At 71.5% G+C, this 57,671-nt stretch carries 45 protein-coding genes and 2 pseudogenes (2 of these 47 running past the window's edge); 33 read left to right on the plus strand and 14 right to left on the minus strand.

Translation table 11 applies throughout. The annotated features are described in order from the left end of the window. Nucleotides 1-706 carry the 3' portion of a 4-hydroxy-3-methylbut-2-enyl diphosphate reductase gene (locus ACIO9K_RS10380; RefSeq protein ID WP_363585438.1) on the plus strand. The gene continues 269 nt to the left of window position 1, outside the view, so the window shows 706 of its 975 coding nt (coding positions 270-975); its start codon lies beyond the left edge, outside the window; the stop codon is at nucleotides 704-706. 156 nt (nucleotides 707-862) lie between these two features. Continuing rightward, on the plus strand, nucleotides 863-1,609 hold the full coding sequence (gene ppgK / locus ACIO9K_RS10385) for a polyphosphate--glucose phosphotransferase (RefSeq protein ID WP_363585437.1): 747 nt from the start codon (nucleotides 863-865) through the stop codon (nucleotides 1,607-1,609). Nucleotides 1,610-1,631: 22 nt separating this feature from the next. On the opposite strand, the gene ACIO9K_RS10390 is transcribed toward ppgK, so the two are convergent. After that, entirely contained in the window at nucleotides 1,632-2,267 is a 636-nt protein-coding gene (locus ACIO9K_RS10390) for a DUF6542 domain-containing protein (protein ID WP_400328338.1), read from the minus strand. 254 nt (nucleotides 2,268-2,521) lie between these two features. Here ACIO9K_RS10390 and ychF point away from each other — a divergent pair, with 254 nt between their 5' ends. Then, the gene (gene ychF, locus ACIO9K_RS10395) at nucleotides 2,522-3,595 is read left to right on the plus strand and encodes a redox-regulated ATPase YchF (protein WP_363621373.1); all 1,074 of its coding nucleotides are present in this window, start codon (nucleotides 2,522-2,524) and stop codon (nucleotides 3,593-3,595) included. Between the two features lie 207 nt (nucleotides 3,596-3,802). On the opposite strand, the gene ACIO9K_RS10400 is transcribed toward ychF, so the two are convergent. Further along, the gene (locus tag ACIO9K_RS10400; protein WP_400328341.1) at nucleotides 3,803-4,108 is read right to left on the minus strand and encodes a tyrosine-type recombinase/integrase; all 306 of its coding nucleotides are present in this window, start codon (nucleotides 4,106-4,108) and stop codon (nucleotides 3,803-3,805) included. Between the two features lie 151 nt (nucleotides 4,109-4,259). On the opposite strand from ACIO9K_RS10400, the gene ACIO9K_RS10405 reads away from it, so the two are divergent. Both ACIO9K_RS10405 and ACIO9K_RS10410 read left to right on the plus strand, forming a co-directional pair. Beyond that, entirely contained in the window at nucleotides 4,260-5,552 is a 1,293-nt protein-coding gene (locus ACIO9K_RS10405; protein WP_400328343.1) for a DUF3631 domain-containing protein, read from the plus strand. A gap of 321 nt (nucleotides 5,553-5,873) precedes the next feature. Continuing rightward, nucleotides 5,874-6,716: a DUF2637 domain-containing protein gene (locus tag ACIO9K_RS10410; protein WP_400328345.1), complete on the plus strand. Its 843-nt coding sequence runs from the start codon at nucleotides 5,874-5,876 to the stop codon at nucleotides 6,714-6,716. Between the two features lie 382 nt (nucleotides 6,717-7,098). Here ACIO9K_RS10410 and ACIO9K_RS10415 read toward each other — a convergent pair whose 3' ends face one another. Both ACIO9K_RS10415 and ACIO9K_RS10420 read right to left on the minus strand, forming a co-directional pair. Next, a complete protein-coding gene (locus ACIO9K_RS10415) occupies nucleotides 7,099-7,674 on the minus strand; it encodes a GNAT family protein (protein ID WP_363621381.1) in 576 nt (191 codons plus the stop codon). Between the two features lie 23 nt (nucleotides 7,675-7,697). Continuing rightward, nucleotides 7,698-9,104, minus strand: coding sequence for a hypothetical protein (locus tag ACIO9K_RS10420; RefSeq protein WP_400328347.1), 1,407 nt, complete (start codon nucleotides 9,102-9,104; stop codon nucleotides 7,698-7,700). 502 nt (nucleotides 9,105-9,606) lie between these two features. On the opposite strand from ACIO9K_RS10420, the gene ACIO9K_RS10425 reads away from it, so the two are divergent. Both ACIO9K_RS10425 and ACIO9K_RS10430 read left to right on the plus strand, forming a co-directional pair. After that, nucleotides 9,607-9,732 (plus strand): hypothetical protein, encoded by a 126-nt coding sequence (locus ACIO9K_RS10425; protein ID WP_363621385.1) that lies wholly within the window; start codon nucleotides 9,607-9,609, stop codon nucleotides 9,730-9,732. Nucleotides 9,733-9,773: 41 nt separating this feature from the next. Next, on the plus strand, nucleotides 9,774-10,781 hold the full coding sequence (locus ACIO9K_RS10430; RefSeq protein ID WP_400328349.1) for an NAD-dependent epimerase/dehydratase family protein: 1,008 nt from the start codon (nucleotides 9,774-9,776) through the stop codon (nucleotides 10,779-10,781). On the opposite strand, the gene ACIO9K_RS10435 is transcribed toward ACIO9K_RS10430, so the two are convergent. Continuing rightward, the gene (locus ACIO9K_RS10435; protein ID WP_400328412.1) at nucleotides 10,778-11,608 is read right to left on the minus strand and encodes a glycosyltransferase family 2 protein; all 831 of its coding nucleotides are present in this window, start codon (nucleotides 11,606-11,608) and stop codon (nucleotides 10,778-10,780) included. The two genes, ACIO9K_RS10430 and ACIO9K_RS10435, sit on opposite strands and share 4 nt — an antisense overlap. A 59-nt stretch (nucleotides 11,609-11,667) precedes the next feature. Here ACIO9K_RS10435 and ACIO9K_RS10440 point away from each other — a divergent pair, with 59 nt between their 5' ends. The 3 genes from ACIO9K_RS10440 (at nucleotide 11,668) to ACIO9K_RS10450 (ending at nucleotide 14,460) form a co-directional block, all read left to right on the plus strand. Further along, complete coding sequence (locus tag ACIO9K_RS10440) at nucleotides 11,668-12,429, plus strand: hypothetical protein (protein ID WP_400328351.1); 762 nt, start codon at nucleotides 11,668-11,670, stop codon at nucleotides 12,427-12,429. A gap of 11 nt (nucleotides 12,430-12,440) precedes the next feature. After that, nucleotides 12,441-13,763 (plus strand): hypothetical protein, encoded by a 1,323-nt coding sequence (locus tag ACIO9K_RS10445; protein WP_400328353.1) that lies wholly within the window; start codon nucleotides 12,441-12,443, stop codon nucleotides 13,761-13,763. 142 nt (nucleotides 13,764-13,905) lie between these two features. Further along, complete coding sequence (locus ACIO9K_RS10450; RefSeq protein ID WP_363621394.1) at nucleotides 13,906-14,460, plus strand: peptide deformylase; 555 nt, start codon at nucleotides 13,906-13,908, stop codon at nucleotides 14,458-14,460. Nucleotides 14,461-16,269: 1,809 nt separating this feature from the next. On the opposite strand, the gene ACIO9K_RS10455 is transcribed toward ACIO9K_RS10450, so the two are convergent. The 4 genes and pseudogenes from ACIO9K_RS10455 to ACIO9K_RS10470 all read right to left on the minus strand — a co-directional run bounded on the left by ACIO9K_RS10455 (nucleotide 16,270) and on the right by ACIO9K_RS10470 (nucleotide 19,668). Continuing rightward, entirely contained in the window at nucleotides 16,270-17,355 is a 1,086-nt protein-coding gene (locus ACIO9K_RS10455) for an IS110 family transposase (protein ID WP_400328355.1), read from the minus strand. Nucleotides 17,356-17,595: 240 nt separating this feature from the next. Further along, nucleotides 17,596-17,739, minus strand: a pseudogene (locus ACIO9K_RS10460) (type II toxin-antitoxin system Phd/YefM family antitoxin); the annotation flags it as partial. A gap of 58 nt (nucleotides 17,740-17,797) precedes the next feature. Continuing rightward, complete coding sequence (locus tag ACIO9K_RS10465; RefSeq protein ID WP_363629566.1) at nucleotides 17,798-18,463, minus strand: HAD-IA family hydrolase; 666 nt, start codon at nucleotides 18,461-18,463, stop codon at nucleotides 17,798-17,800. Nucleotides 18,464-18,520: 57 nt separating this feature from the next. Beyond that, nucleotides 18,521-19,668 (minus strand): annotated as a pseudogene (locus tag ACIO9K_RS10470) (dihydrofolate reductase family protein). 159 nt (nucleotides 19,669-19,827) lie between these two features. Here ACIO9K_RS10470 and ACIO9K_RS10475 point away from each other — a divergent pair. The 19 genes from ACIO9K_RS10475 to ACIO9K_RS10565 all read left to right on the plus strand — a co-directional run bounded on the left by ACIO9K_RS10475 (nucleotide 19,828) and on the right by ACIO9K_RS10565 (nucleotide 46,382). Then, complete coding sequence (locus ACIO9K_RS10475) at nucleotides 19,828-20,646, plus strand: methyltransferase domain-containing protein (protein WP_400328357.1); 819 nt, start codon at nucleotides 19,828-19,830, stop codon at nucleotides 20,644-20,646. Nucleotides 20,647-20,877: 231 nt separating this feature from the next. After that, nucleotides 20,878-22,317 (plus strand): DUF4190 domain-containing protein, encoded by a 1,440-nt coding sequence (locus ACIO9K_RS10480; protein ID WP_400328359.1) that lies wholly within the window; start codon nucleotides 20,878-20,880, stop codon nucleotides 22,315-22,317. Between the two features lie 179 nt (nucleotides 22,318-22,496). Further along, the gene (locus ACIO9K_RS10485) at nucleotides 22,497-22,679 is read left to right on the plus strand and encodes an SPOR domain-containing protein (RefSeq protein ID WP_400328361.1); all 183 of its coding nucleotides are present in this window, start codon (nucleotides 22,497-22,499) and stop codon (nucleotides 22,677-22,679) included. 10 nt (nucleotides 22,680-22,689) lie between these two features. Next, entirely contained in the window at nucleotides 22,690-23,106 is a 417-nt protein-coding gene (locus ACIO9K_RS10490) for an NUDIX domain-containing protein (protein WP_363585429.1), read from the plus strand. A 179-nt stretch (nucleotides 23,107-23,285) separates the two neighbouring features. After that, entirely contained in the window at nucleotides 23,286-26,039 is a 2,754-nt protein-coding gene (locus ACIO9K_RS10495; protein WP_400328363.1) for a SpoIIE family protein phosphatase, read from the plus strand. A 254-nt stretch (nucleotides 26,040-26,293) separates the two neighbouring features. Further along, the gene (locus ACIO9K_RS10500; protein ID WP_400328365.1) at nucleotides 26,294-28,903 is read left to right on the plus strand and encodes a SpoIIE family protein phosphatase; all 2,610 of its coding nucleotides are present in this window, start codon (nucleotides 26,294-26,296) and stop codon (nucleotides 28,901-28,903) included. 92 nt (nucleotides 28,904-28,995) lie between these two features. Then, complete coding sequence (locus tag ACIO9K_RS10505; RefSeq protein ID WP_400328367.1) at nucleotides 28,996-30,849, plus strand: ABC transporter family substrate-binding protein; 1,854 nt, start codon at nucleotides 28,996-28,998, stop codon at nucleotides 30,847-30,849. 272 nt (nucleotides 30,850-31,121) lie between these two features. Continuing rightward, complete coding sequence (gene typA / locus ACIO9K_RS10510) at nucleotides 31,122-33,026, plus strand: translational GTPase TypA (RefSeq protein ID WP_350879930.1); 1,905 nt, start codon at nucleotides 31,122-31,124, stop codon at nucleotides 33,024-33,026. Nucleotides 33,027-33,455: 429 nt separating this feature from the next. After that, nucleotides 33,456-35,093, plus strand: coding sequence for an ABC transporter substrate-binding protein (locus ACIO9K_RS10515; protein ID WP_400328370.1), 1,638 nt, complete (start codon nucleotides 33,456-33,458; stop codon nucleotides 35,091-35,093). 141 nt (nucleotides 35,094-35,234) lie between these two features. Beyond that, nucleotides 35,235-36,161, plus strand: coding sequence for an ABC transporter permease (locus ACIO9K_RS10520; RefSeq protein ID WP_363372519.1), 927 nt, complete (start codon nucleotides 35,235-35,237; stop codon nucleotides 36,159-36,161). Beyond that, nucleotides 36,154-37,098, plus strand: coding sequence for an ABC transporter permease (locus ACIO9K_RS10525; RefSeq protein WP_400328372.1), 945 nt, complete (start codon nucleotides 36,154-36,156; stop codon nucleotides 37,096-37,098). The genes ACIO9K_RS10520 and ACIO9K_RS10525 overlap by 8 nt, the downstream gene beginning before the upstream one ends. Before the next feature lie 19 nt (nucleotides 37,099-37,117). Beyond that, nucleotides 37,118-38,170: an ABC transporter ATP-binding protein gene (locus ACIO9K_RS10530; protein ID WP_363372523.1), complete on the plus strand. Its 1,053-nt coding sequence runs from the start codon at nucleotides 37,118-37,120 to the stop codon at nucleotides 38,168-38,170. Beyond that, nucleotides 38,163-39,179: an ABC transporter ATP-binding protein gene (locus ACIO9K_RS10535; protein ID WP_400328375.1), complete on the plus strand. Its 1,017-nt coding sequence runs from the start codon at nucleotides 38,163-38,165 to the stop codon at nucleotides 39,177-39,179. The genes ACIO9K_RS10530 and ACIO9K_RS10535 overlap by 8 nt, the downstream gene beginning before the upstream one ends. A 172-nt stretch (nucleotides 39,180-39,351) precedes the next feature. Beyond that, nucleotides 39,352-40,977, plus strand: a complete 1,626-nt coding sequence (locus tag ACIO9K_RS10540) for an ABC transporter substrate-binding protein (protein ID WP_363621423.1) — start codon at nucleotides 39,352-39,354, stop codon at nucleotides 40,975-40,977. 117 nt (nucleotides 40,978-41,094) lie between these two features. Continuing rightward, a complete protein-coding gene (locus ACIO9K_RS10545; protein WP_363585423.1) occupies nucleotides 41,095-42,021 on the plus strand; it encodes an ABC transporter permease in 927 nt (308 codons plus the stop codon). 76 nt (nucleotides 42,022-42,097) lie between these two features. Next, a complete protein-coding gene (locus ACIO9K_RS10550; RefSeq protein WP_363621502.1) occupies nucleotides 42,098-43,012 on the plus strand; it encodes an ABC transporter permease in 915 nt (304 codons plus the stop codon). Between the two features lie 16 nt (nucleotides 43,013-43,028). Beyond that, nucleotides 43,029-44,081 (plus strand): ABC transporter ATP-binding protein, encoded by a 1,053-nt coding sequence (locus ACIO9K_RS10555; RefSeq protein ID WP_363621425.1) that lies wholly within the window; start codon nucleotides 43,029-43,031, stop codon nucleotides 44,079-44,081. Beyond that, nucleotides 44,071-45,174, plus strand: coding sequence for an ABC transporter ATP-binding protein (locus ACIO9K_RS10560; RefSeq protein WP_400328378.1), 1,104 nt, complete (start codon nucleotides 44,071-44,073; stop codon nucleotides 45,172-45,174). Before ACIO9K_RS10555 ends, ACIO9K_RS10560 begins: the two co-directional genes overlap by 11 nt. Nucleotides 45,175-45,332: 158 nt before the next feature. After that, nucleotides 45,333-46,382, plus strand: a complete 1,050-nt coding sequence (locus ACIO9K_RS10565; protein WP_363621429.1) for an ABC transporter ATP-binding protein — start codon at nucleotides 45,333-45,335, stop codon at nucleotides 46,380-46,382. A 20-nt stretch (nucleotides 46,383-46,402) separates the two neighbouring features. Here the strand turns inward: ACIO9K_RS10565 and ACIO9K_RS10570 are convergent, their stop codons facing one another. The 5 genes from ACIO9K_RS10570 to ACIO9K_RS10590 all read right to left on the minus strand — a co-directional run bounded on the left by ACIO9K_RS10570 (nucleotide 46,403) and on the right by ACIO9K_RS10590 (nucleotide 52,446). Next, nucleotides 46,403-48,112 (minus strand): ABC transporter family substrate-binding protein, encoded by a 1,710-nt coding sequence (locus ACIO9K_RS10570; RefSeq protein WP_400328380.1) that lies wholly within the window; start codon nucleotides 48,110-48,112, stop codon nucleotides 46,403-46,405. Between the two features lie 121 nt (nucleotides 48,113-48,233). Beyond that, the gene (locus ACIO9K_RS10575; RefSeq protein WP_400328382.1) at nucleotides 48,234-50,582 is read right to left on the minus strand and encodes a peptidoglycan binding domain-containing protein; all 2,349 of its coding nucleotides are present in this window, start codon (nucleotides 50,580-50,582) and stop codon (nucleotides 48,234-48,236) included. A gap of 238 nt (nucleotides 50,583-50,820) precedes the next feature. Continuing rightward, nucleotides 50,821-51,282: a DUF6113 family protein gene (locus tag ACIO9K_RS10580; RefSeq protein WP_363621435.1), complete on the minus strand. Its 462-nt coding sequence runs from the start codon at nucleotides 51,280-51,282 to the stop codon at nucleotides 50,821-50,823. Beyond that, nucleotides 51,279-52,220: an N-acetyl-1-D-myo-inositol-2-amino-2-deoxy-alpha-D-glucopyranoside deacetylase gene (gene mshB / locus ACIO9K_RS10585; RefSeq protein ID WP_400328385.1), complete on the minus strand. Its 942-nt coding sequence runs from the start codon at nucleotides 52,218-52,220 to the stop codon at nucleotides 51,279-51,281. Before mshB ends, ACIO9K_RS10580 begins: the two co-directional genes overlap by 4 nt. 31 nt (nucleotides 52,221-52,251) lie before the next feature. Continuing rightward, nucleotides 52,252-52,446: a DUF2304 family protein gene (locus ACIO9K_RS10590; RefSeq protein ID WP_063347949.1), complete on the minus strand. Its 195-nt coding sequence runs from the start codon at nucleotides 52,444-52,446 to the stop codon at nucleotides 52,252-52,254. Between the two features lie 312 nt (nucleotides 52,447-52,758). Here ACIO9K_RS10590 and ACIO9K_RS10595 point away from each other — a divergent pair, with 312 nt between their 5' ends. The 4 genes from ACIO9K_RS10595 to ACIO9K_RS10610 form a co-directional block, all read left to right on the plus strand. Then, on the plus strand, nucleotides 52,759-54,912 hold the full coding sequence (locus ACIO9K_RS10595; protein WP_363621438.1) for a prolyl oligopeptidase family serine peptidase: 2,154 nt from the start codon (nucleotides 52,759-52,761) through the stop codon (nucleotides 54,910-54,912). A gap of 205 nt (nucleotides 54,913-55,117) precedes the next feature. Further along, nucleotides 55,118-56,065, plus strand: a complete 948-nt coding sequence (locus ACIO9K_RS10600; RefSeq protein ID WP_400328388.1) for an ABC transporter ATP-binding protein — start codon at nucleotides 55,118-55,120, stop codon at nucleotides 56,063-56,065. Further along, entirely contained in the window at nucleotides 56,062-56,784 is a 723-nt protein-coding gene (locus tag ACIO9K_RS10605; protein ID WP_363621443.1) for an ABC transporter permease, read from the plus strand. Before ACIO9K_RS10600 ends, ACIO9K_RS10605 begins: the two co-directional genes overlap by 4 nt. 8 nt (nucleotides 56,785-56,792) lie before the next feature. After that, nucleotides 56,793-57,671, plus strand: partial view of a sensor histidine kinase gene (locus ACIO9K_RS10610; RefSeq protein ID WP_400328390.1) — the 5' portion only. The gene runs 384 nt beyond the window's last position; only the first 879 of its 1,263 coding nucleotides appear in the window; it begins with the start codon at nucleotides 56,793-56,795; its stop codon lies off the right edge, out of view.

The following is a 57,671-nucleotide window of genomic DNA, read 5'->3' on the forward strand; positions in this document are numbered from 1 at the left end:
GAAGGCCGGCCGGCTGGCCACCATCGACGCCACCTGCCCGCTGGTCACCAAGGTGCACAAGGAGGCCGTGCGCTTCGCCGACGAGGGCTTCGACATCCTGCTGGTGGGCCACGAGGGCCACGAGGAGGTCGTCGGGACGATGGGCGAGGCCCCGGACCGGATCCACCTGGTGGACGGCGCCGAGGACGTCGCCAACGTGCGGGTCCGGGACGAGTCCAGGGTCGTCTGGCTGTCCCAGACCACCCTGTCGGTGGACGAGACCATGGCCACCGTCGGCGAGCTGAAGAAGCGCTTCCCGGCGCTGGTCAGCCCGCCCAGCGACGACATCTGCTACGCCACCCAGAACCGCCAGGTCGCGGTCAAGCAGATGGCCCCCGAGACCGACCTGCTGATCGTGGTCGGCTCCAAGAACTCCTCCAACTCCGTCCGCCTGGTCGAGGTCGGCCTGGAGTACGGCGCCAAGGCCGCCCACCTGGTGGACTTCGCCGAGGAGCTCCAGGAGGCCTGGCTGGAGGGCGTCGGCACGGTCGGCCTGACCAGCGGCGCCTCCGTCCCGGAGATCCTGGTCGAGGGCGTGCTGGAGTGGCTGGCCGCGCGCGGCTACGACACGGTCGAGACGGTCAAGACCGCCGAGGAGCACCTGACCTTCTCGCTGCCCAAGGAGCTGCGCCGCGACCTGCGCGCCGAGGCGGCGGGCAAGCTGTAGGGCCGGTCCCGGGACCGCTCCCGGGTCCTTTCGCGCAGAGCCCGGCACCCCCTCGGGGTTGCCGGGTTTTCTGCTGTGCGTCCACCCGTGCCCTCTCGTAGTTTTGTGCACAGGCTGTGGACAAGCGGTCCGCGGCCCCGGCGGAGGGTGGACGTGATGGCGGCGGTATTCGGCGTGGACATCGGCGGTTCGGGCATCAAGGGCGCCCCGGTCGACCTCGCCCGGGGCGTGCTGGCCCAGGAGCGGTACAAGGTGCTCACCCCGCAGCCGTCCGCCCCCGAGGCCGTGGTCGCCGCCGTCCGCGAGGTGGTCCGCCAGTTCGACCACCAGGGCCCGGTCGGGCTCACCTTCCCCGGCGTGGTGGTCGGCGGCCGGACCAGAACCGCCGCCAACGTGGACAAGGGCTGGATCGGCCTGGACGCCGCGGGCCTGTTCCGCGAGGCGCTCGACCTGCCCGCGACCGTGCTCAACGACGCCGACGCGGCCGGGCTCGCCGAGACCGTGCACGGCGCCGGGCGCGACCAGTCGGGCGTGGTGCTGGTGCTCACCTTCGGCACCGGCATCGGCAGCGCGCTCTTCGTGGACGGCGTGCTGGTGCCCAACACCGAGCTGGGCCACCTGGAACTGCGCGGCAAGGACGCCGAGCGCCGGGCCTCCTCGGCCGCCAAGGAACGGCACGGGCTGACCTGGGAGCAGTGGGCCGGGCGGGTCGACGAGTACCTGGACCTGGTCGAGATGCTGTTCTCGCCGCAGCTGGTCGTGATCGGCGGCGGGGTGAGCCGCAAGCACGAGAAGTTCCTGCCGCTGCTACGGGAGCGGGAGGCGCGGGTGGTGCCGGCCGAGCTGCGCAACGACGCGGGCATCGTCGGCGCCGCCATGGCGGCGGCCCGGGCGGCGGGCTGAGGCCGCCCGCCCGAGGCGCCGCTCAGCGGGAGCGCTGGATCCGGCGCTGGGCCACGAACCGGGCGAGCGCGATCAGCGCGGCCAGCCCGGTGCCGGAGAACAGCCAGCCGGCCCGCAGCGCCAGCCCGGTCGCCAGCGCCACCACCTGGGCGGTGACGCCCGAGGAGGTGACCGGCCCGAGCAGCAGCAGCGCCAGCGCGAAGGCGATCGGCCCGCTGATCGGTGCGGCCAGCAGGTCGACGTAGCGCACCCGGACGGCCAGCTGGAAGCAGACGGCCAGGTAGCCGAGGCCGAACAGCCAGCCGAGGCCGTCGAACAGCAGCCGGTCCAGGCCCGCGACGGCGAGGGTCGCCAGCACGGCGGCCACGCCCGTGCCGATGGCGGTCAGCCGGGTCGGCCGTCCGGTCCGGCGCCGCCCGTACAGCGGGGCCTCGGCGCGTCCGCGCAGCGGCAGCCGCAACCGCAGCCTGGGGGTGGCCGGGCGGGCGGTGGTGGCGGCGGGCGGCCCGGCTACCGGGCGTAGCCGGGCGGCGGGGGCGGCGGCGGGGGCTCCGGCGGTCTCGGGAGCCCGGCCGGGCCCGGGGACGGCGGCCCCGGCCGCGCCGTTCGGCGGTCGGCGTCTGGGCCCTGGCGGCTGGGTACGGATGCTCTGCTCCACCCGCCCAACGTACGGTCCGATCATCGCCACACTGTGTAATGGACCGTTCAGGTCTTGCCCCGTGTCTCCTGGCGGAGTGCTGATGTGATCGTCGTTCAGCGGCCTGACCTGTCCGGCCCAGCCGCCCGGGCGGCCGGCCGGAGTTCCTGGCGCCCCTCCCGGCGGCGACCGGGGCGTGAGGCGCTGCCCGTAGACTTGGGGGTCGGCCCGCACGGTGCCGACCCAACTCCTCCAAGCCCACGGGACTGCGCTTCATGTCGCTCACGATCGGAATCGTCGGCCTGCCGAACGTCGGCAAGTCGACCCTGTTCAACGCCCTGACCAAGAACGACGTGCTGGCGGCCAACTACCCGTTCGCCACCATCGAGCCGAACGTCGGCGTCGTCGGCGTCCCGGACACGCGGCTGGCCAAGCTCGCCGAGATCTTCGGCTCCCAGCGGATCCTCCCGGCCACCGTCGACTTCGTCGACATCGCCGGCATCGTGCGCGGCGCCAGCGAGGGCGAGGGACTGGGCAACAAGTTCCTCGCCAACATCCGCGAGTCGGACGCGATCTGCCAGGTCGTGCGCGCCTTCACCGACCCGGACGTGGTGCACGTGGACGGCAAGGTGTCGCCCAAGGACGACATCGAGACCATCCACACCGAGCTGATCCTGGCCGACCTCCAGACCGTCGAGAAGGTCCTGCCGCGGCTCCAGAAGGAGGCGCGCCTGAAGAAGGAGACCGCCCCCGTGCTGGCCGCCGCCGAGGCCGCGCAGGCGGTCCTGGAGACCGGCAAGACCCTCTTCGAGGCCGGCTTCGACACCACTCCGATCCGCGACCTCCACCTGCTGACCGCGAAGCCCTTCCTCTACGTCTTCAACGTGGACGAGGCCGAGCTGGCCGACGAGGACTTCAAGAACGTCCAGCGCGAGCTGGTCGCCCCGGCCGAGGCGATCTTCCTCAACGCCAAGATCGAGTCCGAGCTGATCGAGCTCGACGACGCCGAGGCCCTGGAACTGCTCCAGTCGATGGGCCAGGAGGAGCCCGGCCTCGCCACCCTCGCCCGGGTCGGCTTCGACACCCTCGGCCTGCAGACCTACCTCACCGCAGGCCCCAAGGAGACCCGCGCCTGGACCATCAAGAAGGGCGCCACCGCCCCCGAGGCCGCCGGAGTCATCCACACCGACTTCCAGAAGGGCTTCATCAAGGCCGAGGTGATCTCCTTCGCCGACCTGGTCGAGACCGGCTCCATCGCCGAGGCCCGCTCCAAGGGCAAGGCCCGCATCGAGGGCAAGGAATACATCATGCAGGACGGCGACGTGGTGGAGTTCCGCTTCAACGTCTAGCCGAACTGCGGAAAGGCCGTCTGACCTGCGGCGGAGCGGGTTGGGCGGCCTTTCGGTCCGCAGGGAGTCCGCGAGGCTGCCAACTCCGGCCAACGCAACCGGCGCTCGCTACGCCGCTTCGGTGCCCGGGAGGTCGCCTCGGTCCGCGCCGCCGTCGTCGGCGTACGCGCGGTCGACGGCGGCCCTGGTCCGCTCCTCGGAGCCGGGTCAGAGGTGGGTGTAGATGTTCAGCGTCATTGCGGCGTTGGTGTGCCCGAGCCGCTCGGAGACGGTCTTCACCGACTCGCCGTGCTTGATCAGCAGGCTCGCGTAGTGATGCCGGAGCGCGTGCGGACCGGTGCCCTTCGGTATGCCGGCCCGCTGGCAGGCGGGCCGCCACGAGCCGTCCATGAAGCTGGTGTAGACGACCGGGCCGCCCTCGGGAGCGGTGAAGAGCCAGCCCCCGGGGTCGGTAACCGGGAAGTCCCGCAGGTGCGCGGCTATGGCCTGGACGGCCATCTTCGGGAGGGGCACGGTCCGGTAGGACCGGTGGTCTTCGGCGGCCCGACGTAGACGCCGTGCTTGGCCGTCTGCTGGATCTGCTGTTCCACGGTGACGGTGGCGTGCAGCAAGTCGACGTGCCGGAGCTGGAGCCCGAAGAGCTCGCCCGGCCGGAGAATGCACGTTGAACCCTACGTCTCCCCAGTCCAATGACGCACCCCCGAATGCGTCGTGGCCGCCTGTCGCGATACCGGGCCAGCCGGATCGGCGGTACGAGGCCGAGTTGTCTACAGCTGGTGGGCGGCCAGCAGGGGTGGCACCCGCGGGGCCTGCCGTCTCGGACGGGATCGACCTGATCCCGGACGCCGAGGCGAGTGAGGGTGCCGAACTGCTCGCGCAGCTGAAGGCCCGGATCGCGCGGTTCGTGATCCTGCCCTCCGAGGAAGCGCTGGACGCCACCACGCTGTGGGTGGCAGCGACGCACCTGCAGAGGTCGTGGCAGCACGCGCCGCGCCTGGCGGTGGTCGGCCCGGCGAAGCGGTGCGGCAAATCGCGCCTGCTCGACGTGCTCACCGAGACCGTCCACCAGGCGCTCCTCACGGTCAACTCGTCTCCGGCCGCCGTGTTCCGCTCGATCACCGAGAACCCGCCGACGCTGCTGGTGGACGAGGCGGACACGATCTTCGGCAGCCCGAAGGTGGCGGAGAAGAACGAGGAGATGCGCGGTCTGCTCAACGCCGGACACCAGCGCGACCGGTACGTGCTGCGGGTCGTTGGCAAGGATCACACCCCGGGCCGATTCCACACCTTCGCGATGGCAGCCATCGCCGGGATCGGCGACCTGCCGGACACCATCATGGACCGGTCGATCGTGATCCGGATGCGCAGGCGTGCCGAGGGCGAGACGGTCTCGCCGTACCGCTCCGAGCGCGACAGGCCCGGGTTTCACGAGATCCGGGACCGGATCGCCCGCTGGTCGGCGCCGCTCGCCGAGCCGGCTCTGCACCTGGAACCGGACATGCCGGTCGAGGATCGGGCCGCCGACACCTGGGAACCCCTGGTGATCGTTGCCGACCTGGCGGGTGGCCCCTGGCCCAGGCTTGCCCGGCAGGCATGCAAGCGCATGGTCGACGCCGAGGTGCAGCAGACTGAGGAGGACAACCCCGGAGGGGCCAAGATCCTGGCCGACATCCGGCGGACCTTCCACGCGGCCGGCGATCCTGACAGCATTACCACCGACCAGCTGTTGCTTGCCCTCAACGGTGACCATGAGGCGCCGTGGGTGGAGTGGGGTCGAGGCGGCCTGACTCCGCGCGGTCTCGGCTCGATGCTGCGTGAGTTCGGCATCTCCTCGGTCAACGTCCGTATCTGCGACGGAACTCAGCGCAAGGGCTACATGCGGCACAAGTTCACTGATGCCTGGCGGCGGTACTGCCCCACGGTCTTTCCGATCGCCCCGGCCACCGGTGCGAGCTGACCTGTCAGGCCAAGACGGCAGACCGAACAGGACGGCGACTGGCCCGCCGCCGCACGGACCCGAGTGCGGGCGGCGGGCCGGGCCCGGGACGGAAAGCGCACCCGTCTCGTGCCGTCCCAGCCGTCCCTGCCGTAAAAGTGCAGGTCAAATGCCCTTCTGCTGGGACGGTTCACCGTCCCAAGACGGAAGAGCTCCCGCACCGGACGCCATCGGCCAAGCCGCGCTTGGACCTTGTCGTACCGTCCTGGCCCGCGGATGCAACGGCAAGACGGCAAAGACGGATTTCTCTCGAACACCCCTCCGCCGCAAGGACACGCTCGTATGTCCACCACCCAGCCGGACACCCATCCGACCGGCTCCGGAACCATCGCCCGCACCATGATCACCCTCGTGATGACGGCCATCGCCGGCCTCGCCTTCGGCTTCTCCTTCGGCAACGTGTGGGCCCTCGCCCTGCGCCTAGGCGTCCCGCACCCCGTTGCCCCGCTCATCGCCCCCATGGTCGACCTGTCTGTGCTCGGCCTCCTGGTGGCCCTGCACCACCTCTCCGCCATTGGTACGGACCCCTCCCAACTGCGCTCCACCACCCGGCTGATGCATCTGTGCGGCGTGCTCACCCTCGCCCTCAACACCGCCGAACCCATCCTTGCTGGACACTGCGGACGGGCCACTCTCGACGCCGTTGCGCCTCTACTTCTCCTCGGCTGGGGAGTCGTCGGCCCAGCTCTTCTTCGCCAGCTTCATACCTCGTCCGCCTCCACCACTCGAGTGGAGGAGGCGGGCCCCGCCAAGTCCGAGCCGGGCGATCCTTCCGCCGGTAACGAGGGCGACGCTGAGCCGGATCAGGTGCTGGCTCCTGCCTCGGCGGCAGAAGCCGAAGAGGCCCGGCCGGCCTCTACCAGTCGACCCCCGTCTGCGAGCCAGGAGCCTGCCGCTTCCCGCAAGCGCACAGGCCGCAAGCCAGCGGCCAGCATGGACGAACTGCTTGAGGTGGTTGGGCCTGCCGGCACAGAGAGGGGTGCCACCCATGCAGTGATCAAGGAAGCAGTGCGCGGCGCTGGCCTATCGATCAGCAACGATCGGGTCGGCAAACTGCTGGAGCTCGTGAGGAGCGAGCAGACCGACCAGCCCGAAGCGGTTTCGGCGCACGCCATCGTCGCCTGACTCTGCCTCGACATGCCGCTCGCCCGGTTCCGTATCCGGAACCGGGCGAGCGGCACACAGTCGGCGCGAACCGCTCGTTCCGGAACTCCACATGTCGATGCCGGGATTTCCGGAACGAGCCCCAGGCAGAGGAACGAGCCCCAGGCAGAGCAAGTTGTGAGGTAAGCACTGCTTACCCCGGTTCACCCCAAGGGGAGCAAGTTGTGGGGTAAGGAGTCCTTACCCCCTGGCCTGCTCCTGTCGGAGCATGTTGCCCCGCAGGACAGTCCTGCTGGCCGCCGAACACGGCCGCCCTCGCCCAGGGTGCGAGGGCAGGCCCTGGAGCCAAGGCCAGCGGGAAGGGAACGGAGGTGCTGCGTTGCCAGGCCCGTAGGCCCGGGACTCAGCTCTCGTGCTCGGCGGCGATCCCTAGCACACCGTTCGGCGACCACTCGTGCTCCAGGATCGAGTAGGTGATCGAGTCTCGCCAGGCACCGTGGACGAAGACGTGGTCGCGGATCCGCCCGTCCTCCGTCATGCCGGCCCGCAACAGGGTGCGCGCGGAGGCCTCGTTGAGCGGGGAGCGGGCGGCCCAGATGCGGTGCAGGCCGAGGACGTTGAAGCCGAGGGCGCACAGCAGGTGGACGGTCTCCGTGCCGAGGCCCTTGCCCCACTCGGCCGGGTGGAGAGCGAAGCCGATGGTGGCGGCCTGCTGCGGCTCGGTGGCCAGGCGCGCGTAGCCGATCAGCTGGTGCTCGCCGAGCCGGGTGATGGCGAGGCAGTACTCGGTGCGCGGGGTGGCGTTCGCGGAGGCGATGGAGCGGGCGGTGATCGCCTGGACCTGCTCGCGGGTACGGGGTTCGAAGCTGAGGTGCCGGGTGGCCTCGGGGCCGCCGTAGATGGTGAGGAGGGCGTCGGTGTCCTCGGGTTCGACTTCGCGCAGTGCCAGGCGGGGGCCGGCCAGGTGGACTGGGGTCATGGCTGCGGAGCCTATCCGTGGGGTCACCGGACGAGGACTGAGGTCGGGGTGGCGGTGAAGGCCTCGATCTCCTCGCGCAGGTCGGCCGCCGCACCGACGCTGCGGCGGCCGACGCCATGCAGGGCGGCGTGGACGCGCTGGGCGCTGCTGACGATGCCGAAGTTCCGCTGCTCGATGGGGAGGTCGAGCACCGGGCGGACGGCCTCGGCGGCACCTTCGACCTCGCATCGGGCGATGCGGGCGAGGGCGAGGTCGGTCTGGGCGCCGGCCTCGTCACCGAAGGCCCACTCGTCTTCGGAGGCGTCGCGGTAGGCGGCGACGGCGGTTTCGGACTGGCTCTCGCCGAGTGCGGCGTCCTCGCCGAGCTGCACGGTGGCCTCGGCGACGTAGTAGAGCTGTCGGGGCGCGGGGAAGGTCATGATGCCGCCGAAGGCGTCGAGGTCGTCCGGTTCAGCGGCCGCGCGGGCGTCCTCGGCCTGCTGGATGGCGGTGCGGGTGGCCTCGCCGTCGCCGAGGAGGGAGTGGGCGCGGGCGGAGAGACAGGCGAGCCAGACGCTGGTGGTGCCGCGGACGTCGCCGACCGCGCTCTGCCCGAGGGCGGCGTAGTCGGCGGCCTCGCCGGGGCGGCCTGCCCAGTAGGAGATGAGCGACTGGAGCGAGCGGACCCAGGCGCGCATGGCGTGGTGGTCGGCGTTGTCGGCGCAGACGAAGGCGGTGCGGGCCTGCATCATCGCGGCGCTCGGGTTGCCCAGGTCGTGGCTGGCCTTGGCGAGCATGCCGGAGGTGATCCCGGCGAGCAGGTACAGGTCGCGGGCTTGCAGGGGCTTGACGCGGCCGTGTTCGAGAAGGCGGAAGGTGAGGTCCTGGACCTCGACCAGGTCGCCGAGCAGGGTCGGCAGCGCCAGCCTGGGGTAGGCGACGGTCAGTCGCCGCACCTCGTCGTGGATCTGGCCCAGGGTCTCCGGGCCGATGCTGCTGCCCTCCGCCATCGCGGTGAACCGAAGTGCGCGACGAGCCGCCATTGCGACCTGCCTTTCCAATTCCGTGGTGCCCGCGTCGAAGCGGGTCTCGCTGTTGGACGGGCCACCGGCAGGCAGTACCGCTGCCTGCTCGGACGGGAGAAGGACAGGGACCGACCGTGGTGGCGGGACGACGAACGAGCCAGCGACCGCAGGCGCCGGCAGGGACGGGGCCGGTGCGGGCGCGAGGAGCGCGTCGACGCTGACGCCGAACATCGCCTCCAGGACCCGGCACTGGTCCGGGTAGGGGCGAGTCTTCACCGCGCCGCCGTACCAGCGCTCGAACTGCCGCTTGGAGACCGACAGGCCCCGTAGCCGGGGGTCGTTTTCCTGCTCGGCGGCCGAGTTCGCCGTCGCCTCGAACCGGAGGCGGAAGGTCTCGTAGACCTGCCAGTGGCGCTGCAGTGTCAAGGCCCTTAAGAGCGTGGGAGTTTCGGCCACTGCGGATCCTCTCCGTCCCCGTTCGTCTGCTCTGACGATAGCCATGGCCGGTCCGCAGGAAACGCGTCCGGAGGGCTCTCGGGCCAGATGACGGCAGCCATGACGGCGGTCATGACGCACGACATCGTCGACCACGCCAACCAGCGTCCGGCGACGACGTGGCCATGACGGCAGCGACGTCGTATCGATGCGTAGCCGCCCGCCGCCATGCTGGCGGCACTTCGCAATCCGCACACGGATGACAGCGAAGCGTGAGATCGGGGTGGCTTGCAGCACCTGCCGATCACCCCGTCCAGCGCCGCGGGAACACCGACCCGTGGCCGGCAATGGGAGGGATCCGATGGACGAGGCCACGACCCGACGCGCTGCGGAATCCCGGTCCCCCTCGGACAGCGAGGCGGGCACAACTGCTGGAGAGGGCCGCGCCACTCGCGCCAGGCGCCGTCCGGGTCTGACCATCCGGACGTTCAAGGTGGCGCAGGACGGCACCCGCTACGACGACTCCGGCGTGATCGCCGCCAACCCAGGCCCCGACGAGTACGTCGCCCGGATCGAGGTCTGGCCCGAGTGCGCCTGCCCGCGGCACCGCGCTAACTGATCCGCCAACACTCCACGCTCACCACAGGAGGGGAACACCTCATGTCCCTTGAACAGCTTGCCGGAAAGACCGTCCTGGTCACCGGGGCCGGCGGCCTGATCGGCAGCCGCATCACGACCCAGCTCCGCCAGCTCGGCGCACGCGCCATCTCGGTGTGCAAGCTCGACGCCTACCCGCCCGAGGTGTACCGCGAGCGCTTCGGCATCGACACCTTCAACCCGGACTTCATCGTCGGCGACATCGCCGAACCGGGCCTGATGAACCGAGTGATCGCCGAATGCGACTACGTGATCCACGCCGCCGCCCTGGCCGACGTGGCCGCCTGCACGCGTCTGCCGCTGGACGCCATCGACTCCAACATCATCGGTACCCAGCACGTCCTCGACGCCGTCGCCTCCTCCCCCCGGGTCCAGCGCATGGTGTTCGTCTCCTCGGCCAGCGTCTACGGCAACGGCAGCCCGCAGTTCGTCGAGGACGCGGCAGTCGCGCCGGTGTCGGTGTACGGGAACAGCAAGGTCTGGGGCGAGTACCAGACCGCCGCCATGCTCGGGGAGGCTGACCGCTCCTACGCGATCGTGCCGTACTTCTCGGTCTACGGTGAACCGCAGGTTGTGAAGGAGAACAGCCACTCCTGGGTGGTCGCCTGGTTCGCCATGCGGGCCACACTCGGCCTCCCGCTGCAGCTCAACGGCGGCGGCCGCCAGGTCCGTGACCTGGTCCACGTCGACGACATCGCCACCGGCACCCTGCACGCGCTGACCTCGCCCCGTGCGCACAACGAGACGGTGAACATCGGTACGGGAACTGGCACGTCGATCCGGCAGGTCGCCGAACTGGTCCGCGCCCACTACCTCGACGCCCAGCTGGTCGAGACGCCGATGCCACTCGGCGACCCCGAAGGCGGGTACGCCTCCGTCGAGCGGATGGAGGAACTGCTGGGCTGGCGGCCGACCACCAGCATCGAGGAGGGCGTCGCCCGCTACGTGGCCTGGCTGCGGGCGAACCCCAGCGCGATCCCGGAGTGGATGCGCCGGGCGGCTGCGGCCTAGATGATCGGGGGCCGGCCGAGCCGGGTCATGGTCCACACCGTGCGCCAGCGCATCGGCTTGCGCCGACCGTACGGTGTGCGCCAGCCCTCGGCGAAGCCCGAGAACCAGGCCTTCAACCCAGCGGCGTTCCTGGTGCGGGCGACAGTGAGCGCCACCCACACGCCGAGGTAGACCGGCACCAGCACAGCGGGCAGGTGGCGGCGCGCGAGGTACACGCGGTTGCGGGCGTTCACCCGGTAGAAGAACGAGTGGCGGGTCGGGCTGGTCCGCGGGTGCTGCAGCAGCAGCTCCGGGGCGTACAGCACCCGCCAGCCGGCGTCGAGCGCCCGCCAGGCCATGTCGGTCTCCTCGTGCGCGAAGAAGAATGCGTCCGGCCAGTCCCCGACCTGCTGCAGCATCTTCGTCGACAGTCCATGGCCGCCGCCGAGGAAGCTGGTCACCTCGCCACCGCGCATCGGGTCGCCGGCCCGCAGTCGGGGAACGTGGCGGCGCTGGGTCAGCCCGGTCTCGTCGGCGATCCGGAAGGACACGATGCCCAGCCGGGGGTTGGCCTCGTACAGGGCCTCGATCCTCGCGAACACGTCGTCGGCGACCAGCAGACCGTCGTCGTCCAGGTCGATCACCACGTCCACGTCACGCAGATGCTCCAGCGCAACGTTCCGGCCGCCGGTCACCCCGAGGTTCTCAGCCAGCTCGACGCCCTCCACCCACGCCGGCAGTTCCGGCAGCGGGCAGCCCTGGGCGACCACCACGACCTTCGCGGCCGGGACGGTCTGCATTTCCACCGAGGCCAGCAGCTCGGTCAGTTCCTTCGGCCGCGTGCCCATGGTCAGGACCGCCACGCCCAGCTTGACGCCCACCGCACCATCCCTTCGAGGAAGCAGACATGACCCAACAAACGCATCGCTCGGGCGCCGCGTCGCTCAGAGGACTCGCCGAGAACCGGATGCTTCTGGACCACCAGGTCATGGACCAGCCCACCCTGGACTGGATCGCCGAGATGCGGCCCGAGGTCGCCGCCGCGCCGCCCACCCTGCCACACCTGCCGCTCATGCTGGTACCGGAAGCCACCTGGTTCGCGCAGCCCCGGTGCGTCGATTCCATCCACGGCGTCCGGCACAACGCCCGCGTCTCGCTGCTCTCGTCGATCCTTGCCCTGGAGTACGGGCTCGACCGCGACCACAGGGCCGCGCTGTGCGCCGCTGCGGCCGTCCACGACTGCCAGCGCCACAACGACCGCGACGACCCCGGCCACGGCCGGCGGGCAACGGCCTGGTTCACCCGCAACCACGCCGCCGTCACCGGCATGATCGGGCGGGAGCTGCCGCAGGACGTCCTCGCGCAGGCCGCCACCGCGATCAGCCTCCACGACGTGCCGTACGAGCGCTTCACCGTGCAGCAGAACCAGCGCTACCAGCGAGCACCGCACCTGATCGACCTGCTCAAGGTCGCCGACTGCCTGGACCGCTACCGGCTCCCCCTCGCCCGCTGGTGGCCCGACCCGTCCCACCTGCGGCTCGTGCCGCCCGACTGGCTCCACGCCACCGCCCACGACCTGGTCGTCCGCAGCGAACAGGCCCGCCTCGACGGCGCCAGCAACCACCGAGCGCTCATCCACGCCCGCCAGATCACCGACCCCGCGCAGTAGGAGGCCAGCCCGTGCATGCCGAGTGGGACAACGCCCACACCGACCACACCACCAACCCCACCCGCCCTGGACCCGCCGGCCTCACCGAGACCGAAGCCGACTGGCGCTCCCACCTCGAACACGAGACCCCCAACGGCTGGCTCCTGCGCGCCAACGCCACGACCGAGTCCCTCGTCTCCGGCCGCCCCATCCACCTGATGCACACCACCGTCGCCCTCGACGCCATCCGCGCCAGCGGCCACCTCTACGCCTCCACCGGCTGCCTCGTCGCCGTCCTCTACTGCGCGCCCCTCACGCCGGAGCTCACCGGCCTGCGCCCCCACAACCTCGGCTCCTACCTACTGGAGACCAAGAAGCACACCCGCACCCTCGTCTTCGAGATCACCCCCGACGCCCCGGTCCCGCCCAAGGGCATCGACTACCTCCGCCTTGGCACCGTCCACCTGCGGACCTACCTCACCCACCGCAGCTTCCTCACCGAGCACGAAGACGCCCAGCTCCGCCAGACGGCCCTGCGACGCATCGAGGCCGCGGCCCTTTTCCTCGACACCCTCCTCGCCAACGCCACCGGAACACCAACGCCGGACACCGACTTCATCGACCAGCTCGCCGCCACCGTTCCGGCGTTCCCGTTCCTCGGTTACCTCTACTTCGAGGTGCTCTCCGAGTACCTGATGCTCCACTCCACCAGCCACGAGACCAAGGCCTACGCACAGCTCGGCGAGATGAACAACCGCCTCTACAAGCAGCTCGCCTTCTCCGCCGTCCAGGGCATGGACAAGCTCTTCGACCTGTCCCGCTTCAACCCAGGACACGACCACCTCCTTGAGTTCATCGGCCAGATCGAGACCGGGCTGACCGCCGGAGTCGCTTACTACGTGCGGGAGCGCCTGTCACATCTGTTCGCTGGCGTAGCGCTCGCCCCGAGCCAGGACGCGACGTCCTTCTCCTTCCATCGCTCGGAGTTCGACGTTCTCGCTGAAACAGCGCCGGGACTGATGGGGCAGCTTGTCTTCCGTGAACTGCGGGTCATCGACCGCTACCCGCAGCTCTACCTCGCTTTCGAACAGGCCAAGGCCCTGGAAGCATGGGCCTACTGGAACACCGAGGGCATCCCGGCACCCTTCAACGGCACCTTCCCGAAGGGCGAGATCGGGATCAACCCGGCCTACCCGCGCGCCAACTGCGTGGTGTGGGTCGCCGAGATCTGCGAGAGGGGTCTCCTGCACCCGGTCGAGCAGCTCGACGTGAAATTCCTCCCGCGACTCGCCGAGTTGTCGATGACCGCTATGCGCAGGGACGAAACGGGGAAGGCAGTGGGGCACCGCCGGTAGCGTGGGATCAGAGTCCTGCTTGGCTTTGCCGTAAGCCGCCGCTCCGAACGGTGGCCCAGCACTTCACCTGGGCCACCCCTGCCCCGCCTTCCCGTCCGCGTCGCCCCAAGCCAGCCATAGACCAAGGGAACAGGTGATCAAGGTGCGTCCCAGCCAGCAGTTGCAGTCCCTCGGTGTCGTCCAGCAGGGTGCCTCTATCCTCAGTCACCCGGCCGAGCCCTTCGACCTCCCGGCCGAACGAGCCGCCGTCCAGGCAGTGACCGACGAGTTGTTCACCGCCGTCGACCGGATCGGACGCGTTCACTCCTTCGCCAAGGGCATGGGCCTCGCCGCCCCGCAGATCGGCATCCCCCGTGCTGCCGCCCTCGTCCTGCCCCCGACCGCGGGCGCCGAGCCGATCATCCTGCTCAACCCCAAGGCCACAGCGGTCTCCGACGAGACCGATGAACAGTACGAGGGCTGCCTCAGCTTCTTCGACGTCCGCGGCATGGTCCCCCGTCCCCTCCGCATGGACGTCACCTCCACCACCCTTCACGGGACCATCACCACCGTCACCTACGAGTTCGGCGTCGCCCGCCTCATCGCCCACGAGGTCGACCACCTCGATGGTCTCCTCTATACCGACCGCATGTGCCCTGACGTCCACCCGATTCCGGTCGAGGAATACCGGGGCACGGGTTCGACCTGGGCCTATTGAGGGCGAACCGTTGTTGGGCGACATTCGACGATCACAGGCAGATACCCGGCGCGGAAGCCGCCGGCAGGAATAGGCTCCCCGTACCATGAACTCCCAGCTTGTTGGAGCCGGCCAGTCTGCAGGGGATCGCTGGCAAAAACACTCCATCATTACCGCAGCCAGGGTTTGAGGTCGAGTCCGGTTGGAGGGGACGGTGGTGGGCCGGCTTGTGGGTCCGATTCCACGGCACGGGCCCACTGGAGCAGGTCCAGGACGAAGCCCATCAAGAGCCGCCGTTGTTCTCTCTCGCTCTCTAGTTCTCGGTCGAGCCGGTCTGTGATCGCGATGAAATCAGCTCGGCGGTTTGAAGAGCGGGACTGGGTCCACGTCAGCAGACCTACCACGAGTGCAGCGCAGGCTGCGGAGAGCGCTCCCAATTCCATGTCATGCCCTCCAGGCCCGCAGCTCAAGCAAGGCGTCCCCCAAAGTCACCTCATACGTGTCGCGGTGTCGACTCAGCCGGGCGCCACTGATGCCTACCAGTGGATGAGTCAAGGCAATTGCGAGATCCTTTGGGTAGGGATATCCCGTCCACTGCAGTTCCCAGGACTTTCCCTCTCCCCATAGCCTTCGTTGCACGCCTTCCCTGAGTGGGAGCCTTTCTTCTCTGCGATCTCCCGGCCGATCCAGCGGGTCCCAATCCCAGCTGGTGGCCCATTTCCCTTTGGGATCTTCCATGGTGTAGCGCGTTACCAAGCCTGCCAACAGTGCTCGGGCGCTGCTAGTCATCTTCGGGATTGCGTCGAGTGCGTGCTGCTCTCGCATTGTCAGCTCATCGTCGAGCGTCAGGTGATCGCGCCAAGGGCTTGCGTCTCCTGCGCTTGAAGGCACTTCTCCAGCCGGGCTGGAAGTGACGACCAGATGTGCCCCTGTCGGGAGGTGCTGCATTACGTAGGTTCGATGGTCGGACTCATGGGTCGACGCTAGGCGCAGGCCAGGGATGCGCAGCGGTGCACCCGGAGAGCGTGTCGGCAGGATCCACGCCGTGACATTATCGGGAGCTCGTGAGTCACTGACGACCAACGCGTCGTCACGAGATGAGATGACTGGATCGTAGGCACTGAGTGTGCTGCACTCCCACCCCATGCCTGCTGGGGAAATCTGCCCCTTATTGAGAAGTGCCAGTGCGAGGAGGGCACGGAATTCTTGCTGTTCTGGCCTTGGCGAGTCCAGACCCAGGTCACCTGATGCTCCGACTCCTGCCAACGCAGCGGTGTAGCTCTCCCCGGTATACCTGCGCCGTACGGAGGCCGCCTTTTGGCGAGTCCGACTGGCCTGCCGATGTTGCACCTGAGACGTAGTGGACTGTGACTGCCGACGTTCTGCTTCAACCCCACGCAGAGCAGTGGTGTATTTGGAACCGCTCAATGAGGCCGAGTGTCGTACCGCACGCTTGCGTGCACTGTTCTGAACCATGCCGTCCTCCGGGGGCGGAGGCGCGCTCCCGCCCGCGCCGGCCCCTCGCAGGGAACGACGATGGCTTACGCGAGCCGGAGGCCCTTGTCCGTCGCAGCCGAGGCAAAAGCGGGAGATGTGCCTGGGCCGGAGTTCGGCGTGCGTACCCGCCGATGGGGGCAGTCTAGCCCAGCGGTGGTGGGCGTAGGAGGCTCTCGTGCACTTGGGCATTGGCCTCCTGGGCCATCGGCTAGCGGGCGCGTTTGCTGATCGAGAACGGATACAACTTCGTCGCGTTTCCTTCGGGCTCGGGTGACGGGTGCTACTCGACCTGGGGCGGCCAAAGTGTTGGTGGTGAGGATGCTCCTATGGATGTCAAGCCGCAGGAGCGAGGTTGGTTTGGGTGATTCGTCGGGTTGGTGTGCTGGTCAGGGCGCGGTAGATCTCGCGGGCGACGAAGCGCTTGAGGCAGCGCATGATGTCCTTCTTGGACAGGCCTTCCTTTGTGCGGCGTTCGACGTAGGCGCGGGTGCGCTCGTCGTAGCGCATGCGGACCAGCACGATGGTGTGCAGGGCGTTGTTCGCCGCCCGGTCGCCGCCGCGGTTGAGTCGGTGGCGGTGGGTGCGGCCGGAGGAAGCCGGGATCGGAGCGACCCCGGCCAGGTGGGCGAAGGCGGCCTCGGAACGCATCCGTTCGGGGTTGTCCCCGGCGGAGGCCAGCAGCTGGCCGGCAGTCTCGGGACCGACGCCGAACAGCGCGAGGAGTTCCGGGGCGGCCTGCTTGAGCATTGGGCCGATCTCGGCGTCGAGTTCGGCGATCTCGTCGTCCAGCGCCTGGTGGCGGCGGGCCAGGCGCCGCAGCGCGGCCTTGGTCGCCGTCAGCGGTGTGGACAGGTCGCCGCCGCAACGCAGGCGGGAAAGGGTGCGTATCAGGACGCTGCGGTCCAGGCCGGCCAGCTGCTCGCGCAGCACCGCTGGAGCGGACACCAGCAGGCCGCGGATCTGGTTCATCGCCTGGGTGCGGGCCTTGACCGCGCTGCGGCGCGTAACGCGCAGGACCCGGACGGCCTCGACCACGCCGTCTCGGCTCTTGGGGATGCCGGTGGCCCGCCCGGAGGCCACCGCCGTGGCGGCGGCGTAGGCGTCGATCGGGTCGGACTTGCCCTTCATCCGGCGGGTCTTGCGGTCCGGCCGGTCGACGTCGACGACCGTCACCCCGGCTGCGGTCAACACTCGGGCGAGCTCGGCGCCGTAGGCGCCCGTCCCTTCGACCCCGACTGCTTTCAGGGTGCCCTGCGAGCGCATCCAGTCCAACAGGGCCCGGTAGCCGACGATGGTGGCGGGGAATTCCTGGTCGGCGAGGTGCCGGCCGAGCGGATCGATCACGGCCGCGTGGTGAGTCAGTCCGTGGGTGTCGACTCCGCCGGTGATCTCCGGGCTGTCGTGCGTCATGCTGGTCATGTCCGTCCTTGCCGCTTGTCCGAGCCGAGGGCGGCACGCGCCGGTCGGGCGGGTGGACAAGACAGTGACGGGGCTTCTGGACCAAGCTCCTATGAAGTCACAGGCGCCCGTCCGGCCGCGTGCGTGGTGACCCCGCTGATGAGCCGACAAATCCAAAACAGGACAGTCCGAGACGTCAGTCAGAGGGCGAGTCAGGCTCATCAGCAGAACCACCAGTCACATCATCACTGCGGTCTCCTAGAGGGGCTGGTGGTCCTCCAGTGAGACTATGACCACCGGTTCGTGTCCGGCGCGAGTGATCACGATCTCCTCGCGGTCGTCCGTGACCGCGTTCAGCACCTCGGCGTAGCGCGCGCGGGAATCCGAGTAGGTCGTCGTCTTCATGGCTCGACTCCTACGTCTGACTCGTGCGGTGACAAGGGTGACCGGGTCGCCGCCCCGGTCAGGGGCGGACGGTGACGGTCAGGGTGCCGTCCGGTGCGGTGGTCACGGTGACGTCGTCGAGGGTGTCGGCGTGGGCGTCCGGCCGGTGGGCGGCGGCGCGGGGGCCGATGCCGACGACGCGGATGCCGGCGGCGCGGGCGGCCGTGATGCCGGCGTCGGAGTCCTCGAAGGCGAGGCAGTCGGCGGGGGCGAAGCCGAGGGCGGCGGCGCCCTTGAGGAAGCCCTCCGGGTCGGGCTTGCTGGCGCCGACGGACTCGGCGGTCACCAGGACGGGCGGCATCGGCAGGCCGGCGGCGCCCATCCGGACCCGGGCGAGCGGTTCGTCGGCGGAGGTGACCAGGGCGTGCGGCAGGCCGTCCAGGGCAGCGAGGAAGGCGCCGGCGCCGGGGATCGGGACGACGCCGTCGGTGTCGGCGCGCTCGGCGGCGAGCATCCGCCGGTTGTCGGCGAGGTTGAGTTCCACCGGGCGGTCGGGCAGCAGTTCGGCCATCGTCGCGTGGCCCTGGCGGCCGTGGGCGACGGCCAGCACGGCGACGGGGTCGAGTCCGTGTTGCTCGGCCCAGCGGTGCCAGCAGCGCTCCACCACGGCGTCGGAGTTGACCAGGGTGCCGTCCATGTCCAGGAGGAGGGCGCGAGCGGTCAGCTGGAGGGGTGTGGCGGGCATGGGGCTGCTCCTCGGGCAAGGAAGGACGAGCTCTTTGTTCCCCGATGATACAAAAGATCAGCCGAGCAGGTGGGCGTTGACCGCGCGGGCCGCCTCGGCGAGCTCCGGCAGCTCCACCACCTCGACCCCGGCCGCCGTCAGCAGGGCCGTGCCCTGGCAGTCGGTGACGAACAGGTCCGGCTCGCGCCAGGCCACCACCACCCGCGGCACGCCCGCCGCGATCAGCAGCCGGGCGCACGGCGCCGGCCGCGAGGCGCGCTGTCCGCACGGTTCGAGCGAGCTGTAGACGGTCGCCCCGCGCAGCCGCGGGTCGCCGGTCGGCAGCTTGCCGAGGGCCGCCTCCTCGGCGTGGTCGTGCGCGTCGCCCTCCCGGCTGTAGCCCTCCGCCAGCACCTCGCCGTCGGCGCCGACGATCACCGCGCCGACCGAGAAGGCCGTCGCGGACGGCGGGCAGCGGCGGGAGAGTTCGACGGCCCGGCGCAGGTGGTCGAGGTCGGCGGTCACAGGACGGACTCCGGTCACGGGGCGGGCTCCTTCGGGGCGTACCTGAGCAGGACGACGTCGTCCACCGTACGTGCCTCCAGCAGGCGCATCCGCCGGGCCGGGCCACCCGGGAACGCGGCCGGGCGGACGAACCGCGGCGCCTCGGCCTGGCCGACCAGCAGCGGGGCGACCGCCAGCTGGAGCTCGTCCGCCAGGCCCTGGGCCAGGAACTGGGTGTGCACGCCGCCGCCGCCCTCGACCATCAGCCGGCGCACCCCGCGCGCGCCCAGGTCGTCCAGCACCGCGCCGAGGTCCACCGCGCCGCCGAGCGCGACCACCTCGGCCAGCCCGTCCAGGCGGGGCCGCAGCACGGTCGCGCCGGCGTCCGTGGTGTAGGCGAGCCGGGCGCCGCCGGTGTGCCAGAAGCGCAGGCCGGCGTCGAGCGCGCCGCTCGCGCTGAGCGTCACCTTCAGCGGGTACTCGGCGCGGCCGTCCGCGAGCCGGGCGGCCCGGCGTGCGGGGTCGTTGACCAGCAGGCGCGGATTGTCGGCGCGCAGCGTGTTGCCGCCGACCAGGACGGCGTCGGCGGCCGCGCGTTCGGCGTCGACCCGGTCGAAGTCGGCCCGGTTGGAGAGCAGCAGGCGGTCGGGGGAGGCGTCGTCGAGGTGGCCGTCGAGGGACATCGCGGCGCTCAGCAGGACGAAGGGGCGCTGGCCGGGCATGGGCGGGGGGACCGTTCTCTCGGGTGCGCCCCACGGTACGGCCGCCGGGGGTGGTGCGGTCGCGGGGTGATCGACAGGTGAGACGAATCTTCTCGGAATGCGGAACGTCCACTAGCGTCGAAGGCGTCGCGGAAACCGACCACTCCCCAGGGGGACACCATGACCGGACAGCAGCCCGACACCGTCTACACCCACGGCTACCAGGAGGCCGTGCTGCGCTCGCACCGCTCCCGGACGGCGGCCGACTCGGCCGCCTACCTGCTGCCCGAACTGCGCCCCGGGCAGGCGCTGCTGGACATCGGCTGCGGGCCCGGCACGATCACCGCCGACCTGGCCGAGCTGGTCGGCCCGGGCGGTCGCGTGGTGGCCGTGGACACCTCCGCCGAGGTGCTGGAGCAGGCCGCCGCGTACGTGGCCGGCCGGGGCCTGTCCAACGTCGTGTTCGAGGTCGCCGATGTCCACGAACTGCCCTATCGAGAGGGTGAGTTCGACGTGGTGCACGCTCACCAGGTGTTGCAGCACGTGGCCGACCCGGTGGCCGCGCTGCGCGAGATGCGCCGGGTCGCGGCGCCGGGCGGTGTGGTCGCGGCCCGGGACGTCGACTACGCGTCGATGACCTGGTTCCCCGAGGCGCCCGCGCTGGACCGCTGGCTGGAGCTGTACGAGCGGATCGCCCGCGCCAACGGCGGTGAGCCGGACGCCGGGCGGCGGCTGCTGTCCTGGGCGCGGGCGGCGGGCTTCACCGACATCGCCGCGACCGCCACCACCTGGACGTACGCGACGCCCGAGCAGCGCGCCTGGTGGGGCGGGATGTGGGCGGACCGGGTGACCGGCTCCGCCATCGGCCGGACGGCGGTGGAGCGGGGTTTCGCGGACCAGGCCGAACTGGCGCGCATCGCGGCCGGCTGGCAGGAGTGGAGCGCCGCCGGGGACGGCTGGTTCTCCATGCTGCACGGCGAGATCCTGGCGCGCGGCTGACCGGGGGCCGGGCCGGCGACGGGCCGGCGACGGGCCGAGGGCGAGGCCGGGCGGCGGGATGGGCGGCGGGGCGGGCGAAACGGTCGCGCGGGCGTTCGGAAAGATCGGGTAAAGTCGCGCGTCCGCTCGTACCAGGGCCGTTCGGGCCCGTCCGGCCCGTTGCCGGAGGGGGCGAGCCGACGAGTCGAGCTGCCGAGTCGATGCCCGTACCGGCGGGCCGGGGGAGTCCACGTGTCCAAGCCTGCGTCCGAGCCGCCCGCGCCGGGGCCGGAGTCGCCCGCGGCCGATCCCCGCACACCGGCCCACGAGGCCGCGCCGGCGAAGCGGGCCGAGCGGGCGGGGCAGTCGGAGCAGGCGGACCAGCCGGAGCAGCAGGCGCAGGCCGGGCAGCCCGAGCCGGTCGCGGTACCCGGACAGCCCGGCCCCGCCGCCCCGTCCGCGCCCGCCCCGTCCGCGCCCGCCCCGCCCGTGCCGCCCCTCCCGCCCGCGCCCGCCAACCCGTGGGCCGCGCCCCTGCCGTCGCAGGCCCCGCCGCAGCCCCCGCCCCCGCCGCTGCCCGCCGGCGGCTGGGCGTCGGTGCCGCCCGCCGCGCAGTCCGGCCTCCAGCCCGGCTTCCCCTACCCCCGGCCCGCCCCCGTCACCAACGGCTTCGCGGTCGCCGCCCTGGTGACCGGCCTGGTCGTGGCGGCGCCGGTGGCCCTGGTGTTCGGCATCATCGCGCTGGTCCAGATCAACCGCCGCAAGGAGCGCGGCTTCGGCATGGCGGTGACCGGTCTGGTGCTCGGCGTGGTCGGCACGGTGCTGCTGTCGCTCGTCGTGGCCGGTTCGACCTTCGAGTCCCCCGATGGCGGCCGGTTCGGCCAGTCCACGAAGGCTCCGGCCGGGTCCGTCCCGTGGGCCGCGCTGAAGTCCGGGGACTGCTACAACACCCCCGACAACGGCAGCCGGGCCGACCCCGAGGGCGGCGACGAGACGCTCTACTGGGTCCGCCGGGTGCCGTGCTCGGCCCCGCACCACGGCGAGGTGGCCGGGACCGCCCGGATCCCGGCGGGCGACGGCCCGTCCTACCCGGGCGAGGCGACGGTCCGCCTGCGGGCCGCCGAACTGTGCCGCACGGTGCTCGACGACTACGCCCTCGACCAGTGGGCGATCCCGGACGGCATGGACGACGTCTACCTCTACCCGACCCGGGGCAACTGGAGGTCCGGCGACCGCTACGTCACCTGCGCGTTCGAGGACCGCGACGGCGAGCACCTGGGGACGGTCCGCACCGACCGGGGCAGCCTGAACCCCGCCCAGCTGGCCTACCTGGAGGCCGTCCGGGGCTTCAACGACGCCTACGCGGAGCAGCCGAGCAAGGGCTTCGCGGACGCGTCGTCCGAGTACCGGACCTGGGCCCGGCGGATGTCCACCGCCTCCCACGCGGAGGCCGCGGCGCTGAACAAGGCGTCGGTGGCGTGGCCGGCCGAGGTCAAGCCGGCGGTCCGCAAGCTGGCCGCGGCCCAGGAGGCGGCCGCCACCGCCTGGGACGCGGCGGCCTCCGGCGACGACCTGGAGGGCGACGTCCGGCGGGCCCGGGCGCTGGTGACCAAGTCGGTGCCGCTCAGCATCGAGATCCGGCGCGGGCTCGGCCTGTCCACCGGCGAGCAGGTGCCCGACCTCCAGGTCTGAGCCGCCGACGGGTCCGGGCCGCCGACGGGTCCGGGCCGCCGACGGGTCCGGGCCGCCGGGCGCGGCCGGGTTACCCGCCGTTAACCGCACCCGTACCTGCCGGTAGCGAGCCGCCCGTAGCGTCGTGGGGGCGGATCCCCGGCCCGACCCCCACGCAGGCCGGGGATACGCTCCCTGCCATGAGCGCCTTTCGGGTGATGCGGCAGGACGACAACGGCAACCGCTTCCTGGTCGCGGCCGGGCTCGACCGTGTCGCGGCGGAGCGGCTGGCGGCCGAGTTCGAGGCCCGCGGCCACAAGCAGCTGTACTGGGTCGAGGCCGAGGCCACCGCTGTGGACGGTGAGGGGCCGGACAGGACCTAAGGTCGGGCCCATGGACAAGGCGAGCGAGAACCCCGTCGAGCCCCGGATCGTCGTCGGCGGCGCCCTCATCCACGGGGGCCGGGTGCTCGCCGCCCGGCGCAGCGCGCCCGCGGCGGTGGCTGGACGCTGGGAGTTCCCGGGCGGGAAGGCCGAACCCGGCGAGACCGAGGCGCAGGCGCTGGAGCGGGAGCTGCTGGAGGAGCTGGGCGTCCGGGCACGGGCGCTGGAGCGGCTGCCGGGCGCGTGGAGCGTCCGGCCGGGTCTGGAGCTGCGCTTCTGGGCGGCCGAGCTGCTGGCCGGCGACCCCCGTCCGCTGGAGGACCACGACGAGCTGCGCTGGCTCGGCCCGGCCGAGCTGGACAGCGTCGACTGGATCGAGCACGACCGCGACGTCCTGCCGCACGTCGCCCGGTTGCTCCATGCATAGGACGGCCTGAGCCGGTGTGCGACGCGCGGGGTACGGGGTAGGTCAATCAGACAAGACGACCCGGCGGCCGGGATAGCCTGGGTTCTGCTGGGTATGTCACTTTTCGGCACTATTCGTCACCATCGGTGAGCCGTCCCAGCCGGCGACGCCGATCCCGACCAGAGCCGGAGGCCCCGTCGGTGTCGAGTACCGGGAACGGCGGCGGAGGAGCACCGCGGACAGGCGCCGCGGGGAGCGCAGCCGCCCGCGCCCGGCTGCGCCGGGGCGCCCGGCCCGCCGCCCCGCAGCCACCGGCCGGCCGCCGCCGGCGGGACGCCGCCGATGCCCCCGAAGCCCCGCGGCCCGACCAGCCGGCGCCGACCCTGGCCGTCCCCGTCTCCGACCCGGGCCCCCAGCCCGGCGTGCGCAGCCGGCCCGCCCGGCCGTTCCCCGGTGGGCCGTCCGACGCCCCGTACGGCGCCGGCGCGCCGGCCGAGGGCAGCCTGCTCGACATGCTGAAGGTCGCCATCGCGATCCTGGACACCGCGGGCCGGGTGGTGCTCTGGAGCCCGGCCGCCGAGGAACTGCTCGGCTGGCCGAACGAGCTGCTGGTCGGCCGCCGGATCGACGAGCTGATCCCCGACCAGGAGCAGGTCGGCCGGATCCGGGCCGCGATCCAGGACACCCTGCGCCACGGCCGCTGGGCCGGCAACGCCGAACTGCGCGACCGGGACGGCGTGCCGATCGCGGTGGACGCCCGGATCTCCCTCCTGGTGGACGGCGACGGCACCCCGTTCCTCCAGGTGAACATGGCCGAGGCGGCCGCCGTCCGGGCCGTCGAGCGCGACCTCGCCGTCCGTGACGCGCTGTTCGAGCAGTCCCCGCTGGGCATCGCGATCATGGACACCGAGCTGCGCTACACCGCCGTCAACCAGACCCTGGCCGAGATGAACGGCGTCGCCCTGGCGGACCACGTCGGCCGGACCACCGGCGAGACCCTGCCCGAGCGGGCCGCCGACGAGGTCACCGCGATCCAGCGCCAGGTGCTGGCCACCGGCGAGCCGGTCATCGACGTCACCCTCGCCTCCCCGGTCACCGCCCGCTCCGGCTACCGCTCGATCTCCTACAGCCGGATGACCGACCGCTCCGGCCGGGTGCTCGGCATCTCCGGCACCGTGATGGACGTGACCGAGCGCTACCGCGCCGTCGCCAAGGTCGAGCACGCCCGGCGCCGGCTCTCGCTGCTCAACGAGTTCGGCTCCCGGGTCGGCGACCTGCTCGACGCCGCCCGGATCGCCCAGGAGCTCGCCAGCTCCGTCGTCCCCCGGCTCACCGACCACTCCGCGGTGATCCTGCTGCAGGCCGTCGCGCACGGTGACGACCTGCCCCGGCACGGCCACGACCGCCGCACCTCGCTGCTCCAGCTCGGCACCGCCTCCGTCCAGGACGGCCCGGAGGTCGAGGTGATGCTCCGCCGCGGCGCCCGGATCACCTTCGCCGAGGACTCCGCCTGCGGCCGGGTGCTGCGCACCGGCGTCCCCGAACTGCTCTCCGGCGCGGACCAGCTCGACGACGTGACGTACCCCGGCGACCCGAAGACGCAGGCCGCCCACGACCTGGGCGTGCACTCCATGCTGGTCGTCCCGCTGCGCGCCCGCGGCATCGTGATCGGTCTGCTGCTGGTCAGCCGGGGCGGCTACCGGGAGGGCTTCGACCGGGACGACCTGGCCTTCACCGTCGAGCTGGCCGACCGGGCCGGCAGCTCGCTGGACAACGCCCGGCTGTACGCCCGCGAGCGCACCGCAGCGCTCACCCTCCAGCGCACCCTGCTCCCGCAGCAGGTCCCGCAGCCCACCGGCGTCGAGGTCGCCTACCGGTACGTGCCCGGCAGCAGCGGCGCCGAGGTCGGCGGAGACTGGTTCGACGTCATCCCGCTGCCCGGCGACCGCACCGCGCTGGTGGTCGGCGACGTGATGGGCCACGGCCTGCGGGCCGCCGCCACCATGGGCCGGCTGCGCACCGCCGTCCGGGTGCTGGCCGCCCTCGACCTGCCGCCGGACGTCCTGCTGCGGCACGTCCACGAGCTGGCCGACGACCTGGCCCAGGGCCCGGACGAGGCGCTGCTCGCCACCTGCGTCTACGCGGTGTTCGACCCGGGGACGGCCAGACTGACCGTCGCCAAGGCCGGGCACATCCCGCCCGTCCTGGTGGTGCCGGGCGAGGAGGGCGGGGAACCGACCCGGACCGGCGGCCCGCTGCGCGGCGGCGCCGGCCGGATCCTCGACCTGCCCTCCGGCGCCCCGCTCGGCGTCGGCGGCGTCCCGTTCGAATCCGTCGAGCTGAAGATCCCCGAGGGCAGCCTGCTCGCCCTCTGCACCGACGGCCTGGTCGAGTCCCGGGACAAGGACCTCGACGTCGGCCTCGGCCGGCTGGTCACCGTGCTCCAGGAGCCGCACGCCTCCATCCAGGCCGCCTGCGAGGCCGTGCTCGACACCATGGAGCAGGGCCGCGAGCCGGACGACGTCGCGCTGCTGCTGGCCCGGCTCGGCCACGGCCAGGCCGGTACCCCGACGGCCGGCTGGACCCTGCCCGCCGAGCCCACCGCCGTCTCCCGGGCCCGCCGGCTGGTCCGCTCCACGCTCGCCGAGTGGGGCGTCGAGGAGCTCACCGACACCGCGGAGCTGCTGGTCAGCGAGCTGGTCACGAACGCCGTCCGGTACGCCAGCGCCCCCATCGGCGTGCGGCTGACGCTCGGTGAGACGCTGCTGGTCGAGATCTCCGACCCGCTGCCCGAGCCGCCCCGGGAGCGGCACGCGGCCGAGGCCGACGAGGGCGGCCGGGGCCTGGAACTGGTCCGCCGCCTGGCGCTGCACTGGGGTGCCCGGGCCGAGGGCATCGGCAAGGTGGTCTGGTTCGAGCAGGCGCTGCCGGGTAGTGAGCCCGAGGAGTCATAGGGAGCGCAGCGGGTCGGGGGCGCGAGCCCGAGCGGGGGCGAGGAGGGCGGGACCGCATATGCCAGCAGGTGGCCGGGGGGAGCGCGCAGCCCGGAAGGGGGCGCGGACGTGGCATTGTGGTTGCGCGGGCGGTAGGACAAAAACCTTCGCCCGATCTGATGTTGTGATGTTGAGGGCGTGTGAACGTACCCCTCGATGATGAATACTCGGTCTTCTCGACATCCGGACGGTCGCGGGTTGGAGGGGTCGGTCCGTTGAACAGCACCCCGGCGCGGAACGCGCCGAGCAGCAGCGGTCATGCTGTCGTGCCCGGGCAGGCCGGTTCACCGCACCTGCCCGCGCCGGCGGACCCGCCCGGCGCCGGCCCCGTGGGCCTCGGTCACCACCCGGGGGCCGCGGACCACCCGTGGGGCGCGGGCGGCCCCGGGTCGATCTACGACTACATCCGGGTCGCCACCTTCACCATCGGCCCCGACGGCCGGATCAGCCAGTGGAGCGAGCGCGCCGCCGAGTTCTTCGGCGTCCCCGCCCCCGACGCCGTCGGCGCCGACCCGATCACCACCTTCGTCCCCCGCGAGCTCTGGCAGCGCGGACGCGCCCGGCTGGAACGCGCCCTGGCCGGCGAGGAGTGGGTCGGCACCACCCCCTACCGGGACGCCGTCGGCGGCGAGGGCCTCGCCGAGCTCTACCTGATGCCCGACAGCGCCCTGCCCACCGCCGGCGCCACCTGCCTGGCCGTCGACCTCGGCCGGCTGCGCCGGGTCGAGACCGACCTCGCCGCCTCCGAGGCCGTCTTCGGGCAGACGCCCACCGGCTTCATCCTGTTCGACGACCGGCTGCGCCTCCAGCGGGTCAACGACGCCTTCGCCTCCGGCATGGGCCTGGCCCCCACCGACCTCGAAGGCCTCACCCCGCACGACCTCTTCCCGCCGTCCGAGGCCGACCGCCTCACCGCCGCCCTGCGCAAGGTCCTCGCCACCGGCGAGCCCGTCTTCGACCTGCGTTTCCACGGCGCCGTCCCCACCCGCGAGGGCAACCGGCTCTGGGCCGTCTCGCTGTACCGCCTCAACGGCGCGGCCGGACAGCCGATCGGCGTCGCCGGGCAGGTCTCCGACGTCACCAGCCGGCACGTCGCCGAGCGCGAGGCCGACGGCGTCCGCCGCAACCTCGCCCTGCTCAACGAGGCCAGCGCGCACATCGGCTCCACCCTCGACCTGGAGACCACCGCCAAGGAACTGCTCGACGTCGTCGTCCCGCCGTTCTGCGACCTCGCCACCGTCGACCTGTACACCGCGCTGCTCTCCGGCGAGACCGTGCCCAGCGCCGGCCGGCTCGGCGACACCGTGCTCACCGACGGCAGCGGCGAACTGCGCCGGGTCGCCGTCTCCAGCGTCATCGGCGGCGCCTCCTCGGTGCTCGGCTCGGTCACCGGCCTGCCCATCGCCGAGGCCGGCGGCACCCTCTGTTACCCGCGACGCTCCCCGCACGCCCGGGCGCTGCGCACCGGCCGCAGCGTCGTCCCCGAGCCCGGGCCCGACCCGCTGCTGCGCTCCACCCTGATCGTCCCGCTGGTCGCCCGCGACCAGGTGCTCGGCCTCGTCCAGCTCTCCCGCGCGATCGGCAGCGAGCCCTTCGACGCCCGCGACGTCGCCATCGCCGAGGAACTCGTCGCCCGCGCCGCCGTCTGCATCGACAACGCTCGGCTCTACCGCCGCGAGCACGAGCGCGCCCTGATCCTCCAGCGCAGCCTGCTGCCCCCGGGCAACCCGGCCGCCAGCGGCCTGGAGATCGCCTGCCGCTACCTGCCCAGCAACAACAACACCGAGGTCGGCGGAGACTGGTTCGACGTCATCCCGCTGCCCGGCAACCGCACCGCCCTGGTCATCGGCGACGTGATGGGTCGCGGCCTGCGCGCCGCCGTCGCCATGGGCCAGCTGCGCACCGCCGTCCGCACCCTCGCCATGCTCGACCTGGAGCCCGGCGAGGTGCTCACCGCCCTCGACGAGATCGCCCGCGGCCTCGGCGGCGACACCGTGCCGGCCGGCCCGCCCACCCCGTACGGCCGGCTCACCTCCGCCGCCGACGAGGAGGCCCGCGAGGTCTACCTGGCCACCTGCGTCTACGCGGTCTACGACGCCGTCACCCGGCGCTGCTGGATCGCCAACGCCGGCCACCTGCCGCCCGTCCTGCTCAGCCCCGGCGAGCCCGCCCGGATGCTCGACGTCCCGCCCGGCCTGCCGCTCGGCGTCGGCGGCGAGCCCTTCGAGGAGGTCGAGCTGACCCTCCCGGACGGCGCCATCCTCGGCCTCTACACGGACGGCCTGGTGGAGAGCCGCAAGCATCAGCTGGACGAGGGCCTGCGCGGCTTCCGCACCGCGCTGTCGGCCAAGGGCAAGGGCCTCGAAGAACTCTGCGAGCACGTCCTCGGCGAGCTCAACCCGCACCACGGCGAGGACGACATCGCCCTGCTGATGGCCAAGGTGCACGCCTTCCCCGAGGACGCCGTCGGCAACTGGTTCCTGCCGCCCGAGCCCACCTCCGTCGCCAAGGCCCGCGAGCTGGCCTGCAGCTGGCTGCTGACCCGCGGCCTGGAGGAGCTCGTGGACACCACCGAGCTGCTGGTCAGCGAACTGGTCACCAACGCGCTCAAGCACGGCCGGGGCGAGATCCGGCTGCGGCTGCTGCGCGATCGCGGCCTGGTCTGCGAGGTCTGGGACGACGGCTACGCCCAGCCCCGGCAGCGGCGCGCCCAGGAGACCGACGAGGGCGGGCGCGGCCTGCAACTGGTCAGCCTGCTGGCCGAGCGCTGGGGCAGCCGGCGGACGCCCAAGGGCAAGATCGTCTGGTTCGAGCTGGGCCTCTAGGCCGGTCGCGGTTCGGCCGTCCGGGTGCAGTCGGCGGGCGGTTCGCCGTGTCGGCCCGCGTCCGGGCGCCCGGACGGCGTTCCATGGCCGCCATGCGCGTCCGCCAGCTCACCTCCGCAGCCGTCGCGCTGCTGCTCGCCGCCGGCCTCGGCGGCTGCTCCGACGGCCCGGATCCGGCCCGTACCCCCGACCCCGCGCCGGCCTCGGCCGACCCCACCTCCGGCACCGGGGACGTCCGGGCCGCGGACCGCACCGCCGTCCGGGGCGGCGGCAGGCTGCGCTGGGCCGTGGACGGCGTCCCGGCCACGCTCAACGTCTACCAGGGCGACGCGACCGCCGACTCGGCACTGCTCGCGCACGCCCTCTACCCCTCGCTGTTCCGGCCCGACGGGCACGGCCGGCTCGTCCCCGATCCGGACTACCTGGCCGGCGCCGAGTCCACCCCGCCCGGGCAGCAGCCGCAGGTCGTCACCTACCGGCTCAACCCGCGCGCGGTCTGGAGCGACGGCACCCCGATCACGGCCGCCGACCTGACCGCCCAGCGGGCCGCCCTCTCCGGCCTCGACCCGGCCTACCAGGGCGGACGCCCGGCCGGGTACGACGCCATCGACGCGATCGCCCAGGGCGCGGACCCGCACGAAGTCCGGGTGACCTTCCGGCGCCCGTATGCCGAATGGCGCTCGCTGTTCGGCCCGCTCTACCCGGCGGCCGAGACGGCCACCCCGGCCGCGTTCAACCGGGCGCTGACCGGCGGAGAGCACCTGAGCGCCGGGCCGTACACCGTCTCCGGGTACGACGCCGCGGGCGGGCAGGTCGTCCTCGCCCGCAACCCGCGGTGGTGGGGGGACCAGCCGAAGACCGACCGGATCGAGTTCATCGCCGCGCCGCCGGAGGGCCGGCTGGACGCGCTCGACCAGAACCGGCTGGACATCGCCCCGCTCACCGCGGCGGTGGACCAGGCGGTGCCCGCGCCCGCCCCCGCCCCGGCCGCCTCCGCCACGCCCACCGCCTCCGCCACACCGACCGCCACCCCGGGCGCCTCCGATACGCCGACCGCCGAGGCGGCGCCCCCGCCCGCCGCACCCGAGGCCGCGGCGCTGGCCCTGCGGCGGGCCGAGGGACTGCACGGCGTCATCGTGCACCGGGCCGTCGGTGCCTCGCTCACCCAGCTCACCCTCAACTCCGCCCACGGCCCGCTCGCCGATCCGGCCCTGCGGCTCGCCCTGACCCGCGCCGTCGACCGGCGGCGGATCGCCGACGCCGCGCTCACCCCGCTCGGCCTGCCCGGCGCCCCGCTGGGCAGCCACCTGCTCGCCGGCGACCAGGACGGCTACCGCGACAACAGTGCGGCCGCCGGCCCGGCCGACGCCGCCCGGCTGTTCGACGAGGCGGGTTGGAAGCGGCCCGACACCGGCGGCACCCGCACCAAGGACGACAAGGAGCTCACCCTCACCCTGCTCGTCCCGGCCGGCTCCGCGACCGCCAAGCGGACCGCCGACGCGCTCACCGCCGACCTCGGCGAGTCCGGTGTCGAGGTGAAGGCCGTGACCGCGTCCGCCGACACCTTCGTCCAGGACCAGCTGGCCGCCGGGGAGTACGACCTCGCCCTGTTCTCCTGGCCCGCCGGCACCAGCCCGGCGAGCGAGCAGCGGCCCGTCTACGCCAAGCCCCGGCCCGACGCCGACGGCACCCTCGACCCCGGCAGCAACTACGCCCGCAGCGGAACCGAGGAGATCGACCGGCTCTTCGACCGCGCCACCGCCGAGCTCGACCCGGCCGCCCGGCTCCGCCTGCTCCAGGAGGCGGACGTGCGGATCTGGCAGCTCGGCCACTCGGTGCCGCTCTACCAGCGGCCCGAGCTGGTCGGCGTCCGGGCGGGCGTCGCGGGCGCCGGGGTCTGGGGGTACGGCTGGCCGCGCTTCCAGGACGTGGGGTGGAGCGCTTGAGCCCGTTCCCCGGGCCCGCCGGAGCCGGTCGGGGAGCGAACACCGGGTGACGAACGGGTGGCCTGCCTGTGATCTTGATCCCGCCCGACCTGCCCGTTTCTGCTCACCTGGGCGCTTCCCCGTACGATAGGAGGAAGCCGGGGCATGTCCGTTGCCACGGCGGGTGGACCGGTAGTAGCAGGCGGAACGGGCGGCGGCGATCCAGAGGGATCGCTGGTCGGCGTCTCGCGGCCGGGCGCCGTAACCCACGATTCCAGGAGAATCCGCTAGGCATGCCCACGCGCAACGACATCCGCAACGTCGCTATCGTCGCCCACGTCGACCACGGCAAGACCACTCTGGTCGACGCCATGCTGAAGCAGGCCGGCGCCTTCGCCGCCCACCAGCACCTGGACGACCGGATGATGGACTCCAACGACCTGGAGCGCGAGAAGGGCATCACCATTCTCGCGAAGAACACCGCCGTCAAGTACCACCCGAAGGATGGTGGCGCGCCCATCACCATCAACATCATCGACACCCCGGGCCACGCCGACTTCGGTGGCGAGGTCGAGCGCGGTCTGTCGATGGTGGACGCGGTCGTCCTGCTGGTCGACGCCTCCGAGGGCCCGCTGCCGCAGACGCGCTTCGTGCTCCGCAAGGCGCTCACCGCCCGGCTGCCCGTCATCCTCTGCATCAACAAGACGGACCGCCCGGACTCCCGGATCGACGAGGTCATCAACGAGACCTACGACCTGTTCCTGGACCTGGACGCCGACGAGGACCAGATCGAGTTCCCGATCGTCTACGCCTGTGCCCGTGACGGCGTCGCCTCGCTGACCAAGCCGGAGAACGGCACCGTCCCGGCCGACAGCACCAGCCTGGAGCCGTTCTTCTCCACCCTGCTGGAGCACGTCCCGGCCCCGACGTACGAGGCTGACGCGCCGCTCCAGGCCCACGTCACCAACCTCGACGCCGACAACTTCCTCGGCCGCATCGCGCTGCTGCGCGTCGAGCAGGGCGAGCTGCGCAAGGGCCAGACCGTGGCCTGGATCAAGCGCGACGGCACCATCTCCAGCGTCCGCATCTCCGAGCTGCTGATGACCGAGGCGCTCACCCGCAAGCCGGCCGAGGTGGCGGGCCCGGGTGACATCTGCGCCGTCGCCGGCATCTCCGAGATCATGATCGGCGAGACCCTCGCCGACCCGGAGAACCCGATCGCGCTGCCGCTGATCACGGTGGACGAGCCGGCCATCTCGATGACCATCGGCACCAACACCTCGCCGCTGGTCGGCCGTGGCGGCAGCGGCAAGGGCGCGGACGCGAAGTCCAGCGGCAAGGTGGACCGCAAGGTCACCGCCCGCCAGGTGAAGGACCGCCTGGACCGCGAGCTGATCGGTAACGTCTCGCTGCGCGTCCTGGAGACCGAGCGCCCGGACGCCTGGGAGGTGCAGGGCCGCGGTGAGCTGGCGCTGGCCATCCTGATCGAGACCATGCGTCGCGAGGGCTTCGAGCTGACCGTCGGCAAGCCGCAGGTCGTCACCAAGGAGGTCAACGGCAAGACCCACGAGCCGGTCGAGCGCCTCACGGTGGACGTGCCGGAGGAGCACATGGGCGCGGTCACGCAGCTCATGGGCGTCCGCAAGGGCCGGATGGACAACATGTCCAACCACGGCTCGGGCTGGGTCCGGATGGAGTTCGTCGTCCCGTCCCGCGGTCTGATCGGCTTCCGGACCGAGTTCCTCACCAGCACCCGCGGCACCGGCATCGCGCACTCGATCCACGAGGGCCACGAGCCGTGGTTCGGCACCCTGACCACCCGCAACAACGGTTCGCTGGTCGCCGACCGGTCCGGCGTGGTCACCGCCTTCGCGATGACCAACCTCCAGGAGCGCGGCGTGCTCTTCTGCGAGCCGGGCACCGAGGTGTACGAGGGCATGATCGTCGGCGAGAACTCGCGCGCCGACGACATGGACGTCAACATCACCAAGGAGAAGAAGCTCACCAACATGCGTTCCTCGAACGCGGACGTGGCCGAGTCGATCGTCCCGCCGCGCAAGCTCTCGCTGGAGCAGTCGCTGGAGTTCTGCCGCGAGGACGAGTGCATCGAGGTGACCCCGGAGACGGTTCGCATCCGTAAGGTCGTCCTCGACGCGAAGGACCGCGGCCGCACCGCCTCGCGCGCCAAGAAGGCGTGATCCGGACGGCTTGACCGGCCTTTGGCCGGAATGCTTCGCCCCCCTTTCCCATGGAGAGGGGGGCGAACTTTTTCAACTACTCCAAGTTGTCGACGGGCGTATTAACGGAATAGCGCTCATCACTCCCAGGTGTCCGCTGAGCGAACGTGACAGTTCGTCATTCATGACGACTGTCCGTTTGGTGCCTGTCTGGCTATGTCTCTTATGTCCGGTTTTCGAAACTTACCGACTGTTCATGTGACCTAATTGAGATCGTCACTGGTCACTTTCGTGTCCGTGCGTGACGGATAGTGGGTGCAGTCAGGCTCGGGTCAAGGGTGACGCGCAGGGGTGCGCGCCGAAACCACGAGCGCGGACGGCACAGCGGGCCAGGTAACACCCGTCCGCAGTGCCCTCCTCGTTGCAACGTCGAATTCAGGAGGCACACCGATGCGTGGTGGGAGCCAGGCCAAGTGGGTTGTCGCAGCTGTTGCGGTCGCCCTCGCCGCGACTGCTTGTAGCAGTGGCGGTTCCACCGGTGGGAGCAGCTCCGATGGCGCTGCGGTCAACGCCCAGGGCGTGTTCAGCTACCAGAGCGGCGAGCCGCAGCGTCCGCTGCAGCCGGCCAACGCCATGGAGAACCAGGGCGGCCGCATCGTCAAGCAGCTCTTCCAGGGCCTCGTCGACTACGACCCCGCCACCGGCGCCCTGCGTAACCAGGTGGCCGACAAGATCGAGACCACTGACGCCAAGAACTACACCGTCACGCTGAAGTCCGGTTGGACCTTCCACGACGGCACCCCGGTGACGGCCAAGTCCTTCGTGGACTCCTGGAACTGGTCGGCGAACACCAAGAACAACCAGATCAACTCGGACTGGTTCTCCGACATCGTCGGCTACGACGCCGTTCACCCGGAGAAGGGTGACCCGACCGCCGACACCATGTCCGGTCTGAAGGTCGTCGACGACACGCACTTCACCATCGAGCTGAGCAGCCCGGTCTCGTACTTCACGTACAAGCTCGGCTACTCGGCCTTCTACCCGCTGCCGACCGGGTTCTTCTCCGACCCGGCGGGCTACGGCCAGAAGCCGGTCGGCAACGGCCCGTACAAGTTCGTGTCGTGGGAGCACAACAAGGCCATCACCCTGGCCGCCTACGACAAGTACGCGGGCACGAACAAGGCCAAGAACGGCGGCATCGTCTTCCGGAACTACACCGCCGGTGAGGCCGCGTACAAGGACCTGATGTCGGACACCCTCGACGTCCTGGACCAGGTCGACTCGACCGACCTGCCCAAGTACAAGGACGACCTGGGCAAGCGCGCGGTCGACCAGCCGCAGGGCGCCATCCAGAACATCTCCTTCGCGCTGTACAACGCCGACTGGAACGCGCCGGAGAAGGCCAAGGTCCGCCAGGGCCTGTCGATGGCCATCGACCGCGACACCATCACCAAGACCGTGCTGAACGGCACGCGTCAGCCCGCCGACGGCTTCGTGGCGCCCGGCGTCATGGGCTACAAGGCCGGCGCCTGCGGCGACGCCTGCAAGTACGACCCGGCCAAGGCCAAGCAGCTGATCGCCGAGGGCAACGGCGTGCCCGGCAACAAGATCACCATCCTCTACAACTCCGATGGTGGTCACAAGGAGTGGGTCGACGCGGTCTGCAACTCGATCCGCCAGGCCACCGGCGTCGAGTGCCTCGGTGACCCGAAGCCGGACTTCAAGACCTCGCGCGACATCGTGACCAAGCGTCAGGTGTCGAGCATGATGCGTACCGGCTGGGTGCAGGACTACCCGCTGAACGCCAACTTCCTGCGCGACGTCTACGGCACCGGTGCGGCGGCGAACGACGCCGGCTACTCCAGCCCGGAGTTCGACAAGCTCTCGAAGGAGGCCGACGCGGCCACCACGGTGGAGAAGACCACCGAGCTCTACCAGCAGGCCGAGGCCGTCCTGGCCAAGGACATGCCGGCCATCCCGCTCTGGTACTACAAGACCAGCTCCGGCTGGTCCAACAACGTCCAGAACGTGAAGTTCGACTCCTTCGGCAACCCGGTCTACACCGACGTCGAGGTCAAGAAGAAGTAATCGGTCGGCACCGCCTGACCCGGTGACAACGGCCGGTGCCCGTCCCATCCCCACAAGGGCGAGGACTGGCACCGGCCGTTGGCACGCCGACTTATCTCTGGCCGGGATGACGGGCCCGGCAGAGTCATACATGGAGGCACGATGGGGCGCTTTGTCGCAAGGCGACTGCTCCAGATGATCCCGGTCTTCCTCGGAACGACCGCGCTCATCTTTTTCATGGTGCACGCGCTGCCGGGTGACCCGGTGGCCGCGATGTGGGGCGACAAGGCGCCGGACCCGGCCCAGCTCGCCGCTCTGAGGCACCAGATGGGCTTCGACAAGCCGCTGGTCCAGCAGTACCTCGACTACATGGGGAAGCTGCTCACCGGTGACTTCGGAACCACCTTGGACCAGCGGCCGGTGCTCGACGTGATCACCGATGCGCTGCCGGTCACCACCCGGCTGGCGCTGTTCGCGTTCGCCATCGAGATCGTGCTCGGCGTCACCATCGGCCTCTTCGCCGGTCTGCGCCGCGGCAAGGCGTTCGACAAGAGCACCCTGGTCCTGACCCTGCTGCTGATCTCGATCCCGGTTCCGGTGCTGGGCTTCATCTTCCAGACGGTCTTCGGGCAGAACCTGAAGTGGGTCACGCCGACCGTCCAGGACAGCAACGACATCACCCAACTGGTGTTGCCGGCGTTCGTGCTCGGCTCGCTGTCGCTGGCGTACGTGGCGCGTCTCACCCGTACCTCCATAGCCGAGAACATCAAGGCCGACTACGTCCGCACCGCGGTGGCCAAGGGCCTGCCCCGGCGCAAGGTGATCGGCACCCACCTGCTCCGCAACTCGATGATCCCGGTGGTCACCTTCCTCGGCACCGACCTGGGCGCCCTGATGGGTGGCGCGATCGTGACCGAGGGCATCTTCAACGTCAAGGGCATCGGCAACGCGCTCTACGCGGCGATCAACCACAAGGAGGGCCCGACGGTCGCCGGCTTCGTGGCCTTCCTGGTGCTCGTATACCTGGCCGCCGGCCTGATCGTCGACCTGCTTTACGCGGTCCTGGACCCGAGGATCCGTTATGCCTGACCTGACCGAGAAGAAGACGGCCGAGGAGATCCCGGCCCAGCGTGGCGCCGACACCCCGGCGGCCAAGCCCGAGAAGGCCCGCAGCCTCGGCTCCGACGCCTGGCACGACCTGCGCCGCAAGCCGATCTTCGTGGTCTCCGCGCTGCTGATCCTGCTGCTGATCGTCATCGCGATCGCCCCCGGGCTGTTCACCTCGGCGGACCCGCGCGCCGGCGACCTGCGTCTGCACTACCTGACCAAGCCGAACTACAGCCACTTCTTCCAGGCGGACTGGTTCGGCTACGACCTCCAGGGCCGCAGCATCTACGCCCGGGTGATCTACGGCGCCCGCGCCTCGGTCGTCGTCGGCATCTGCGTCACGGCGGGTGTGACCATCCTCGGTGGCATCACCGGCATGCTGGCCGGCTACTTCGGTGGCTGGGTCGACACGATCATCTCCCGGGTCACCGACATCTTCTTCGGCATCCCGCTGCTGCTCGGCGCCCTGGTCATCCTCAACGCCTTCACCTCGCGCACCATCTGGAGCGTGGTCTTCGCGCTGGTCTCCCTGGGCTGGACCCAGATGACCCGTGTCATGCGCGGTTCGGTCATCACGGTCAAGCAGGCCGACTTCGTGACGGCCGCCAAGGCGCTCGGCGCAGGCACCAGCCGGATCCTGTGGAAGCACATCCTGCCGAACGCGGTCGCCCCGGTGATCGTCGTCGCCACCATCGCGCTCGGCGGCTACATCGCCACCGAGGCGACGCTGAGCTTCCTCGGCATCGGTCTGCAGGACCCGACCATCTCCTGGGGCATCGACATCAACACCGCCCAGAAGGTGATCCGGACCGCCCCGTTCGCCCTGTTCTTCCCCGCCGGAATGCTGAGCCTCACGGTTCTGGCCTTCATCATGCTCGGCGACGCGGTGCGCGACGCCCTCGACCCGAAGCTCCGCTGAGAGAAGAGGTGACGACCCGATGACCACCGTGATCGAGAACAACAACCAGAAGAGCGGCCGACTCGAAGTTGGCACCCCGCTGCTGGAGGTCAAGAACCTCCACGTGGAGTTCCACACCCGGGACGGCATCGCGAAGGCCGTGAACGGCGTCAACTACTCCGTCGCGGCCGGCGAGACGCTCGCCGTGCTCGGAGAGTCCGGCTCCGGCAAGTCCGTGACCGCCCAGACCATCATGGGCATCCTGGACATGCCGCCCGGCAAGGTGACGCAGGGCGAGATCCTGTACCGCGGCCAGGACATGCTCAAGATGGGCAACGAGGAGCGGCGCAGGATCCGCGGCCAGAAGATCGCGATGATCTTCCAGGACGCGCTGTCCTCGCTCAACCCCGTGCTCAGCGTGGGCTACCAGCTCGGCGAGATGTTCCGGGTGCACCAGGGCGCCTCCAAGAAGGACGCCAAGGAGAAGGCCATCGAGCTGATGGACCGGGTGCGCATCCCGGCCGCCAGGCAGCGCGTCGGCGACTACCCGCACCAGTTCTCCGGCGGCATGCGCCAGCGCATCATGATCGCCATGGCGCTCTCGATGCAGCCCGACCTGATCATCGCGGACGAGCCCACCACCGCCCTGGACGTCACCGTCCAGGCCCAGGTGATGGACCTGCTCGCGGAGCTCCAGGCCGAGTACAACATGGGCCTGATCCTGATCACCCACGACCTCGGCGTGGTCGCCGACGTCGCGGACAAGATCGCCGTGATGTACGCCGGCCGGATCGTCGAGACCGCCCCGGTGCACGACCTGTACGCCAACCCGGCGCACCCGTACACCAAGGGCCTGCTCCGCTCCATCCCGCGCCTGGACCAGAAGGGCCAGGAGCTCTACGCGATCCAGGGCCTGCCCCCGAACCTGCTGAAGGTCCCGACCGGCTGCGCGTTCAACCCCCGCTGTGACGTCGCCACCGACCTGTGCCGCACGGAGATCCCGGCGCTGCACCAGGTGACCGACAAGGACGGCAAGGAGCTCACCGGCCGCCGCAGCGCGTGCCACCTCTGGAAGGAGACCCTCCATGGCTGAGCCCATCCTGGAGGTCAAGGACCTGGTCAAGCACTACCCGCTGAGCCAGGGCATCCTCTTCAAGAAGCAGGTCGGCGCGGTCAAGGCGGTCGACGGCATCTCCTTCGAGCTGGCGAAGGGCGAGACGCTCGGCATCGTCGGCGAGTCCGGCTGTGGCAAGTCCACGCTGGCCAAGGTGCTGATGAACCTGGAGCGGGCCACCTCCGGCCAGGTGCTGTTCAAGGGCGAGGACATCTCCAAGCTGTCCGGCCAGGCCCTCAAGGCCGTCCGCCGCAACATCCAGATGGTGTTCCAGGACCCGTACACCTCGCTGAACCCGCGCATGACGGTCGGCGACATCATCGGGGAGCCCTACGAGATCCACCCCGAGGTGGCGCCCAAGGGCGACCGCCGCAAGGCCGTCCAGGACCTGCTGGACGTCGTGGGTCTGAACCCGGAGTACATCAACCGGTACCCGCACCAGTTCTCCGGCGGCCAGCGCCAGCGCATCGGCATCGCCCGCGGTCTCGCGCTCAAGCCCGAGATCATCATCTGTGACGAGCCGGTCTCCGCCCTGGACGTGTCCGTCCAGGCGCAGGTGATCAACCTGCTGGAGAAGCTGCAGGGCGACTTCGGCCTGTCGTACATGTTCATCGCGCACGACCTCTCCATCGTCCGGCACATCTCCGACCGCGTCGGCGTGATGTACCTCGGCAAGATGGTCGAGATCGGCACCGACGAGCAGATCTACGACAACGCCACCCACCCGTACACCCAGGCGCTGCTCTCCGCGGTGCCGGTGCCGGACCCGACGGCGCGCGAGAACCGCGATCGGATCATCCTGACCGGTGACATCCCCTCGCCGGCCAACCCGCCGTCCGGCTGCCGCTTCCGCACCCGCTGCTGGAAGGCGGAGGACCGCTGCGCCGAGGAGATCCCGCTGCTCGCGGTGCCCTCGGTGCTGAAGGGCCCGGCCGCGCACGAGTCGGCCTGTCACTTCGCCGAGGTCCGGGAGCCGGCCGCCGCCTGACTCCCCGTGGCATCCCCGGAAGGGCCCGTGGCTTCGCGCCGCGGGCCCTTCCGTCGTTCCGTCAACTCACGGGGCGTCCGGTGCACCCGTCCGGGTGCACCTGACTCGCGCCGTCGTCCGGGCGCGCTTCTCATGGGGTGTGATGCGACACACACCACGAGGAGGGACCTCCATGCCCGTAGCCGCCCGTGCTCGCTGGGTCCTCGCCGCTGCGACATCCGTGGCCCTGGTGGCCACCGGGTGCAGCAGCGGCGGCGGCGGAAGCAGCAACAGCTCGTCGGACAGCAGCAAGAGCTTCAGCTACCAGAGCAGTGAGCCGCAGAACCCGCTGCAGCCGGCCAACGCGAACGAGGTCGGCGGCGGTCGCATCATCCAGAACCTCTTCAAGGGGCTGGTCGACTACGACCCCGCCACCGCCAAGATCCGGATGCAGGTCGCCGACAAGATCGACACCAGCGACTCCCAGACCTTCGACGTCACGCTGAAGGACGGCTGGAAGTTCCACGACGGCACGCCGGTGCACGCCAAGAACTTCGTGGACTCCTGGAACTGGAGCGCGACCACCAGCAACAACCAGATCAACAGCTCCTGGTTCTCCGACATCGAGGGGTACCAGGACGTCCACCCCGGCAGCGGCCAGCCGACCGCGACCAAGATGTCCGGCCTGACCGTGGTCGACGACCTGCACTTCACCGTCAAGCTCAGCAACAAGGTCTCGTACTTCGAGTACAAGCTCGGCTACATCGCCTTCTCCCCGCTGCCGGACGCCTTCTTCAACGACCCGACCGGGTACGGGCAGAAGCCGGTGGGCAACGGCCCCTACCAGTTCGTCAGCTGGAACCACAACACCGAGGTCGTCACCAAGGCCTTCCCGGACTACCAGGGCGTCGACAAGCCGAAGAACGGCGGCATCGTCTTCAAGATGTACACCACGTCCGAGGCCGCCTACGCCGACCTCCAGTCCAGCAACCTGGACGTGATGGACCAGGTGCCGCCGTCCGCGCTGGCGACGTACAAGAGCGACCTCGGAGACCGGGCGATCGACGCCCCGCAGGGCGCCATCCAGAACATCGGCTTCACCCTCTACCAGGCCGACTGGGCCGCGCCCGACAAGGCCAAGGTGCGCCAGGGCCTGTCCATGGCGATCGACCGCGACACCATCACCAAGACGGTGCTGCAGAACTCCCGCAAGCCGGCCACCGCCTGGGTGGCCGAGGGCGTCGAGGGCTACAAGGACGGCGCCTGCGGCGACTTCTGCAAGTTCGACCCCGCCAAGGCCAAGCAGCTGATCAGCGACGGCGGCGGCGTCCCCGGCAACAAGCTGCTGATCACCTACAACTCCGACGGCGGCCACAAGGAGTGGGTCGACGCGGTCTGCAACTCGATCCGGCAGAGCACCGGCGTCGAGTGCCTCGGAGACCCGAAGCCCGACTTCAAGACCGCCCGCGCCGCGATCACCGGGCACCAGGTCAACGGCGCCTTCCGCACCGGCTGGGTGCAGGACTACCCGCTGAACGCCAACTTCCTGTCCGACGTGTACCGCACCGGCGCCGCGTCCAACGACTTCGGCTACAGCAACCCGCAGTTCGACCAGGCGGCCACCAAGGCCGACGAGGCCGCCAGCGTCGCCGACACGGTGACCGGCTACCAGCAGGCCGAGGCGGTGCTGCCGAGCGGGATGCCGGCCATCCCGCTCTGGTACTACCGCACCAACTCGGGTTACTCGACCAAGGTGCAGAACGTGAAGTTCGACTCCTTCGGAAACCCGGCCTGGACCCAGGTCGAGGTCAAGGGCTGATCCCCCGACCCCTCGCGCCGGCCCCGCCCTTCCCGCACGGAGGGCGGGGCCCGGCCCTCCCGGCCGACCGTCCCCGGCCGGCCGTGCACCCAGGGCACGTCTAGGAAGGAGGCTCGGATGGGCAGTTACGTGCTGCGGCGGGTGCTGCAGATGATCCCGGTGTTCTTTGGCACCACGCTGCTGATCTTCCTGATGGTCTACACGCTGCCGGGCGACCCGGTGTCGGCGCTGTTCGGCGAGAAGGCCGCCGACCCGGCCATCGTGGCCAGCATCAAGCACAAGTACTTCCTGGACCAGCCGGTCTGGAAGCAGTACCTGCACTACATGGGGAACCTCTTCCAGGGGGACTTCGGGACGAGCTTCACCGGCCGCCCCGTCTCCGAGATCATGGCGACCGCCTTCCCGGTCACCATCCGGCTCGCGCTGATGGCCTTCGTCTTCGAAGTGGTCCTCGGCCTCGCCCTGGGCATGGCCTCCGGCCTCCGGCGCGGCAGCGTCCAGGACACCCTGGTGCTGATCCTCACCCTGGTGGTGATCTCGATCCCGGTCTTCGTGCTGGCCTACATCGCGCAGACGATCTTCGCCACCAACCTCGGCTGGGTCACCCCGACGGTGCAGGACTCCACCGACCTCTCCCAGCTGATCCTGCCCGCGATCGTGCTGGGCTCGCTCTCGCTCGCGTACGTCGCCCGGCTCACCCGGACGTCCATCGGCGAGAACCTGCGGGCCGACTACATCCGCACGGCGGTCGCCAAGGGGCTGCCCCGGCGGACCGTCATCTCCCGCCACCTGCTGCGCAACTCGCTGATCCCGGTGGTCACCTTCCTCGGCACCGACCTCGGCGCCCTGATGGGCGGGGCGATCGTCACCGAGGGCATCTTCAACGTGCAGGGCGTCGGCAACGTCCTGTACCGGGCGATCAACCAGAAGGAAGGTCCCACCGTGGTCGGCATCGTGACCGTCCTGGTGATCGTCTACCTCGTCGCCAGCCTGCTCGTCGACCTGCTCTACGCGGTCCTGGACCCGAGGATCCGCTATGCCTGACGTCCACGACGAGAACTCGTACGAGCCGCGCCCCAAGCCCGGGGTCTCGCACCTCGACTACGCCGGGGAGCAGGGCATGGCGGTCGAGCAGGAGACCCTGGTCGAGTCCGACCCGGCCAAGCGGGAGGAGGCCCGCAGCCTGTGGGGCGACGCCTGGCGGGACCTGCGCCGGCGGCCGATCTTCCTGATCTCCGCGGTGCTGATCCTGCTGCTGGTCGTCATGGCGGTCTTCCCCTGGGCGTTCACCGACGCCGACCCGCGCAAGGCCGACCTGGTGCACGACTACCTCAGGCGGCCGAACTGGACGGACTTCTTCGGCGCCGGCTGGTTCGGCTACGACGGGCAGGGCCGGTCGATCTACGCCCGGGTGGTGTACGGCGCCCGCGCCTCGATCACCGTCGGCATCTGCGTGACCCTGTCGGTCACCGTGCTCGGCGGACTGGCCGGCATGGTCGCCGGCTACTTCGGCGGCGCCGTCGACGCGGTGATCTCCCGGATCACCGACATCTTCTTCGGCCTCCCACTGCTGCTCGGCGCCCTGGTGCTGCTGAACGCCTTCACCACCCGCACGGTGTGGAGCGTGGTCATCGCGCTGGCCTTCCTCGGCTGGACCCAGATCGCCCGCGTCATGCGCGGCGCCGTGCTGACCGTCAAACAGTCCGACTACGTGGTGGCCGGCCGGGCGCTCGGCGCCGGGACGGGGCGGCTGATGTTCCGGCACATCCTGCCGAACGCGATCGCCCCCGTGATCGTCGTCGCCACCATCGCGCTCGGCGGCTACATCGCCACCGAGGCGACGCTGAGCTTCCTCGGCATCGGTCTGCAGGACCCGACCATCTCCTGGGGCATCGACATCTCCTCCGCCCAGAAGGTGATCCGGACGGCGCCGTACGTGCTGTTCTTCCCGGCCGTGGCGCTCTCCGTCACCGTGCTGGCCTTCATCATGCTGGGCGACGCGGTGCGCGACGCCCTCGACCCGAAGCTTCGCTGAGCGAGGGGAGCGCAACGTGAGTACAGCTGTGGACGCCAGCAGGTCCGAGCGGGCCGCGTCGTACGAGGGGCCGCTGCTCGACGTCCGTGACCTGCACGTCGAGTTCGTCACCCGGGACGGCGTGGCCAAGGCGGTCAACGGGGTCGACTACAGCGTCCGGGCGGGGGAGACGCTCGCGGTGCTCGGCGAGTCCGGTTCGGGCAAGTCGGTGACCGCGCAGGCGATCATGGGCATCCTGGACATGCCGCCGGCCCGGATCCCGCGCGGGGAGATCCGCTTCCGCGGTCGGGACATGCTGAAGATGGGCAACGAGGAGCGGCGCAGGATCCGCGGCCAGAAGATCGCGATGATCTTCCAGGACGCGCTGTCCTCGCTCAACCCGGTGCTGACGGTGGGCTTCCAGCTCGGCGAGATGTTCCGCGCCCACCGGGGGGCGTCCCGCAAGGAGGCCAAGGACAGGGCCGTCGAACTGATGGACCGGGTGCGGATCCCGGCGGCCAAGCAGCGGGTGAACGACTACCCGCACCAGTTCTCCGGCGGCATGCGCCAGCGCATCATGATCGCCATGGCGCTGGCCCTGGAACCGGACCTGATCATCGCGGACGAGCCCACCACCGCGCTGGACGTCACCGTCCAGGCGCAGGTGATGGACCTGCTCGCGGAGCTCCAGGCGGAGTACAACATGGGCCTGATCCTGATCACCCACGACCTCGGCGTGGTCGCCGACGTCGCCGACAAGATCGCCGTGATGTACGCCGGCCGGATCGTCGAGACCGCCCCGGTGCACGAGCTGTACGCGCGCCCCGCGCACCCGTACACCCGCGGCCTGCTGGACTCCATCCCGCGGCTGGACCAGAAGGGCCAGGAGCTCTACGCCATCAAGGGCCTGCCGCCCAACCTGCTGCGGATCCCCCAGGGCTGCGCCTTCAACCCGCGCTGCCCGCGGGCGCAGGACCGCTGCCGGGCCGAGGTGCCGGAGCTGTACCCGGTCGCCGAGGACGACGGTGCCCCGCTGGCCGGGCGGGGCAGCGCCTGCTTCTTCTGGAAGGAGACCCTCCATGGCCGCTAACGGGTCCACCGCACTGGGTGCCGCGGTGCCGGAGGAGGCCGCCTTCGCCCAGGAAGTGCCGCGCGGCGAGCCGATCCTCGAAGTCCGGGACCTGGTCAAGCACTTCCCGCTGACCAAGGGCGTGCTGTTCAGGAAGCAGGTCGGCGCCGTGAAGGCCGTCGACGGGGTCTCCTTCGACCTGAGGCAGGGCGAGACGCTGGGCGTCGTCGGCGAGTCCGGCTGCGGGAAGTCCACGCTGGCCAAGGTGCTGATGAACCTGGAGCCGGCCACCGGGGGATCGGTCCGCTACAAGGGCGAGGAGATCTCCCGGCTGTCCGGGTCGGCGTTGAAGGCCGTCCGCCGCAACATCCAGATGGTGTTCCAGGACCCGTACACCTCGCTGAACCCGCGCATGACGGTCGGCGACATCATCGGGGAGCCCTTCGAGATCCACCCCGAGGTGGCGCCCAAGGGGGACCGCCGCAAGGCCGTCCAGGACCTGCTGGACGTGGTCGGGCTCAACCCCGAGTACATCAACCGCTATCCGCACCAGTTCTCCGGCGGGCAGCGCCAGCGCATCGGCATCGCAAGGGGGTTGGCGCTCAGGCCGGAGATCATCATCTGTGACGAGCCGGTCTCCGCGCTGGACGTGTCGGTGCAGGCGCAGGTGATCAACCTGCTGGACAAGCTGCAGGGGGAGTTCAACCTCTCGTACATGTTCATCGCGCACGACCTCTCCATCGTCCGGCACATCTCGGACCGGGTCGGCGTGATGTACCTCGGCAAGATGGTCGAGATCGGCAGCGATGCCGAGATCTACGACCACGCCACCCACCCGTACACCCAGGCGCTGCTCTCCGCCGTCCCCGTGCCGGACCCGACGGCCAGGGAGTCGCGGGACCGGATCGTGCTCACCGGGGACGTACCCTCGCCGGCCAACCCGCCGTCCGGCTGCCGCTTCCGCACCCGCTGCTGGAAGGCGCAGGACCGCTGCGCGGCCGAGATCCCGCTGCTCGCCTCGCCGTCCTGGCTGGGCGGGGCGGCCCGGCACGACTCGGCGTGTCACTTCGCGGCGGAGCGCGAGGTCGGGCAGGGCGGTACCGAGCCCGGTTAGCGGCTCGCGAGACCCAGGGCGCGCCCCCGCACCGGGGGTGCGCCCTTTCTTGTGATGGAAAAGAGACGTGCCGCGCGATTCCGCAAGTGGGGTCGGGTCGTTGATAGTTGCTCTGCGCGTACAGGTGCTCGCCGCTGCGCTGGGGGAGGGCTGTTCGGATGGACATGGTGGAGGTGATCGGCGGCGGTCGGGAGAACCTGGTGCCCGGGACCCCGCTGCTGGAGGTCGACGACCTGCACGTCGAGTTCCGTACCCGGGACGGCGTGGCCAGGGCCGTCAACGGGGTGAGCTACTCGGTGTCGGCCGGGGAGACGCTGGCGGTGCTGGGTGAGTCCGGTTCGGGCAAGTCGGTGACTGCGCAGGCGATCATGGGCATCCTGGACACGCCGCCCGGGCGGATCACCGGCGGGCGGATCCTCTACCGCGGCGAGGACCTGCTGACCATGGGCTCCAGGGCCCGGCGGTTCGTCCGGGGCCAGAAGATCGCGATGATCTTCCAGGACGCACTGTCCTCGCTCAACCCGGTGCTCAGCGTGGGGTACCAGCTCGGCGAGATGTTCCAGGTGCACCGCGGCGCCAGCCGCAAGGAGGCCAGGGAGAGGGCCATCGAGCTGATGGACCGGGTGCGGATCCCGGCGGCCAGGCAGCGCGTCGGTGACTACCCGCACCAGTTCTCCGGCGGCATGCGCCAGCGCATCATGATCGCCATGGCGCTCTCCATGGAGCCGGACCTGATCATCGCGGACGAGCCCACCACCGCGCTGGACGTCACCGTGCAGGCCCAGGTGATGGACCTGCTGGCCGAGTTGCAGCACGAGTTCCACATGGGGCTGATCCTGATCACCCACGACCTCGGCGTGGTCGCCGACGTCGCGGACACGATCGCGGTGATGTACGCGGGCCGGATCGTCGAGACGGCCCCGGTGCGCGACCTGTACGCGCGCCCCGCCCACCCGTACACCCGGGGACTGCTCGACTCGATCCCGCGGCTGGACCAGAAGGGGCAGAACCTCCACGCCATCAAGGGCCTGCCGCCCAGCCTCCTGAAGATCCCGCAGGGCTGCGCGTTCAACCCGCGCTGCGACCGGGTGCAGGACCGCTGCCTGAGCGAACTCCCGCCGCTGGTGCCGATGGTGGACGCCGAGGGCGCCGAGCTGCCCGGCCGTCGCAGCGCCTGCCACTTCTGGCGGGAGACCCTGCACGGCTGAGGACGCCGGGGCGCCGCCGTCTACCGCTCGAAGCCGACGTTCTCCCAGACGATGTCGGACAGCCCCTGGGCGCCGATGTTGGCGAGGTTGGCGCGGGCGCCGTACAGCTGCGGGCGCTGGTAGAGCGGCAGCACGCCGGCCACCTTCCACAGCTCGCCGTCGGCCTGGTTGATCGCCTCGGAGGCGGTGGCCGCGTCGGGTGCGGCGGCGGCCCGGTCGAGGGCGGCGTCCACCGCCGGGCTGCCCGCGCCGACGTGGTTGGTGCCGCCGTTCTGGACGAAGTCGGCGCGGTTGCCGCTGGCCGGGAAGGGCGTGCCGAGCAGCGAGTACGCGGTGATGTCGAAGTCGCCGCGGTTGACGTACTTGTCGAAGAACTCGTTGGCGGCGGAGGTGACCGTGGTGACCTTGACGCCGACGTCCTTGAGCGTCCTGGTGGCGCTGTCGGCCTCGCTCTGCGCCTGGGTGACGCCGGCGGGGATGACCATCCGCAGGTTCAGCTCGCGGCCGTTGCGCTTGCGGACGTCGCCGTCGAGCCGCCAGCCGGCCGCGTCCAGCTTGCGGGCGGCCTCGGCGGGGTCGTAGCGGCTGAGGCCGAGGGAGTTGTCCCGGTAGGCGTTCTGGTTGGCGACCAGCAGGTGGTTGTTGAGCGGGGCGGCGGGCCAGTCCAGGCCGTTCAGGTCGGAGCGGATGACGGCGTCCCGGTTGATGGCCTGGAAGACGGCCTGGCGGACGGTCGCGTCGCTGAGCGCCGGGGTGCGGGCGTTGAGGGTGAGCTGGCGGAAGTCGGGCCCGCCGGCCCGGCGGACGGCGACGCCCTTGGTGCTCTTGATGGTCTGGTAGCCGGCGACGTCCGGGCCGTTGTTGAAGAGGTCGATCTCGCCCCTGGCGAAGGCGGGGGCCATGGCGTTGGGCAGCATGGCGTGGAAGACGATCCGGTCCAGCAGCGGCTTGTCGCCCCACCAGGCGGGGTCGGCGACCAGCGTGATGGTCTGGGCGGCGCGGTCCAGCCGTTCGACCTTGAACGGGCCGGCGGTGACCGGGATCGCGTCCAGGTAGGCGGAGTTGAACAGCTCCGGGGTGGCGAGCCGGCTCGCGGGCAGCAGCGGGGCGTTGGCGGCGCCGTTGAACATCGACTGCCACTCGGAGAACGGCCGGTCGAAGGTCATCACCGCCTGGAAGTCGTCCTTGCCCCGCTCGACCGAGGAGACCTGTTCGAAGCCGGTGTTGCTGGCGGGCCGGTAGGCCGGGTCCTTCCCGTTCAGCGCCCGCCAGTTGGCTTCGAGGTCGCGCCAGGTGATCGGGGTGCCGTCGGACCAGTGGGCCTTCGGGTTGAGCGTCCAGACGACGACCTGCCGGCCGTCCCGCAGCTCCGCGTGGGCGTCTTGCAGGTAGGCCGGGTTGGCGGTCTGGGTGCCGGCCGCGTCGGAGCGGAAGAAGGTCGGCAGCAGCGGCTTGCTGACGCTGATCGTCGAGGACTCGCTGCCGTCGGTCTGGATCAGCGACCACTGGCGGGAGAACTGGGCGATCGCCAGGTGCAGGGTGCCGCCCTGGCGCAGCTGGGAGCGCTCGCGCGGGTTGACGTCGATCGAGGTGAGCTTGGGGGCCCCGGTGGCGGACGGCCCGTCGGCGGCGCCGCCCTGGCCGGAGGCGCACGAACAGAGCGTCAGTGAGAGCGACAGAGCGGTGAGACCGGCGAGCAGAGCCGTCCGGTGCTGGAGGCGGCGGCTCATCGGCGTGCTCCCCGAGGTGGCTGTGGCGGAAGGTGTGGCGTCACATCTTGCTGACCGGGAGGGGGAGTTGTCGAGGGGCGGGCCGGATGCCGGCCCGCCCCCCGATCGGTGCGGTCGTCGCTCAGGCGACGGTGAACTTGAAGGTGCGGTCCTTCTCGCCGGTCTTGTCGAGCAGCGAGGTGACGGCGTCCGCGACGTCCTGCGGGGTGATCGCGGCGTTCTGGCCGTTCTTCTTGACCTTCACCTTGTCGAACACGCTGCCCAGCTGGCCGTTCAGCGCGTCGAGGTCCCACTTGGGCACGATCTTGCCGGAGGCGTCCGGGACGAGCGTGAGCGTCTTGGCGGCGACCTGCTTGCCGAAGATCCACTTCTTGGCGCCGGCCAGGACGTACACGTTGCCGTTGAGCGCGGACTTGCCGAGGCTGTCCGCGGCGGCTTGCAGGGCCTGCGGGGAGACCTTGGGCTGGGCGGCCGTCACGGCGAGCGCGATCGGCTGCTCGGGCTTGCCGGCGGCGCGGTCGCGGTAGGCCTGCTCGACCACGTCGAGGGCGCTCGCCGAGTCGACGGCCTGGCCGGCCCGGCCGGGCACCACGACCGGGTCGCCGTTGTCGGCGAACTTGACGTAGCCCTCCTGAAGGCCCTGGCCCGAGCCGGAGGCCAGGGTGTCCAGGGCGGCCTTGAGCTTGGCCCGGTCCACCTTGACGTCCGGTGCGACCGCCTTGGTGCCGCCCTTCAGCGACTTGATGACGTCGACCGGGCTGTAGCTGTGCTGGGCGAGGCCGTCCACGGTGCCCGTGGTGTCGAAGCTCAGCCCGGCGACGGTCGGGTCGAGGTTCAGCGCCTGGTCGCCGACCTTCAGCTTGAGCGGCTGCTGGCCGGTCTTGCCGACGGTCTCGTCGAGCTGGTGGATCGCCTGGTCGCGGCTGTTGCCGCCGATGTCGGTGCCGAGCACCACGGTGCCCTTGGGGATGTCGGACTGGTTGAGCATCAGGCCGGTGCCGTACGCGGCGGCGCCGAGGAACAGCACGAAGCCGACGCCGTACACGCCCAGCTTGACCAGCTTCTTGCCGGCGCTGGCCTTCGGCTTGGCCTTGCCCTTGGTCTTGGCGGGCGCGGGCGCGGGCGCGGGCGCGGGCGCGGGCGCGGACTCGGTCCTGGCCGGCTGCGGTGCGGGCCGGGGGCCCGGGGCGGGGGTCGGCAGCGGGGTGAACTCGGTGGCCTCCGGGTCCGGTCCGGGCTGCTGCGGGTGCCCGGGGGCGGTACCGGGGGCGCCGGGGAAGAGCCCGCCGGGGGCCGGGTGGGCGAAGGCGTCCTGGCCCGGCGCGGCGGGGCGCTGGGCGGCGAACGGGTCGGCACCGGCCGGGGCCGAGGCGAACAGGCCGGGCTGCGGGCGGGCTTCGCCGCCGTGCGCGGCGCCGTTCTGCGGCAGGCCCGGTATGGCGGCGGGCGGCGGGGTGCCCTCGCGGATCGGCTCGAAGCCGTCGACCGAGGTGTCCTCCGGGTCCGTCGCGCCGGCCGCCGGGCCCTGCGGGCGGGCGCCCGGGCGCGGGCCCTGCTGCGGCCGGCCGTCGGACTGCCGGCCGTTGCGCCGGCCGCCGTTCTGCTGGCCGCCGTTCTGCTGGGCGTCCTGCTGCGGGCGGTCGTCGCGCCGGCCGCGGGCTCCGGCCGTGGGCGCCATCGGGGCGAACGGGTCGGCGGTGGGCGGGGCGAAGGGGGAGGCGGCCTCGTACACGCCGGGCTCCTCCGCCGGGGCCTGCGCACCGGGGCCGGCGGGGAACGGCGCACCGTTCGGGTTCGGGGCCGGGTTCGGGGCCTGGGCCTGGGCGGGCACCGGTCGGCCGTTCGGGCGGGCCGCGCCCTGGGCGGGGCGGGCACCGTTCGGGCGGGCGCCGGGGGCCGGGGCGGCCGTCGGCCGGGGCTCGGCGGCGGCGGGCGCGGCCGGGGCCTCCGGCGCGCCCGGGGCACCGGCCGGTACGGCGGTCGGCGCCGGCTCCGCCTTCTTCTGCCGGGGCCGGAACCAGGCGCCGGTGGACTCGGCCTCGGACGTCGCCGGCGGGATCGGCGGGACCTGCCACTCCGGCGGCAGTTCCGGCGGGGTGGCCGTGCGGGCGCCGCCCTCCATCACCCCGAGGACGGGGGAGGAGGGCGCGGACCGGTGCCGCGGGCCGCCCGGCTCGGGGGCGGCCGCCGGGGCCTCCTCGCCCGGGCCGTCCTCGTTCTTGACGGTGCTGCGGACCACGACCGGCGGGATCGGGCGCGACCCGGGGATGTTGATCCGGACCCGGGTCGTCAGGGTGGTCTCGGTCTTCGGGCCGTCGTCCTCGCCGCCCGACGCGGCGCCCTGGGCGGCACCGGCCCGGTCGCCGCCCGGGAGCCCCGGTGTGCCGTAGGGCGGGGTGCCCGACGGGTAGGCGTCCGGACCCGTACGCCGGGGCGTCGGGTGGGCGTTGTCAGATTCGCGGCTGCTCAATGCTGCTCTGCTCCGGGTTCGCGGGCGGGCCGTGCGGCGCGACCGCGGTTCGTGGTCGCCGGGCCTGGGCGGGCGGCGGTCGGGTACGGCGTTCTGCGGGACCACCATACTGGGAAGAACAGAGCGGCGAACGGCTTCGGACAGATCCTGATACGTCCGGTTCCTCCGGTATGAGAGTACGGCCGCGCGCTCCTGACTGCGCGTCGTGCGCGGTGCCGTACGTGCCCCGCGGGCGGGTTCAGCGCGGCGGACCGGGCACGCCCGGGAACCAGCTGCCGCGGGTCGGCAGGGTGGCGCAGATCACGCCCAGGACCGAGCCGCCGAACAGCCAGCCGAGCGAGGTGGCGTTGGACCACAGCACGTTGTCGCCCTCCGGCCGGGGCACGATCACCAGCAGCATCGCCATGAACCAGCCGGCCGCGGGCAGTGCCGCGCCCAGCCGGGTGCCGGTGACCCGCAGGCCGCCGTAGAAGGCGGCGCCGGTCGCGGCTAGCGCCAGCAGGACCCCCACGGGCGGCCACAAGGCCTGCACGAAGGATCCGCAGACCGACACCGCGACACCCAGCAGGAAGAACAGGACGTAGGCCGCGATCCGGGCGGCGCGCGGGGGCTGAGGCTCGGCCAGCCGCTCCTCGCGGGTACCGAGGACGGCCGCCGGGAACGAGCGGCGCGGCGGCCGGGCGGCGGCGGGCTCGGTCATCGGACGCTCTCCTCGGCGGTGGCGGTGGCGGTGGCGGTGACGGTGGGCAGCGGGTCGGCGGCGGGCGACAGCCCCGCGAACAGGTCGTCCTCGGGCCGCTCCGGCCCGGCCTGGCCGCGTACCAGCTGGTAGTACTCGGTGGCGACCAGCGGCTGGCCGAGGTCGTTGGAGAGCGCGAAGAAGGCGCCGTCCACGGTGATCTGAGTGGCGTGCGCGGCCATCGCGGCGGCCTTGCGCCCGGCGTACGCGGAGCCGTCCAGCACGGTGGTGACCACCTCGTCGGCCACCACCCCGGGAACGTCGGCGGGCCGGGCCGTCCCGGGGAAGGGCGCCCGGGCGGCGGTCTCGGCGAGCCCGGCCTCGATCACCGAGCGGGGCATCCGGTTCCAGTACACCTTGGCGATCCGCCAGGCCGGGCCCAGCTCCGGGCGGTGCGCCGGATCGGCCGCCAGCTCGTACGCGCGCATCGCGACCCGGTGCGCCTGGATGTGGTCCGGGTGCCCGTAGCCGCCGTTCTCGTCGTAGGTGACCAGCACCTGCGGCCGGACCTCGCGGACCACCGCGACCAGGTGGCCGGCCGCCTCGTCGAGGTCGGCCCGCCAGAAGCAGCCGGGCACGTCGTTGTCGGGCAGGCCCATCATCCCGGAGTCGCGGTAGCGGCCAGGGCCGCCGAGGAAGCGGAGGTCGGTGACGCCGAGCGCGCGCATCGCCGCGGTCAGCTCGCCGATCCGGTACGCGCCGAGGGTGCCGTCCCGATCGGCCGTCAGATGGGCCAGCCCGGGCGGGATCACCTCGCCGCCCTCGCCGAGGGTGCAGGTCACCAGGGTGACCTGGGCGCCCTCGGCGGCGTACCGGGCCATGGTGGCGCCGTTGCCGATCGACTCGTCGTCGGGGTGGGCGTGCACCAGGAGCAGGCGGCGGCCGGTAGTCGCGGTCATGGGAGGAAGCCTAACGACCGCCGTGGCGGGGTCAGAGCTTCAGGCCGTTGATCATCCCGGCGAGGTTGCTGGTGACCTGGCTGATCGACGGCGCGATCGAGCTGGACGCCAGGTAGAAGCCGAGCAGCGCGCAGATGATCGCGTGCGCGAGCTTCAGCCCGGAGCGGCGGATCAGCACCACCACGATGACCAGCATCAGCATGGCTGCGGAGACGGACAAAGCCATGTCGGCTCACACCCCTTCTCGGGTGCGCCACCCCCTGGGGAGGGTGACGGTGGGACCGTACGGGACTTGCGGTCGGGCGACCGTGGCCGGGACGGGCCCGACGATCACTCGCCCGACCAGTCATACCCGATGAGTAAGGGGAGCATTACATTCGGTGAGTCTCCACGCGCCGGGGTACGGAGGCACTCGTAGGGCGCATGGGCCGGTCGGAGGGGGTATGGGCGCCTTTGGGGCGTACTCGGGAACGATGCTCCGAACGAGTGATCACCAGGCGCCCGGCAGCGGGAGTACGGCGTCGTAGGGTCTGGTGCCATGACCTCCCACACCCCTGCGGACACCTTCCCCCGGCAGTACGCGCGGACCCTGCGCTACACCGTCGGCGCGCCCCGCTCCTTCTCCGTCGCACCGGACGGCTCGCGGGTCGTCTTCCTGCGCTCCCGATCGGGCGGCGACCGGGCCAACCTGCTCTGGACCCTCGACACCGCCACCGGCGAGGAGCGGATCGCCGCCGACCCGGCCGTGCTGCTCGGCGGCGGCGAGGAGGACCTCTCGCCCGCCGAGAAGGCCCGCCGCGAGCGCAGCCGCGAAGGCTCGGCCGGCATCGTCGGCTACGCCCTGGACGCGGCCGGCCGGCTGGCCGCCTTCGCCCTCTCCGGCCGGCTGTTCACCGCCGACCTGGCCACCGGCGCCACCGCCGAACTGCCCGCCCAGGGCCCGCTGCTGGACCCGCGGGTCTCCCCGGACGGCAGCCACGTCGCCTACGCCAACACCGCCGGCGAACTGCGCCTCACCCGCGCCGACGGCACCGCCGACCGGGTGCTCGCCGAGCCCGACGGCCCGAACGTCACCTGGGGGCAGGCCGAGTTCATCGCCCAGGAGGAGATGAGCCGCGACCGGGGCTTCTGGTGGTCCCCCGACGGCGACCGGCTGCTGGTCGAGCGCGCCGACGACACCCCGGTGCGCCGCTGGTGGATCGCCGACCCGGCCAACCCGCAGCGCGAGCCCGCCGAGGTCGCCTACCCGGCCGCCGGCACCGCCGACGCCGAGGTCGGCCTCTGGGTGCTCGACCTGGACGGCGGCCGCACCGAGGTGGTCTGGGACCGCACGGCCTTCCCGTACCTCGCCCGGGTGCACTGGTCCGCGGGCGGCGTGCCGCTGCTGCTCGTCCAGTCCCGCGACCAGCGCAGCCAGCTGGTCCTCGGCCTCGACGTGGCCACCGGCGCCACCGAGGTGCTGTTCGAGGAGCGCGACGACGCCTGGCTGGAGCTGTTCCAGGGCGTCCCGGCCTGGACCCCGGACGGCAAGCTGGTCCGGATCTCCGACGAGGGCGGCGTGCGGGCGCTGGTGATCGGCGACCAGGCCGTCACCGGGGCCGACCTGCACCTGCGCTCGGTGGTCGCCGTCACCGACGCCGAGGTGCTGTTCACCGCCTCCGGCGGCGCCGCGGAGACCGACCCCGAGCCCGGCTGGATCGCCGTCGGCCGGATCAGCCACGACGGCAAGCGGCTCGGCTGGGAGTCCGCCAACGGCCGTCCGTTCACCTCCGTCACCAGCGCCGTGCACGCGGGCGGGATCACCGTGCGCGCCACCGCCGAGCCCGACCTGCCCGGCACCCTCGTCCAGGTCGCCCGCGACCTGCCCGAAGGCGTGGTCGTCGACGACGTCGCCACCATCGCCTCCTACGCCGAGACCCCGGTCATCACCGCCCGCCCGGTGTTCCGCTTCGCCGGCGAGCGCCGCATCCCGGCCGCCGTCTTCCTGCCCACCGGCTACGACCGCGAGCGGGACGGCCTGCTGCCCGTCCTGATGGACCCGTACGGCGGCCCGCACGGCCAGCGCGTCGTCCAGGCGCACAACCCGCACCTCAACTCGCAGTGGTTCGCCGACCAGGGCTTCGCCGTGGTCGTCGCCGACGGGCGCGGCACCCCCGGCCGCAGCCCGGCCTGGGAGAAGTCCATCGCCTTCGACTTCGCCGGGGCCACCCTCGACGACCAGGCCGACGCGTTGCAGGCGCTCGCCGAGGAGTTCCCGCTGGACCTCGGCCGGGTCGCCATCCGCGGCTGGTCGTACGGCGGCTACCTCTCCGCGCTCGCCGTGCTGCGCCGCCCCGACGTCTTCCACGCGGCCGTCGCCGGCGCGCCGGTGACCGACTGGGAGCTGTACGACACCCACTACACCGAGCGCTACCTCGGCCACCCGGCCGAGCGGCCCGAGGTGTACGCGGCCAACTCGCTGACCGGCTACGCCGCCGGGCTGGAGCGGCCGCTGATGATCATCCACGGCTTGGCGGACGACAACGTGGTCGCCGCGCACACCCTGCGGCTGTCCTCCGCGCTGCTCGCGGCCGGCCGCCCGCACACCGTGCTGCCGCTGTCCGGTGTCACGCACATGACGCCGCAGGAGGAGGTCGCGGAGAACCTGCTGCTGCTCCAGGTCGACTTCGTGAAGCGCGCGCTGGGCCTCTGACACCCAGCCTGACCTGCGGTCGTGCGGCCGGTACCCCTGACCCGGGTACCGGCCGCAGCCATGACATCCGTCATACCGAAGGCACGACGGCGGACACTGCCGCCGCACCCCGCCCGCACGGGACTCTGAGGTGGTGCGAACGACACCGATCGCGACACCGATCGCGACCACGGGCGCGACACCACCAGGGGAGAAGAGCGGGACGATGAGCACCGAAGTGGCCGCCTTCCGCGGCGTCGGCAAGAGCTACGGGCGGGTGCGCGCCGTGGACGACCTCAACCTCGTGCTGCGCCCGGGCGAGACCGTCGCCCTGCTCGGCCCGAACGGCGCCGGCAAGTCCAGCAGCCTTGACCTGCTGCTCGGCCTGCGCCAGCCCGACCAGGGCAGCGTCACGCTGTTCGGCGGCACCCCGCGGGAGGCGATCGCGGCCGGCCGGGTCGGCGCGATGCTGCAGAGCGGCGGGCTGATGGCCGACGTCAAGGTCCGCGAACTGGTCGAGCTCGCCCGCGACGTGCACCCGCGCGGCCGGTCGGTCGAGGAGGTGCTGGCCGACGCCGGGATCACCGAACTGGCCGAGCGCCGGGCCGACAAGCTGTCCGGAGGCCAGGAACAGCGGGTCCGCTTCGCGCTCGCGATCGCGGGAGACAGCGACCTGATCGTGCTGGACGAGCCCACCACCGGCATGGACGTCACCGTCCGGCAGGCGTTCTGGGCGAGCATGCGGGCGCAGGCCGACGCCGGGCGCACGGTGCTGTTCGCCACCCACTACCTGGAGGAGGCGGACTCGATCGCCGACCGCGTCCTCGTCCTGCACCGGGGCCGGCTGATCGCCGACGGCAGCTCCGCCGAGATCAAGGCGCGCGCCGGAGCCCGTCGGGTCGCCTTCGAACTCCACGACGTGGACGGGGAGTTCGACGAAGGCGTGCTGCGCCTGCTGCCGGGCGTGCAGTCCCTGGACGTCACCGCCCGGGTGCCGGGCGTGCGGACCGTCCGGATCCGCACCGCGGACGCCGACGCCAGCGTCGCCGGGCTCTACCGGGCGGGCCTGTACCCGCGCGGGCTGGAAGTCACCGGTCTCGGCCTGGAACAGGCCTTCCTGACCATCACCGGCGCGCAGGACCAGCACGAGGACGCGAAGGAGACCGTGCGATGACCACCCTGATCCGGCTGGAGATCCTGCGGACCTTCCGCAACCGGCGCTACCTGGTCTTCACCATCGCCTTCCCGGCGCTGATGTACTTCTTCTTCACCCACGCCTACGGCTCCTCCCCACTGGCCGGCGGCCTGTCGGCGAAGACCTACTTCATGGTCTCGATGGCCACCTTCGGCGCGGTCGGCGCGGTGCTCACCGGCAGCGCGCAGCGGATCTCGCTGGAGCGCAAGAGCGGCTGGGTGCGCCAGCTGCGGCTCACCGCGCTGCCCGGCCGGGCGTACACCCTCGGCAAGATCGCGGCGAGCTCGGTGACCACGCTGCCGGCGATCCTGGTGGTCTTCGCGCTCGGCGCGGTCCAGGGCGTGTCGCTCGGCGCGGCGCAGTGGGCCGGTCTGGCGGCGGCGCTGTGGCTGGGCAGCTTCGTGTTCGCGGCGCTCGGGGTCGCGCTCGGGTACGCGGCGGCGCCGGACTCGGTGCAGACCATCGTGATGATCACGTACATGGTGATGGCGCTGTTCGGCGGGACGTGGTTCCCGGTGAGCGGCTCGCTGGAGAAGTTCGCCCGGTTCAACCCGGTGTACCTGTACAACCAGCTGGCCGCGTTCACCCAGCCCGGGCACTCCCTGGACACCGGCGCGATCGCCGGGCTGGCCGCCTTCCTCGCGGTGTTCGTCGTCGCCGCGGCGGCGCTGTACCGCCGCGACACCCGCCAGGCATGATGACCGGCATGACCGAGCCGCGCCAGACCCGCCGATCCGACGAGCAGCCGGAGGCGGGTCCGGCGCGCACGTCGTTCATGACCGTCCCGGGCTCGCCGATCGAGACCAGGCGGCAGCTGCTGGTCAAGGTCAGCTGGATGCTGCTGTGGACGATCTACCTGGCCTACCCGGTGGGCAACCTGCTGCACGGCGGGCACGGGACGGCCGCCCGGGTGTTCGGCTGGCTCTGCCTGGCGGTCTTCGTCGGCAGCTACGTCCTGCTGGTGATCTTCCGCTCGATGGTCGGGATGCGGCCCCGGGCCTGTCGGCTGATCGTCGCGATGATGGTCGTGCTCGCGAGCGTCTCGGCCTTCGTCCTCGGTGAGGCCTTCCTGACCCTCTTCACCTACGCCTCGGTGTGCGTCGCCGTGATCCTGCCGGTGCGCTACGCGCTGCCCGGTGTCGCCGCCATGGCCGCGCTCACCGCCACCGTCGGCGTGCTGAGCCACGCCGGCGGCGACACCATCCCCACCCTGGCCCTCACCTCCTTCCTCGCCGGCGCCGCGATGACCGGCATGCAGCGGCTGGTCGCCACCATGAAGGAACTGCGCGAGGCCCGCGCCGCCGTCGCCCACCTGGCCGCGTCCGAGGAACGGCTGCGCCTCTCCCGCGACCTGCACGACCTGCTCGGGCACTCGCTGTCGCTGATCACGCTGAAGAGCGAACTGGCCGGGCGGTTCATGGACGCCGGCAAGGACGAGGCGGCGCGGGCGCAGGTCGCCGACATCGAGCAGGTCGCCCGGCAGTCGCTGATCGACGTCCGGGAGGCGGTGACCGGCTTCCGCCGCCCCACCCTGCCGGTCGAACTCGCCGCCGCCCGCACCGCGCTGGCCGCCGCACAGGTCAGG

The organism is Kitasatospora sp. NPDC087271 (genome assembly GCF_044744605.1).
In the GTDB taxonomy this organism is placed as follows: domain Bacteria; phylum Actinomycetota; class Actinomycetes; order Streptomycetales; family Streptomycetaceae; genus Kitasatospora.

Excerpts from the sequence above, each read along its gene's own strand:
- ppgK (WP_363585437.1), top strand. The coding sequence starts at position 863 with ATGGCGGCGGTATTCGGCGTGGACATCGGCGGTTCGGGCATCAAGGGC.
- ychF (WP_363621373.1), top strand. The coding sequence starts at position 2,522 with ATGTCGCTCACGATCGGAATCGTCGGCCTGCCGAACGTCGGCAAGTCG.
- ACIO9K_RS10410 (WP_400328345.1), top strand. The coding sequence starts at position 5,874 with ATGTCCACCACCCAGCCGGACACCCATCCGACCGGCTCCGGAACCATC.
- ACIO9K_RS10415 (WP_363621381.1), bottom strand. The coding sequence starts at position 7,674 with ATGACCCCAGTCCACCTGGCCGGCCCCCGCCTGGCACTGCGCGAAGTC.
- ACIO9K_RS10430 (WP_400328349.1), top strand. The coding sequence starts at position 9,774 with ATGTCCCTTGAACAGCTTGCCGGAAAGACCGTCCTGGTCACCGGGGCC.
- ACIO9K_RS10435 (WP_400328412.1), bottom strand. The coding sequence starts at position 11,608 with ATGGGCACGCGGCCGAAGGAACTGACCGAGCTGCTGGCCTCGGTGGAA.
- ACIO9K_RS10440 (WP_400328351.1), top strand. The coding sequence starts at position 11,668 with ATGACCCAACAAACGCATCGCTCGGGCGCCGCGTCGCTCAGAGGACTC.
- ACIO9K_RS10455 (WP_400328355.1), bottom strand. The coding sequence starts at position 17,355 with ATGACCAGCATGACGCACGACAGCCCGGAGATCACCGGCGGAGTCGAC.
- ACIO9K_RS10465 (WP_363629566.1), bottom strand. The coding sequence starts at position 18,463 with ATGCCCGCCACACCCCTCCAGCTGACCGCTCGCGCCCTCCTCCTGGAC.
- ACIO9K_RS10475 (WP_400328357.1), top strand. The coding sequence starts at position 19,828 with ATGACCGGACAGCAGCCCGACACCGTCTACACCCACGGCTACCAGGAG.
- ACIO9K_RS10485 (WP_400328361.1), top strand. The coding sequence starts at position 22,497 with ATGAGCGCCTTTCGGGTGATGCGGCAGGACGACAACGGCAACCGCTTC.
- ACIO9K_RS10490 (WP_363585429.1), top strand. The coding sequence starts at position 22,690 with ATGGACAAGGCGAGCGAGAACCCCGTCGAGCCCCGGATCGTCGTCGGC.
- ACIO9K_RS10505 (WP_400328367.1), top strand. The coding sequence starts at position 28,996 with ATGCGCGTCCGCCAGCTCACCTCCGCAGCCGTCGCGCTGCTGCTCGCC.
- typA (WP_350879930.1), top strand. The coding sequence starts at position 31,122 with ATGCCCACGCGCAACGACATCCGCAACGTCGCTATCGTCGCCCACGTC.
- ACIO9K_RS10515 (WP_400328370.1), top strand. The coding sequence starts at position 33,456 with ATGCGTGGTGGGAGCCAGGCCAAGTGGGTTGTCGCAGCTGTTGCGGTC.
- ACIO9K_RS10520 (WP_363372519.1), top strand. The coding sequence starts at position 35,235 with ATGGGGCGCTTTGTCGCAAGGCGACTGCTCCAGATGATCCCGGTCTTC.
- ACIO9K_RS10525 (WP_400328372.1), top strand. The coding sequence starts at position 36,154 with ATGCCTGACCTGACCGAGAAGAAGACGGCCGAGGAGATCCCGGCCCAG.
- ACIO9K_RS10530 (WP_363372523.1), top strand. The coding sequence starts at position 37,118 with ATGACCACCGTGATCGAGAACAACAACCAGAAGAGCGGCCGACTCGAA.
- ACIO9K_RS10535 (WP_400328375.1), top strand. The coding sequence starts at position 38,163 with ATGGCTGAGCCCATCCTGGAGGTCAAGGACCTGGTCAAGCACTACCCG.
- ACIO9K_RS10540 (WP_363621423.1), top strand. The coding sequence starts at position 39,352 with ATGCCCGTAGCCGCCCGTGCTCGCTGGGTCCTCGCCGCTGCGACATCC.
- ACIO9K_RS10545 (WP_363585423.1), top strand. The coding sequence starts at position 41,095 with ATGGGCAGTTACGTGCTGCGGCGGGTGCTGCAGATGATCCCGGTGTTC.
- ACIO9K_RS10550 (WP_363621502.1), top strand. The coding sequence starts at position 42,098 with ATGGCGGTCGAGCAGGAGACCCTGGTCGAGTCCGACCCGGCCAAGCGG.
- ACIO9K_RS10560 (WP_400328378.1), top strand. The coding sequence starts at position 44,071 with ATGGCCGCTAACGGGTCCACCGCACTGGGTGCCGCGGTGCCGGAGGAG.
- ACIO9K_RS10565 (WP_363621429.1), top strand. The coding sequence starts at position 45,333 with ATGGACATGGTGGAGGTGATCGGCGGCGGTCGGGAGAACCTGGTGCCC.
- ACIO9K_RS10570 (WP_400328380.1), bottom strand. The coding sequence starts at position 48,112 with ATGAGCCGCCGCCTCCAGCACCGGACGGCTCTGCTCGCCGGTCTCACC.
- ACIO9K_RS10580 (WP_363621435.1), bottom strand. The coding sequence starts at position 51,282 with ATGACCGAGCCCGCCGCCGCCCGGCCGCCGCGCCGCTCGTTCCCGGCG.
- mshB (WP_400328385.1), bottom strand. The coding sequence starts at position 52,220 with ATGACCGCGACTACCGGCCGCCGCCTGCTCCTGGTGCACGCCCACCCC.
- ACIO9K_RS10590 (WP_063347949.1), bottom strand. The coding sequence starts at position 52,446 with ATGGCTTTGTCCGTCTCCGCAGCCATGCTGATGCTGGTCATCGTGGTG.
- ACIO9K_RS10595 (WP_363621438.1), top strand. The coding sequence starts at position 52,759 with ATGACCTCCCACACCCCTGCGGACACCTTCCCCCGGCAGTACGCGCGG.
- ACIO9K_RS10600 (WP_400328388.1), top strand. The coding sequence starts at position 55,118 with ATGAGCACCGAAGTGGCCGCCTTCCGCGGCGTCGGCAAGAGCTACGGG.
- ACIO9K_RS10605 (WP_363621443.1), top strand. The coding sequence starts at position 56,062 with ATGACCACCCTGATCCGGCTGGAGATCCTGCGGACCTTCCGCAACCGG.